This is a genomic window from Streptomyces sp. NPDC004284 (assembly GCF_042874035.1).
Classification (GTDB): Bacteria; Actinomycetota; Actinomycetes; order Streptomycetales; family Streptomycetaceae; genus Streptomyces.
Genome location: NZ_JBIAMJ010000009.1, coordinates 222434 through 266312, shown reverse-complemented (window position 1 = coordinate 266312; position 43879 = coordinate 222434). Strand labels below are relative to the sequence as shown.

Below are 43879 nucleotides of genomic sequence, written 5' to 3'. Positions count from 1 at the left end.
CGGGGCGGGGGGGGGGCCCCCCGCCCCCCGCCCGCCCCCCCCCCCCCCCCCCCCCCCCCCCCCCCCCCCCCCGGGGGGCCCCCCCCCCCCGCGACGCGGAAGAGACCCGGAAGCGGTCCGTCAGAAACCGGACTCGTACCAGTAGTCCGGCTGGACGAGGTGGGCGGTCGCCCGTGCCTTGAGGGGCGCCTTCCAGTCCCCGGTGCCCGCGTAGAGGTACGACGGGGTGCCGCTGCTGGTCAGGGCGAGGAGGTCGGGACGCCCGTCGCCGTTGCCGTCGCCGATCCCGACGAGGTCCTTGTACACGCTCCAGCCGCCGCCGATCTTCGTGCGGGCGGCGAAGGTGCCGTCTCCCTTGCCGAGGTAGAGCCAGAGGACGCCGGCCCTGTCGCGGGCGACGAGGTCACCGGCCGGGCCTCCGGCGATGTTCCCGACAGCGGTCAGCTGGTTGTAGATGCCCCAGCCGACGCCGATCTTCGTGCGGGCGGCGAAGGGCGCGGTGGCGTTGCCGGTGCCCTTGTACAGGTACAGCTCGCCCGTCCTGCCGGTGGCGACCAGGTCCGCCCGGCCGTCGCCGGTCAGGTCGCTGCCGCCCGCGAGCTGGTCGTACGCCTGCCAGCCGGCGCCGATCCTCGTGCGGCCCATGAGCGGCTTGTCCCGGGCACCGGTGCCCTGGTAGAGCCAGAGCACTCCGCTCTTGTCCCGGGCGATCACGTCGGGCGTGCCGTTCGTGCCCGCCACGTTCCCGACGGACTCCAGACGGTCGTAGATCTGCCAGCCCGGACCGATGCGCCCGCCGTCCGGGGCCTTGAGGCCCCCACCTGTCACCGACCCGTCCGTCCCGATGCGCATCAGGTCCCCGCCCGCAGCACGGTAGAGCAGGTCGGGGGTGCCGTTGCCGTCGTAGTCGTGCAGGGCCGGAGGCCGGGTCACGGTGAAGCGGCCGGTCGCCTTGAGCGTCGGGCCGATGCCCTCGTCGGGCATCGCGTAGACCTCCCACGTGTACTCACCGCTGAGGGCGGGGCTGACGGGGTGGTAGGACGAGGACGACAACTCCCAGCCGTTCCAGCGCAGTCCGACCGTCCGTGGGGCCGTGGATCCGTCGCCCTTCACGAGCGACCACTGCTCCGTCTCGCCGGTGCGCACGTGCCGCAGAGTCACCCAGGCGTACACGTCCCCCCGGGACAGGTCCCAGGTCAGGTCGATGCCCTTGGCGAGCCGAGCGCCGGTGATCACCGACGGGACGGTCGTCCCGCGAAGGGTCACGGCGGTCGCCTGACCGGTCGGCGCGACCAGTTCGGCGACGGGCTTGCCGCCCTCGCCGAGCGAGACGCGGTAGAGGCCCTCGCCCCGGTCCAGGGTCCCGCCCCGCACCATGAGGGAGCCGTCGGGGGCGGGGACGGCGGAGGACAGGTGGGCGAGGAGCTCGATCTTCTCGCCGGTGTCGACCGACCGAGCGGTCATGGGCCACGGCGACTGGGGGTCCACCCCGTGGTACGTGCTCCCGCCTTCCTCCACGCGGCGCCGCTCGCCGTGGGTCAGCCAGCCGCCCAGCAGGTGGAAGGTGTCGTCGTACGCTCCCGTCACCTCGAACCGCTTGCTCTCGGACGCACCACGCCTGGCGACTCGGATCCATTCCTTCGCGCCCTCGTACTCCTTCCAGGCCACATGGGTGCCGGAGACGGCACCGTCCCAGGAGACCGGGTCCCCCATGTGCGTGGAGACCGCAGAGGCCGTGGCCAGGTCCACGACCACCCTGGAAGAGGCCTCGCCCATCCCGGACCCGCAGTCGAACAGAGCGGTGCCCGGCGCGTACGCGGTCACGAGGAGATCGCAGACGGCGCCCGGCATGCCGGTCACCGGGCGGTCGGTCAGGGAGCCGCCGTCGACGGTGACGAGGTGCGGCTGCCGGGGCCCGTCCTCCTGGCTCACCATGACGACCAGCGTCGAGCCGATCGCGCCCGCGAAGTGGTACCGGGCGCCGAGCCGGTCGAGATCGACCTCCACCGCCGCCCCCGGCGCGGTCATGTCGTGGATCTTCACGATCCGGTTGTCGTCCGGCTCCGCCTTGTCCCCCGTGACCACGACGTCCGAGACCCCGCCCGTCACCAGGGCCGCGCCCGGCAGCACCGTCGACGTGCCGTCCACGTACCGGGTCCAGCGGTACTCGGGGGTGGCCGTACCGGTGACGTTCGTCCGGGACAGGAAGCCCGTCGTGCCCGCGCTCACGATCTCCGCGTTCAGCGGGAAACGGACGGTGGCGGTCTGCGGCGGCTCGTCGGTGGCGCTCGCCGGGGCCGGGGCCGGCGCGGCCGTTGCAGGGAGTGTGGTGAGTGTGCCGCCCGTGGCGGCGAGGACGATGGTGACGGCGGCGGCCGCGAGACGGCGGCCGCGTGTGCGTGCATGGTTCACGTACGGGTTCCCCTCCCCTAGAGAGAAGGAGGGTAGCCGTCCCTCGGATCGCACCTCGCGGCACCCCCCACCGCCGCCAACAGCGGGAACGCGGCCGACATTTCACGGCTCCGGACGGGCCAGGCGCCCCAGCAGGGCGATCGCGTCCCCGACCGGCACCGACCGGAAGAACTCCGCGTCGACCTGTTCGACGGCGGCGATCGCGCGGGGCGCCAGGGCGGCGCCGGTGTCGGTGACGCGCAGGCGCTTGGCGCGGGTGTCGGCCGGGTCGGTCTCGCGGGCGACGAGGCCCTTGGTCTCCAGGGTGCGCAGGACCTGGGAGGTCATCTTGACGTCGGTTCCGGCCTGGCGGGCGAGGGTCAGCTGGTTGGGCTGCTCGCCCTGGCCGTTGAGCCACCAGGCGCAGGCGAGCAGGACGAACTGCACGTGGGTGAGGCCGAGGGGGGCCAGGGCGGCGGCGATGTCGCGCTGCCAGCGCAGCGTGGCGTGCCACAGCAGGAATCCGGGGCTCTCCCCGGGGTCGAGGGGCATCAGCGCCGGGCCAGTTCTACGAGGGAGGCCATGGTGTCGGGCCAGTCGGCGGTGATGCCGGGGCCGATCTGCGGGCCGGCCTCGCCGGCGCCCGCGCCGGTGATCTCCATGCGGTACACCACCCGCGCCCGGTCCTGGCCGAGCCGGTCGATCCGGTGGACGGTCCGCAGCAGCAGATCACCGAAGCGGGCCTCGTCGACGAACAGTTCGCCCTCGACGGCCTCGGCGACGACCAGCTCGACCGGGTCGTCCCCGGGCGGCGTCATCGTGATCCGCGCACCCTTCTCGAACGGGCCGCTGATCTCGATCTTCTCGATCTCGGCGTTCCAGGTGCCCCAGTTCGGGACGTCGGCCCAGAGCCGCCAGATCGCCTCGGGGGCGGCGGTGGTCTCGACGCCGTGCTCGTACTCCCACATGGCGGGCCTCCTCGACCAGATGATGTGCCCATAGATTATCTCCGCGCAGACTAAATGTCGAGCATCCCGCGCGAGCCCCTCCGGTCACACCTCCCGTCGCCCCCGCATCAGCACCAGCAGCAGCGGCGCCACCGCGAGCAGTTCGCCCACCGCCCCCGTCCACAGCGCCGCCCGCACGCCCGCGTACTGCCCCACGAGCCCGCCCGCCAGGGCGCCGAACGGCATGGAGCCCCAGGCCAGGAAGCGGAAGGTCGCGTTCACGCGGCCGAGGAGCGGGGCGGGGGTGAGGCGCTGACGGAGGGAGACCGCGGTGATCCTGAAGGTCATGAAGGCGGTCCAGCCGAGGCCCTGGAGCAGGCACGCCACCGCGTACCGGCCGTCCGCCTGGAAGAACGGCAGCGCGAGCAGCCACAGCGTCCCGCCGACCACGACGGAGGCGGCCATCGCGCGGCCTTCGCCGAGGCGGGCCGCGACGCGGGTCACGAGGAGGCTGCCGAGGAAGCCGCCGAGCGCCTCCGCCGTGAACACGAGCCCGCACAGGAACGGCGACATGCCCAGGTCCCCCGCGAGCAGCACCAGGAGCATGGAGGCGCCGATCGTGCCGCACGCGTTGGAGATCGTGGCGGTGAGGGTCAGCGCCAGCAGCATCCGGTCGCGCACCACGAACCGCAGGCCCTCCGCGATCTCGTCCCGCAGCCGGGCCCCGGGCACCCGCTCCGGCCGGGGGTCCGGGCGACGGATCCGGGAGAGGAGCAGCGCGGAGACGAGGAAGCTGACGGCGTCGGCGGCGAGCGCCACCGGGGCCGTCACCACCGCGACGAGCGCGCCGCCCGCGCCGGGACCGCCGGCCGCCGTGACCGCACGGGACGCCTCCAGGGCCACGTTCGCCCCCACCAGCTGCTCCTCGTCGACGAGTTGGGGCAGATGGCTCTGGTACGCGATGTCGAAGAAGGCCGTGCAGACCGACAACCCGAAGGCCACCGCGTACAGCTGAGGAAGCGTCAGCACTCCGAGCCAGGCGGCGAGCGGGAGGCTCGCGAGCAGCGCGGCCCGGACGAGATCGCCCACGATCATCACGCGGCGGCGGCGCATCCGGTCCACCCACGCCCCGGCGGGCAGCCCCAGGAGGAGGAAGCCCAGGAATTCGCAGGTCACCAGGAGTCCCGCCTCGAAGGGCGACGCGCCCAGCGGGCCGATCGCCACGAGGGGGAGCGCGAGGGCGGTGACGGCGGTACCGGCCTGGCTGACGGTGTCGCCGATCCACAGCCTGCGGAAGTCCGGCAGCCGGTGGAGTCGGGGTCGTTCGAGGGTCGTGGTGGTCATGTCGGCGAACACCATCACCCCCGGCCGGGGCCGACCATTGTTTTAGTCTGGGCGAAAAGCTCGCGGTCGGGGGTGCCGGTGGGAGAGATACGGTTCGGGGTCGACGACCTGGCGCAGCTCCGGTTCGCCGTGTCACCCCTGTGGGAGTCCGTCGCGGCGCTGCGGGCCTCCGTCGACCCGGGGGGCCACGCCCTCCATCTCCCCTGGATCAAAACGGCGTTGGCCGTCGGCCGGGAGCGCACCGACCTGCTCCCGCACCTGCGCGCGCTCGAAGCCCTCGCGCCCCCGCCGCGCTGCCCGCTCGCCGAGATCGAGGAGGAGCTCGCCCTGTTCGCGGGCCCGCCGGACCGCGCGGAGGCCCTGCTCGCCTGGTGGGCGGCCGGGGTGCGGCCGTACTGGCCCCGGATCAGGGCCGTGCTGGAGGCCGACCTCGCCCACCGCACCCGGCAGCTCGCCGAGGACGGCATCCAGGAGGTCTTCGCCCACCTCCACCCGAGCCTGCGGTGGGCGGACGACCGGCTCACCTCGGCCGGCCTCCCGCCCGGGGGCCTCGACCTGGACGGCGGCGGCATCACCCTCGCCCCGAGCGCCTTCACGACCCGGTGCGTCCTGCTCCCGGGACGGAAGGGCGTACCGCCGTGCCTCGTCTATCCCGTACGGGCCGTCGCCACCCTGTGGGAGCGGCGCGCCGAGCCGGGCGACGGGCTCGCGCGGCTCCTCGGGCGCAGCCGGGCGGGACTCCTGGGCCGTACGAGCACCCCGGCCACCACCACGGGCCTCGCCCACCAGACCGGCCTGAGCGTCGGCGCCGTCTCCCAGCACCTCGCGGTGCTGCGGGACACCGGCCTGGTGACCTCGCACCGGTACCGGCGCGAGGTCTACTACCGGGCGAGCGAACTCGGCCGGGCACTGCTCGGCGACCCGGCGGGCGCGGAGTAGCCACCCGGCCGGCCGGACGAGTCGAGTCCCGGCCGGGGCCCGTCCCGACCCCGACCCGCCGGGCAGGCCCTAGGCGCCCGCGACCAGCATTCCGCCCATGGCCAGCATGGTCGCCGCGACCAGACCGTCCAGGACGCGCCAGGCCTTCGGGCGGGAGAGGATGCCGCTCAGCAGGCGGGCGCCGAAGCCCAGGGCGAAGAACCAGCTCAGGCTGGCGAGGGCGGCGCCCGCGCCGAAGGCCCAGCGCAGGTCGCCGCGGTCGGAGGCGAGGGAGCCGAGAAGGAGCACGGTGTCCAGGTACACGTGCGGGTTCAGCCAGGTCATGGCCAGGCAGGTCAGGACCGCCCGGCGGGCCGAGCCGGCGTCCGGTCCGCCCGCGGTGAGGGCGGCGGCCGGATCGGGGCGCAGGACGCGCCGGGCCGCGAGGAAGCCGTAGACCAGCAGGAACGCCCCGCCCACCAGACCCACCGCGGTCAGCGCCGCCGGCCACTGCGTGACCACCGCGCCCACCCCCGCCACGCCGAGCGCGATCAGGACCGCGTCCGACACGGCGCAGATCGCGACCACCGCGAGGACGGCGTGACGGCGGGCGCCCTGACGCAGGACGAAGGCGTTCTGGGCGCCGATGGCCACGATGAGGGAGAGGCCGGTTCCGAATCCGGCGAGTGCGGCGGCGAGGAAGGTGCTGTTCACGGCTTCGACCGTAAGGACCGATTCCGGATGAGTACAGCTAAGGATTCTTCAGTACCGTTAGCCTCACTTATGGACGAGCTTCCCCTGGACCAGGTCCGGACGCTGCTGGCGGTGGTCGACGAAGGCACCTTCGACGCCGCGGCCGCCGCCCTGCACGTGACCCCCTCCGCCGTCAGCCAGCGCGTCAAGGCCCTGGAGCAGCGCACCGGACGGGTCCTGCTGCTGCGCACCAAACCGGTGCGCCCCACCGAGTCCGGCGAGGTGGTGGTGCGGTTCGCCCGCCAGCTGGCACGGCTCGAACGGGACGCCCGCGCCGAACTGGGCCTGGCGGCCGGGCAGGGCCCGGTCAGGGTGCCGATCGCCGTCAACGCCGACTCCCTGGCCACCTGGTTCCTGCCCGCGCTCACCCGGGTGCCGCAGGACCCGCCGATCTGCTTCGAGCTCTACCGGGAGGACGAGTCCCACACCACCGCCCTGCTGCGCGAGGGCCAGGTGATGGCGGCGGTCACCTCCTCGCCCGACCCGGTGGCCGGCTGCACGGTGCGGCGGCTCGGGCTGGCCCGCTACCGGGCCGTGGCCGCACCCGAGTTCGCCGCCGCCCATCTCACGGGCTCCCTGGCGGAGGACCTGTGCGAGGCCCCGACCGTGGTCTTCGACCGGCGCGACGGCCTCCAGGACGCCTTCGTGCGGTCCCTCACCCGGGGCCGCTCGGACGCCGGGCCCGTCCGTCACCTGGTGCCCACGTCCGACGGGTTCCGGGACGCCGTGGCCTTCGGCCTCGGCTGGGGCCTGGTGCCCGAACCGCAGGCGGAGCCGCTCCTGCGCTCCGGCCGGCTGGTGGAACTGGCGCCGACGCGCCCCATGGACGTCCCGCTGTACTGGCAGCAGTGGAAGCTGGACTCGCCCGCCCTGTCCACCGTCGCCGAGGTGGTGGCGACGGCCGCCGCCGAGGAACTGCTGACGCCCGGGAACGGCTGACGCGCGGGAAGGGCCGACGCGCGGGAACGGCTGACGCCACGGGATCACACGCGGGCCGGAGGCCTGCCCCGCCCCGTACCACCGGCAGGACGGGCCTCCTACGCCGCCCCGCGCGGGACCGACAGGCAGAACGGGTGCCCCGCCGGGTCCAGGACCACCCGCCACCGGTCCGGGCGGGGCTGGTCGGCGGGGACGGTCGCACCCCACTCCACGAGGCGGGCCGCCGCCTCGTCCAGGTCGTCGACGTCGAAGTCGAGGTGCAGCTGCTGCGGGACGTCCTGGCCGGGCCAGGACGGGGGGCGGTAGCCGTCGACGCGCTGGAAGCCCAGGAACAGGCCGCCGTCCGGGCCGCGCAGGCCCGCGAACTCGTCGTCGGACCGGTCGGTGAGGGGGATCCCGGTGGCCCGGTGGTAGAAGTCGGCCAGGGCCATGGGGTCGGCGCAGTCGAGCGTGACCGCCGTCAGTTTCATGAGCACGGGTCGGGAGCCTACTCGGCGGACTCGGGGCTCCCGGGGCCCTCCCCGTCCTCCAAGTCGCCCTGCTTCTCGGCCTTTTCGGGTGCCGGTGCCGTCGGGCGGCCCGTCAGCGCCGCGAGGGAGTTGCGGATGTGCTCCATGTGGGAGTGGATCTCGTCCCGCGCCTCCTCGTGCTCCCGCAGCACCCGCTCCGTCTCGCGCTCGACCCGCTCCGCCTTCATCCTGGCCTCGGCGAGCAGCTCCTCCGCGCGGGCCTCGGCGTCCTCCTGGCCGTGCCGGGCCTGCTCCTCCGTCGCGGCCAGGGCCCGCTGGGTCTCCGCGAGGCCCGCCTCCGCCGCCACGACCAGTTCGGCGTGGTGGGCGTCCAGGGCCGCCGCCTCCGCCTCGGCCGCGCGCTCCGCCTCGTCCCGTGCGGTCCGCTGCTCCTCCCGCTGCTCCGCGAGCAGCGCCTCCGCCCGGTGCTCGGTCTCCTCGAAGACCTCCCGCGCGGCCTCCCGCGCCCCCTCGGCGTCCCGGCGGGCGATCACCCCCATCTCCTCGGACCGCGCGCGGGCCTCCTCCAGGGCCGCCCGGGCCGCCGCGTCCGCCGCCGTCCTGACGCCCTCCGCGTACGCGCCCGCGGCCTCCGCCGCCTCCCGGGCCGCCTCCTCGGCGGCCTCCGCGAGGGACTGCGCCTCCGCCTCGGCGGCCCGTACGAGCCGCTCGTCCTCCTGCTCGGCCAGCGCCAGGATCTTCTGCGCGGCCTCGCCGAGGGACTCGTACCGCTGCGGCGCGAGCTGCTTGACGGCCAGGCGGAGCCCCGCGGCCTCCGCCTCCATCTCCTTCGCGAGGACCGTGAGCCGCGCCGCCCGCTCCCAGGCCGCGTCCCGCTCCTCGGAGAGCGCGGCGAGATAGCGGTCGACCTGCTCGGGGCGGTAACCGCGCCCCCGCCCGACGACGAAACCCATCCCTGACGCCCCTTCCCGTTGGCCTCGAACAACCAGGATGCGCCATCAGAACGGACAAAAGACGCCCAACGTGCACACACGTCGAGCGCCTTTCATCACATTCGATCCAGGGGCGTCTACAGCAGACCGTCCCACATCTGCTCGAGCAGCACCGACCACCAGTTCTCCGGCGACGACAGCGCCGCCGGGTCCAGCATCGCCAGCTGCGCCTGGAAATCGACCGTCCAACGACCCGCCTGCTCCGGGTTCAGCCCGAACCGCAGCCGCCACATCCGACCGAGCAGCGCCATCGACCGCGTGAACTCCGGCAGCCCCGTGGACACGAACTGCGGCGGCACCGACTGCCCGCCCGGACCGGCCTCCACCGGCACCGCCACGATGTGCGCGGTCCCGTACTGGACACAGATCGCCCGCCCGAAGTCCGAACCGAGCACCAGGTACGAGCTCGCGTCCGGCGCCGCCTGCACCTGCCTCTGCGCCGCCAGCTCCGCGAGCGTCGGCACCACCGGCATCGCCGGCTGCGCCCAGAAGAACGGACCGAAGTCCGCCGGAAGCCCCGCCCACACCAGCGTGCGCGCGACCAGCTCCGGCACACCCTGACGGGACACCGCCCGCTGGTCGAAGCGGAGGACCCCCGGACCGAACGCGCCCGCCAGCTCCTGCGCGATCCCCTCCGGGGGGACCGGCGGCGCCGGCTGCACCTGCGGCAGCGGAGCCCGCACCGGAGCCGGCCGCGCCGGACCGTCCGCGACCTGGTGCAACTCGCCCTGATGCGTCAGGAGTTGCCGCATGCCCTGCTGCCGGCCCGCGTGATCACGGCCGTACGGGGCGATGCTCGTGATCCGCGCCTGCGGCCACGTCTCCCGGATCATCCGCGCGCAGTAACCGCCCGGCAGCTCACAGGACTCCAGCTCCGTGTGGAGTTCCAGCACCTGCTGCGGCGGCACGTTCATCGCGCGCAGCTCGTGCAGGATCTGCCACTCCGGGTGCGGGGTGCCCGGCGCCGAACGCCGGATGATCTGCGCCTCGGAACCGTCCGGCGCCCGGTACCGCAGCACCGCCTGGTAGCCGGGACCGACCGTCGGCTGACCCGTCGGCTGCGGATAGCCGTACGCCGGAGGCACCGGGCCAGGAGGCACGGGCGCGGACGGCGGCCTGTGCCCACCGACCGGCGGCGCCGGGGCGGGCGGGGGCGGCGGAGTCCCCGGACCACCCGGACCACCCGGACCGGGGTGCGCCAGCATCGTCGCGGCGTGCGCGATGCCGCCCGGGGGCGTACCGCCACCCGGCATGCCCGGCGGCGGCGGGGGCGGCGGAGGCGCGCCCGGACCGCCCTGGTTCGGGTGCGCCAGCATCGTCGCCGCGTGGTGCACCGGCTGCGGCGGCGTCGCGGGACCCGGCGGGGCCGGCGGAGGCGGTGGACCGGGCGGACCCGGCTGCGCGGGCGCGGGCGGCTGCGGCCCCTCCGGACCGAGCTGCGACACCAGCTGCGTCGGGATGTACGCGTTGGAGCCCTGCGAACCACCCGGCACGCCCGGCACGCCCGGCACTCCCGGCGGCGGAGGCGGCGTCGGGCCGCGCCCCGCCTTCGGCGGCGGACCGGCCTTGCTGGTCGCGGCGTCCGCGATGTCCCGGGCACCCGACGCCGAGGGCGCGGGCGGCGGAGGCGGCACACCCGGACCGGCCTGCGCGACAGCCGGCGAAGGCTGCGGCACGGGCGGGGCCGGAGGGGCCGGAGGCGTCGGCGGGGCCTGCGGGGTCTGCGGTGCGGGACCCGGGGGCGCGGCCGGAGCGGGACCCGGGGCCGGGGCCGCCGGGTCGAGGCGGGGGGAGATCGCGGTCGGGGGCAGCGCGCTGCCCCCCTTCATCAGGGCGGTCGGCGCGTCCGCGCCCACCGACGGCGGCGGGGCGTCCTCGTCGTCCGTCCCCGACAGCGGCGGCGCGAAGACGGTCGCGGGCAGCGGCACCGCCCCGCCGGCACCCCCGGAACTCGCGTTCGCGTCCACCCACGGACTGTCGGGCGCGGGCGCGGGCGTCGGAGCGGGCGGAGCCGGAGGCGTCGGCGGGGCCGACGGCGCGGGCGTCGCCGGTACGCCGTCCATCGCCGTCGGCACGTACGCGTCGTCCTCGGAAGCCGGAGCCACGGCGGGCACGGCAGGCGCGGCGGGCACGGCAGGTGCGGCCGGAACCGGAGCCGTAGCGGCCTCGGAAGACGAGGACTCCGAAGACGCCGAAGACGCCACCGAGGCAGAGGACGCCACCGAAGCCGAAGGCCCCGGCTCCCCCGCCTCCACGCCCTCCGACACGTCGTCCGCCGGCGCCGACGCGCTCGCGCTCTCCTGCGAGGCGTGCGACTCCTCCCGCGGCAGCCCGATCTTGTCCGCCGCGTCCTGCAGCCACTCCGGCGGACTCAGCAGGAACGACGTCTGGTTCAGATCGATCCGCGCCGCCGGCACCGCCGCCTGCGCCGGAACCTCGTCCGTCGCCCCGTACTCCTCCTCGTACCGCCGGATCACCTCACCCACCGGCAGCCCCGGCCACAGCGTCGCCTCACCGGAGTCCCGCGCGATCACCAGCCGCTGGCGCCCGCCGTCCGACGTCGGACCGCCCTCGCGGTCCTCCGCCCACAGCACGAACCCCAGCTCGAACTCCCGCACCCGCACCTCACGGTGCTGATACGACGGCAGGTCGCCGTTGATCCATTCCTCGGCGCGCTCCTGCGCCTGCGCGAACGTCACCACAGCCAGCTCACTCCCCCACCGGGACCACGGGCACGGCACGCGCGAAGCCGCCGTCCACCATCAGGTTCGCCACCGTCTCCAGCTCCGGCGGATTGCCCGCCAGACGCCCGAGGAACGCGTCGAAGTCCGCGCCGCAGGGCAGCAGCAGCCGCTCCACCCGCTCGTTCACCGTCCACCCGGCCGCCACCTCGCCGGAGTCCCGCGCGTCGTCGTACGGGCAGAACCACACCGAACCGACCGCCGCACCCCGCACCTTCAGCGCGACCAGACCGCCCTGCACGAAGGCGACACCCAGATAGTCCTTGGTCAGATGGTCACGGAGGCACTTGTTGACGTAGACGAGGTCGTTGACACCCGCCTCCTCCCGCACCGTGAAGAACGGCTGGTCGACCAGGAGCCCCAGCTCCGCGTCGAGCGCCGCCCCCACCGGGGCACACCCGCCCGCCGCCTTCAGGAACGTGCGGTACGCCCCCGGCAGCCGGTAGCCGAGATCCTCCTCGACCCCCTGGAGCTGCTGCTCCGACACCGACACCAGCCCCTTCGGCAGCCCGAAGTGCACCGGCCGGGTCTCCTGCAGCGGACGCGTCCCCCGCTTCGCCTGGTCCACCGCCGCCGTCGCCACCCCGCCGTGATGACGCAACAGCGCCTTCACCTCGACCGGGACCAGCTCCATCCGCCGCGAACGCGCCACGTGATGCCACGTCCAGCCGTGCGGGGTCGCCACCGCCGGAATCGTGTCCCACAGCTCATGACCGGTCGCCGCCAGCGCCGCGTTCGCCGACACGTAGTCCGTCAGACGCAGCTCGTCGACACCGAAGCCCTCCGGCGGATCGGCGATCTCCGCCGCCGCGCGCGCGTACGGCGAGAAATCCGGGTAGCCGTGCTCGTCCACCCGCACCCCTCTGGGGTGACGGGAGGCGCGGACCGGATCCGGGAAGTGCACGACCTGCCCGGCGTAGGCCGCGTTCGGTGGCGCGGTGTCCTGCCCGAGCCGACCTGTCGTCATGGCGGTTGCCCCCTGCATGGCGTCGCTGACTGCTGCTCCAGACTGATTCGCACAGCCTGGTTCCGCACAGCCTATGCGCTGCCACAAGAGGCCGAACCGGCCCCGAAGCGCCGACCACCGGACGACCACCGACGGTGACCAACTGTCACGAAGCCATGACAGGCGCACCATGATTCCGACACACCGAAGACGCGTTTAGCCGCCCCAGCTTCCCCATATGGCTCCCTATTTGGCAGGCTGTCCACGCAACTCGGGGGATTGCAGGAGGGGAAGACCAGCACCATGCACGTAGCCACAACGCCCACACAGGGTGACCCACGCCTCAACTGGAGCAGCAGCGCCGAGGCCACCCGCGCGCCCCTGCTCCGTCACCGCCGCGACGGAATCCTTCCCACCGTCGGAGCCGCCCTCTCCGTCCGCGGCGAGACACTCACGTGCACCGCGGGCCGCGGCGACCGGCCCCCCGTCCTGCACGCCCTCGTCCAGGACTTCCTGGACACCCTCACCAGCAGCCAGCGGGAACGCTTCACCGGCCGCTGCCCCGAGGCGATCCTGCTCTCCCGGCACCTCACCGCCGCCGAGAACAGCCGCTCCAAGCGCGCCCAGCGCAAGCCGCTCACCCACAGCGAGGCCCGCCGCTCCCTCAAGCAGGCCAAACTCACCGCCCGGCGCATCCGGGAGGACGGCGACCCGCTCCACGGCAGCTACGCCGCACCCTGCCGCTCCTGTACGGCCATGCTCGCCCACTTCGGCGTCCGCGCCGTCGACCCCACCACGCCTGTCGAGAACGGCTGACCCCACACCCATGCCCGACCACAGCACCACCCGCTTCCCGGTCAACGTCGACGCCGCCCTCCGCGAGGCCGGCTGGCAGCCCGGCCGCTGGGACATCAAGCTCGCCGAAGAATGGGCCGACACCCTGCGCGCCCACATCTCCCCCGCCGGACACCGCCACAGCGTCTTCCCCGCCGCCGTCGAGGCCTGGGCCGAATTCGGCGGCCTCCGCATCACCGCACCCGGCCACGGCCGGCAGATAGCACCCGCCGCCGTCCGCTTCGACCCCCTCGCCGGACTCCACCTCTCCCGCACCCTCGCCGACCTCGGCCGCGCCCTCGACACCGAGATCGCACCGCTCGGCGAGGAGGGCGAACACCAGGCCGTCCTCGCCATGGACATCGAAGGCCGGGTCTACAGCCTCGACCACGCGGGCGACTGGTACCTCGGCAAGGACATCGACGCGGCCCTCTCGACCCTGATCACAGGCGCCCAGCCGACCCGCCTCACCGCGGGCCAGGAGGTCCAGGAGGTCCAGGAAACCTCCGCCGACATCAGGAAGCCTCCGCCGGGAGCACCGCCGACACCTTGAACCCACCCAGGTCGGTCGGCCCCGACACGAACACGCCCCCGAGCCGCACGACCCGCTCCTTCATCCCGACGAGCCCGTTCCCCCCGCTCGGCAGCCCCACATCGGCCACCGCCGCGTCCGACGGCCCGTTCTCCACCTGCATCGCGACCTCGGCCCCCCGGTGCGCCAACCGCACCACGACCTTCGCCCCCGCCGCATGCTTGTGGACGTTCGTCAGCGCCTCCTGCACCACCCGATACGCCGTCCGCTCCACCTCCGAGGCATACGGACGCGCCTCACCCATCACCACCAGCTCCACAGCCGCCCCCGCCAGCCGCGACTGCTCGCACAACGCCTCCAGGGCGTCCAGACACGGCCCGTCCTCCGCAGCCGCCTCCGCAGCCGCGGCAGCGGCCCGCCCCACGGCAGCCAGAGGAACCGCGGCAGGAGCGACCGGCCCCCCGTCCTCCCGCAGCACCCCCAACATCTCCCGCAACTCGGTCAGCGCCTGCCGCCCCATGTCACCGACCAGCGCCGCGTTCCGCACCGCCTTCTGCGGATCCTTCAACGCCACCGCCTGCAACGCCGCCGCATGCACCACCATCAGCGACACCCGGTGCGCCACCACGTCGTGCATCTCCCGCGCGATCCGCGTCCGCTCCTCCCGCCGCGCCCACTGCGCCCGCTGCTCGGCCCGGTCCGCCAGCAGCGACAACTCCTGCTCCAACGAGTCCGCCCGCTCCCGCAGGCTCTCCATCAGCCGGCGCCGCGCCCCTATGTACAGCCCGAGAAGCACCGGCGGCGCGTTCAGCCCGAGCGTCATGAACAGCGCCACGCTCGGCACGTACCAGCCACTCGGGTCGATGTCCGGCGGCCCCTGGTCCACCTGCGCGACGTCCTGCCGCATCCGCACCATGGTCACCACGAACACCGCGAGCGTCGACATCCCCGCGAGCGCGGCGGTGATGCGCCGGGGCACCTCGGAGGCGGCCAGCGAATACAGCCCGACGATCCCCATGAGGAAGCCCATCTCGGCGGGCGCGACCGCGATCGACACGAGCACGACGACGATGGGCCAGCGGCGCCGGAACAGCAGCACGGACCCCACGACCAGCCCGAACACCACCCCCACGGGCACCGGCAGCGAGGCCTTGTCGGCGAAGCCGATGCCCTCGATGCCGCACTCCAGCGCGGACACGACCGCGAGCCCGACATCGAGAACAGCACTCCGCCGTTTCCCCCACCACCACCAACTCCCGACGCCCTCGGCGTCCCGGTCTGCCCCCGTTGTGGTCATACCCACCACCCTACGGGTGGACCCCCACGTCAACGCGGCGCACACGAGTCCCTCGAACTATTGAATCGCCCGCATTTTCGATCCGGACGTCCGCATTCCGGACGATGGTGTTCGTATGACAGCCGCCACCCGCAAGTACGCGGACTTCGAGAACCTGCGCGAGCAGGCGGTCGCACTCCGCCGCGAGGGCCTCAGCCGCCGCCAGATCCGAGACCGCCTCCACGTCGACAACAACGACATCCTCAACCGCCTGCTCGAAGGCGAGCCTCCCCCGGAGTGGACGAAGCGCCCGAACGCGAAGGACGACCTCCGCGACAGGGCGAGGGAGCTCCGCACGCAGGGCTGGACCTACGACCAGATCCAGGTGGAGCTGGGCTGCTCGAAGAGCTCGATCTCGCTGTGGGTACGGGACCTGCCGAAGCCGGAGCGGAAGCGGACCCCGGAGGAGGCATCGCAGATCGCACGGCGAGGCTGGGAGCCCACTCTGCGCCGACGCGAGGAGGAGCGCCAGGTAGTCAAACGAACGGCGGCCGCAGAGATCGGGGCGATGTCGGAGCGCGAACTCTTCCTACTGGGAGTGGGCCTCTACTGGGCGGAGGGCACGAAAGACAAGCCGCACGCCCGCCGTGAACGCGTGGTCTTCGTGAACAGCGACCCGGGGATGATCCAGATCTTCAGCGCGTGGCTCGACCTCCTCGGCGTCGAACCCGAGCGGCGGAAGTACTGCGTGATGATCCACGAGACCGCGGACACCGACGGCGCCGAGCGATTCTGGGGCGACCTCGTCGGCGTCGACCCCTCGACCTTCAACAAGGCGACCATCAAGCGCCACAACCCGCGAACCAACCGCAAGAACGTGAACGCCGAGTACCACGGCTGCCTCGTGATCCGAATCCTCGGGAGCGTCGATCTGTACCGTCGCATCGAGGGCGCCTGGTACGGCATAGTAGGGGCGGCTACCGCAGCCGATCACGAGAATCGGGCATAGCGGTAATCCCGGGTCGTCTAAGGGCAAGACGGGAGATTTTGGTTCTCCATATGGGGGTTCGAGTCCTCCCCCGGGAGCTCGCAAGTTCGGGTCCTACCCTCACGGGTCAGGACCCGCACTCATGTCCGCACACTTGCCCCCCGGTATCCTTCGTGCGTCCACCACCCAAAGCCGAAGGGCATTCCCGTGAGCGCCAACCGCCCGGCAGCCGTCGTCGTCCTCGCAGCGGGTGAGGGCACCCGCATGAAGTCGAAGACTCCCAAGGTCCTGCACGAGATCGCCGGGCGTTCGCTCGTCGGGCACGTCGTGTCCGCAGCCCGGGAGCTGGAGCCCGAGCACCTCGTCGTGGTCGTCGGGCACGCCCGGGAGCTCGTGAAGGAGCACCTCGACGCGTACTACTCCGGGACCCGGACCGCCGTCCAGGAGCAGCAGAACGGCACCGGGCACGCGGTGCGGATGGCGCTGGAGGAGCTCGTCGAGGCGCCCGAGGGGACCGTGGTGGTCGTGTGTGGTGACACGCCGCTGCTGTCCGGGGAGACGCTCCGCGCGCTGGCCGGTGCGCATGCCGCCGACGGCAACGCCGTGACCGTGCTGACCGCCGAGGTTCCGGACTCCACCGGGTACGGGCGGATCGTGCGCGACGCGGACGGCGCCGTGACCGAGATCGTCGAGCACAAGGACGCCTCCGCCGAGCAGCTCGCGATCCGGGAGATCAACTCCGGCGTGTTCGCGTTCGACGGGAAGCTGCTGGCCGAGGCGCTGGGCCAGGTGCGGACGGACAACAGCCAGGGCGAGGAGTACCTCACCGACGTGCTGTCGATCCTGCGTGAGGCCGGTCACCGCGTCGGCGCGTCCGTCGCCGGCGACCACCGCGAGATCCTCGGGATCAACAACCGGGTGCAGCTGGCCGAGGCGCGTGCGCTGCTGAACCAGCGCCTCCTCGAGCGGGCCATGATGGCCGGCGTCACCGTCCAGGACCCCGCCTCGGTCTTCGTGGACGTGACCGTGACGTTCGAGGCGGACGCCGTGATCCTGCCGGGTACGCAGCTGCTGGGGACCACGCACATCGCCGAGGACGCCGTCGTCGGTCCGAACACGCGCCTGACGGACGTCACGGTGGGCAAGGGTGCCCGGGTGGACAACACCGTGGCCTTCTCCGCCGTCGTCGGCGAGGGCGCGTCCGTGGGTCCGTTCGCGTACCTGCGTCCGGGGACGAACCTCGGGAAGAAGTCGAAGGCCGGTACGTACGTCGAGATGAAGAACGCGACGATCGGCGAGGGCACGAAGGTCCCCCATCTGTCGTACGTGGGTGACGCGACGATCGGCGAGTACACGAACATCGGCGCGGCGAGCGTCTTCGTGAACTACGACGGCGAGGCGAAGCACCACACCACGATCGGCTCTCACTGCCGTACGGGTTCGGACAACATGTTTGTGGCTCCCATCACCATCGGGGACGGGGCCTACACCGCCGCGGGGTCCGTGATCACGAAGGACGTGCCGGCCGGTTCGCTCGCCGTCGCCCGGGGCCAGCAGCGGAATATCGAGGGTTGGGTGGCCCGGAAGCGGCCCGGCAGTGCTGCCGCGCAGGCCGCTCAGGTGGCGTCCGAGGAGTCCGCCGGCGAAAGCTGACCGGAAACGGGTACGTCGAACTCGGCGTACCGTGATACGTGCACACAAATTCGGCTGGTTCGCACACGCGCCCGGAAGCGCGGGGATCGCGGCCAGAGAACACGTCTGAGGAGACAGTGCTGTGACCGGGATCAAGACGACCGGCGAGAAGAAGCTGATGCTCTTCTCCGGCCGCGCCCACCCCGAGCTGGCCGAGGAGGTCGCGCACCAGCTGGGTGTCGGTCTCGTTCCGACCAAGGCGTTCGACTTCGCCAACGGTGAGATCTACGTCCGCTTCCAGGAGTCGGCGCGCGGCGCGGACTGCTTCCTGATCCAGAGCCACACGGCTCCGATCAACAAGTGGATCATGGAGCAGCTGATCATGATCGATGCTCTGAAGCGGGCCTCGGCCCGGAGCATCACCGTGATCATCCCGTCGTACGGCTACGCCCGTCAGGACAAGAAGCACCGCGGCCGTGAGCCGATCTCGGCGCGTCTGGTGGCGGACCTGCTGAAGACGTCGGGTGCGGACCGCATCCTGACCGTGGACCTGCACACGGACCAGATCCAGGGCTTCTTCGACGGTCCGGTGGACCACCTGTCGGCGCTGCCGGTCCTGGCGGACTACGTGGGCGGCAAGGTCGACCGCGAGAAGCTGACGATCGTCTCCCCGGACGCGGGCCGCGTGCGGGTCGCCGACCGCTGGTGCGACCGTCTGGACGCGCCGCTGGCGATCGTGCACAAGCGTCGTGACAAGGACGTCGCCAACCAGGTCACCGTGCACGAGGTCGTCGGTGACGTGAAGGGCCGCGTCTGTGTCCTCGTCGACGACATGGTCGACACGGGCGGCACGATCTGCGCCGCCGCGGACGCGCTGTTCGCGCACGGTGCGGAGGACGTCATCGTGACGGCCACGCACGGCATCCTGTCGGGTCCGGCCGCGGACCGGCTGAAGAACTCCAAGGTCAGCGAGTTCGTGTTCACGGACACGCTGCCGGTTCCGGGTGCGCTCGACCTGGACAAGATCACGGTGCTGTCGATCGCGCCGACGATCGCCCGTGCGGTGCGCGAGGTGTTCGAGGACGGTTCGGTGACGAGCCTCTTCGAGGAGCACTGAGCCGCTGTAGGCGAGAGCAGTAGCTGAGGAGGGCCCTTCCCCCGTGCGGGGGGAGGGCCCTTCGTCATGCGCGCAGTGCGTCCACCGCGATCCTCGCCGCCCTGCCGATCGCCGCGTCGGCGGCCGGGAGGGTGACGTCGGTGGAGGCCGCGCGGGTGAAGACGGCGACGGCGTATCGGCCGCCGTCGGGGTATTCGACGACGGCGGCCTCGTGGCGGAGGGTGGGCAGGGAGCCGGTCTTGCCGCTGACGCGGACGTCGTCGAAGGGGAAGCCGGCGGCGAGGCGGTGGGTCCAGGCCTGGAGGCCGAGGAGGGCGCGGAGTTCTTCGCCGTACTCCCCGGGGCAGAGTTCGTCGCGCCAGACGGCGGCGAGGAGGGCGGTGATCTCGCGGGGGGTGGAGCGGTTGGTGCGGGTGGGGTCGAGGGCGCGGAGGCGGGCGACGACGGCGGGGTCGGTGTAGCCGGCGGGGTCGTCGGCGGCGTCCTCGCGCATCGTGGCGTACAGCTCGCCCATGGTCTGGACGGCGAGGGTCTGCCGCAGGCCCAGGTCGGCCATGGTGGCGTTGACGGCGTCGAGGCCGAGGGCGTCCCAGAGGAGGTCGGCGGCGGTGTTGTCGCTGACGGCGACGGCGAGGCTCGCGAGGTCGCGGAGGGAGAGCCGGGCGGCGTCGCGCATGACGGAGAGGCCGGTGGAACCGGGGGCGCGGCCTTCGACGGGGATGTCGACGGGGCGGGTGGGGTCGACGTGGCCGAGGTGGGCCTGCCGGTAGAGGGTGGCGACGAGGCAGAGCTTGTGGACGCTGGCGGTCGGTACGAGGGTGTCGGAGCCGACGCCGAGGGCGGTGCCGGTGTCGATGTCGGTGGCGTGGAGCCGGCCGGTGACGCCCGCGTCGGTGAAGGCCGCGGTGATGCGGCGGGCGGCGGGGTGGGGGGTCACAGGGGGAACTCCGATGCGGGGCGGGGGAAGACCATCCTCGTGGATGGGGCGGGCCGCATGTCGGCGTGCTCGCGGAGGATCTCGTGGGCGGTGTCGGTGAAGAGGCGGACGGCGGGTCCGTCCTTGCCCTCGGGCCAGGCGGTGGAGGTGCGCCAGGTGACGGGGGCGCCGCGGAGGGGGCGCCAGACGGTGCCGTCTCCGTCGGGGGTGCGGGGGACGAGGGCGACGGCGCGGCCGGAGAGGACGAGGGCGCGGGTGAAGTCGGGTCCGGCGGCTTCGTGGACGGTGGCGGGGGTGCAGCCGTGGCGGGCGCAGGCGGTGAGGGTCTCGTCGTGGAGGGCGGGGGCTTCGGCGCGGGGGAAGAGGACGAGGTCGCGGCCGGTGAGGGCGGCGGCGGGGAGTTCGGGGGGTGCGGCGGAGGAACCGTCGGCGGGGGGTGTGGCGAGGGGGTCGTCGGCGGGGAGGAGGGCGCCGAGGGGCTGGTGGAGGGTGGGGCCGAAGGCGAGGCCGGGGGCGGGGCAGGGGTGGCGGACGATGCCGACGTCGAGGGTGCCGGCGGTGAGTTCGGCGGTCTGTTCGGCGGTGGGGAGTTCGCGGAGTTCGAGGTCGGCGCCGGGCGAGCGGGTGCGGAAGGCGGTGAGGAGGTGGCCGACGGCGGTGGCGCCGAGTCCGGGGGGTACGGCGGCGCGGAGGGTGCCGAGGGCGCCGCTGTGGACGCGGGCGACGGTGGCGGTGAGCCGGTCGGCGGCGGCGAGGAGGTGGTCGGTCTCGGCGAGGACGAGGCGGCCGGCGGGGGTGAGGGCGGCGCCGCGGGGGCCGCGGTCGAGGAGGCGGACGCCGAGTTCGCGTTCGAGGCGCTGGATGCGCTGGGAGAGGGAGGGCTGGGCCATGCGCAGTCGGGCGGCGGCGCGGCCGAAGTGCTGTTCCTCGGCGACGGTCCTGAAGTACCGCAGGTGCAGGAGCAGGTCCATGATCAGCAAGGATAGGCGGATGGCTATGGCTCGTATCCCGATATGAGTCTTGGACTGGTCGTACGCGTGTCTGTTTCGCTGCCTGGTATGACGACTCATCGGGGACACGGGCGGGGAAACGTACGGGGCCGCAGCCGTCGGCGCAGGTGGCCGGCGGTGGTGGTGACGGGTGCGCTGGTGGCGGGGGCCGCCGGGTGGGCGGTGGTGTACGGGCCGTTGAAGCCGGGTGCGGAGGCGCCGACGGTGGCGGATCCGGAGGCCGTACGGACGGCGAAGGCGTTCCTGGGGAGCTGGGCGGCGGGGGATCTGGCGGCGGCGGGGCGGCTGACGGACGCGCCGGCGAAGGCGGAGGAGACGCTGCGGAACTTCACGGCGGGTCTGGAGATCGCGAAGCCGGTGCTGACGCCGGGGGCGGCGCGGCCGGAGGGTGAGGCGGGGGCGCGTCTGGCGTTCGCGGCGAAGATGCCGGTGGCCTCGCTGGGGACGTGGTCGTACGGCTCGGAGCTGGCGGTGGCGCGTACGGACGCGGGGTGGCGGGTGCGGTGGGAGCTGCCGCTGATCCATCCGCAGCTGAACGAGAAGCAGCGGTTCAAGCTGGTGGAGGAGGAGTCCTCGGAGCTGGCGGCGGTGGACCGGGACGGGAAGGCGATCTCGGCGGCGGAGCATCCCTCGCTGGTGTCGGTGCTGGGTCTCGGCGGGGGCAGGCCGCGGGGCGAGGTGCAGGTGGTGGACCGGATCACCGGGGAGACGAAGGGGACGGCGGTGCGGTTCGGGCCGGATCCGGGGAAGGACGGGGGTCCGCTGCGGACGACGATCGACGCGCGGACGCAGGCCGCGGCGGAGAAGGCGCTGGCCCGGCACGCGGCGGGGCGGAACGCGGGTCTGGTGGCGGTGCGGATCGACAGCGGCGAGGTGGTCGCGGTGGTCAACGGTCCGGCGGGCGGCTTCAACCGGGCGTTCCAGGGGACGTACGCGCCGGGGTCGACGTGGAAGGTGGTGACGAGCGCGGCGCTGCTCGCGAAGGGGGTGGTGACGCCCCGGACGCGGGTGGACTGTCCGAAGTACCTGACGGTCGGGAAGCAGTTCCACAACGTGGAGACCTCGGAGATCCCGGACGCCACGTTCCGGCAGGACTTCATCCATTCGTGCAACACGGCGTTCGTGGCGCTGCGGGGGCGTCTCGCGAACGACGAGATGACGGTGTTCGCGAAGGAGTACTTCGGGCTCGGGCCGGAGTGGAAGACCGGGGTGAGCTCGGTGGACGCGGAGGTGCCGGTGCCGGCGGACGAGCCGGAGAAGGCGGCTTCGCTGTTCGGGCAGGGGCGGCTGCGGACGAATCCGCTGGCGATGGCGTCGGTGACGGCGACGGCGGTGTCGGGGACGTTCCACCAGCCGCTGCTGGTGAAGGGGACGGAGCAGCCGGCGGTGGCGACGAAGCCCCTGCCGCGCGAGGTGGTGGCGTCGCTGCGGTCGCTGATGCGGGACACGGTGACGGACGGCTCGGCGAAGGTCCTCGCGGGTGTCCCGGGCGAGGTCGGGGCGAAGACCGGGACGGCCGAGGTCACGGAGGACGGGAACAACAACGGCTGGCTGGTCGCGTACGACGGGAAGATCGCGGTGGCCTGCGTGGTGGAGGAGGCCGAGAGCGGCTCGGGCTCGGCCGGCCCGGTCCTGAGGGACCTGCTGAACGAGCTGGCGGGCTGACGCGGGGCCGCGGCCGGGGGGGCCGGGGCGGCCGCCGGGCGGGCTGACCTGCGGCCCCGGCGCCGGGTGCGGGCGGGGCGGCCCGCGGGGCCGCGGTCGGGCCGCTGATCCATTTGGGCGGGCCCGGGGCGGCGGGTAGACTGCCGTAGTTGCTCGGCGAGGGAGGCCGTGCCCGTAGAGGGTCACGGCGGTCCGTTATCGACGCGCTCTTCGTAGCAGGCCATCGCCAGTCGTGGCCGGGTGACCACCTTTTTCGTCACCTTCTACGAGGAGTGCAACATGTCCGAGGTCAAGCTCGCCGCCAACGTCCGCTCGGAGTTCGGCAAGGGTGCCGCCCGTGCCATCCGCCGTGACGCCAAGGTTCCCGGTGTCCTCTACGGCCACGGCTCGGAGCCGGTCCACGTCACCCTCCCGGCCCACGAGCTCGGCATGGCGCTCCGTACGCCGAACGTCCTGCTCTCCCTGGACATCGACGGCACCAACGAGCTGGCGATCCCGAAGGCCGTCCAGCGCGACGCCATCAAGGGCTTCCTGATCCACGTCGACCTGCTCCTCGTCAAGAAGGGCGAGAAGGTCACGGTCGAGGTTCCGGTCCAGGCCGAGGGTGAGCTCGCCGCCGGCGGCAACCTGCTGGAGCACGTCCTCTCCACCGTCTCCGTCGAGGCCGAGGCCACCCACCTCCCCGAGGCCCTCACGGTCTCCGTCGAGGGCCTGGAGGCCGGTGCCTCCGTCCTCGCCGGCGCCATCGCCCTCCCGGCCGGCGTGACCCTGGCCACCGACGCCGACGCCGTCGTCCTCCAGGTCCTGGCCGCCCAGGCCGAGGAGCCGGCCGCCGAGGCCGAGGCCGAGGGTGCCGAGGCCTGAGCCGTAGGCTCTGCCTGACGTGACGGGGTGATGGGCCGTACGGGCCCGTCACCCCGTTTCTCTTGTACGGAATCTTGTACGGATACGCGGATACGAGGAGTGCTGCGCACATGACGGACGACGCGAACGCCCCCTGGCTGATCGTCGGTCTCGGCAACCCGGGGCCCGAGTACGCGGCCAACCGCCACAACATCGGCTTCATGGTCGTGGACCTGCTCGCGGACCGGATCCGCGGCTCGTTCAAGCGGGCGCAGAAGGCGCAGGCGCAGGTCGTCGAGGGCCGGATGGGGCCTCCGGGACCCGAGAACCGCCGGGTGATCCTCGCGAAGCCGATGTCGTACATGAACCTCTCGGGCGGTCCGGTGACGGCGCTGCGCGACTTCTACAAGGTGCCGACGGCGCACGTCGTGGCGGTCCACGACGAGCTGGACATCGACTACGGGGTGCTGCGGCTGAAGCTGGGCGGCGGCGACAACGGGCACAACGGCCTGAAGTCGATGACGAAGGCGATGGGCGCGGAGTACCACCGGGTGCGGTGCGGGATCGGGCGTCCGCCGGGCCGGATGCAGGTCGCGGACTTCGTCCTGAAGGACTTCTCGTCGACGGAGCGCAAGGACCTGGACTGGTTCGTGGACCGGGCGGCGGACTCGGTGGAGTGCCTGCTCGCGGAGGGCCTGGAGCGGGCCCAGTCGGCGTACAACTCGTAGGGCCTGGCGCCCGGAACGTACGACTGTACGATCGCGGGTCATGACGCACGTCCGTACCGCAGCCATGGCCCTGGTCGCCCTGTTCCTCCTCGTCGCGGGTGCCTGGGCCTCGTGGAACTCCGCCCAGCACGTCCTGCTCTCCAAGGGCCGCGAGCACGGGACGCTGACGGTGACCGACTGCACCGACGAGACGTGCAGCGGCCGTTACGTCCCGGAGGACCCGTCGTCGACGCGGCGGACGCTGACGGTCGCGCGGTCGGTCGCGGCGGAGAAGGGCATGACGATCCCGGTGGTGGTGAAGCCGGGTACGGACGAGGGCGTGCGGGCGGGCTGGGGCGGCGGTCTGCACGCCTGGCTCCCGCTGGGCGGGGCGCTGATCCTGGCGGCGCCGCTGGTCGGGGGCGGGATGCGGCTGCCGCGGACGGCGTGGTCGCTGGCGGGGGTCGGCGGGGCGGTGCTGGTGGCCGCGTTCTTCGCCCTCTGATGCCCCGTTTAAACCTGATTCCTGGGTCAATCGTTATGGGCCGCTGGCTTAAAGGCGACTTAAGGCGACGGATAGGCTGCCCCAGCCACCTCCCACGGCATCCTCATCCCACAGATGGACGACTATGCGACGCTCCCTCATACCCGCAGCCGCTCTTGTCGCGGCCATGGCGGGCTCCGTGATCCTGGCCCCGACCGCCTTCGCCTCCCAGGGCCCCAAGGGCGACAACGGCACGGTCAAGATCCACGACTCGAAGACCGGCGAGGAGATCAAGGCCAACGAGCCGAAGGTCTGCGAGTTCTACCTCGACGCGTTCAACTTTGACGCCTCGCAGAAGGCGATCTGGCACATCGAGGCCTGGGCGAACAACGACCAGGACAAGGGCACCGAGGTCAAGAACGGCGCCATCACCCTGGACGCCGACGGCCACGGCCGCACCGAGGACATGACCCTCGCCGACGGCCAGTACAAGCTGTTCTGGAACTTCGACGGCGAGCACGGCAAGGCCAAGCACAAGGTCTTCAAGGTCGCCTGCGAGAAGGAGACCACCGGCGGCGCCACCGGCGACAACACCACGGGTGGCACCACCACCGGTGAGACGACGACCGGCGAGACGACCGGCGAGACCACCACGGGTGAGACCACCACCGGCGAGACCACCACCGGTGAGACCACGACCGGTGAGACGACCTCCACCGGCGAGACCACCACCGGTGAGACGACCTCCACCGGTGAGACCACGACCGGTGAGACGACCTCCACCGGCGAGACCACCGCCACGGGCGAGACCACCTCCACGGGTGAGCAGACCACGGGTGACACCACCACCGCGGGCGGCGCCACCGGCTCCACCGGCGCCGACACCAACGGCGGTTCGACCGCCGGCGGTACGGACACCAAGGGTGAGGGCAACCTCGCCGAGACGGGCTCCAGCGCCCCGGTCGGCATCATCGCCGCCGTCGCTCTGGCCCTCGCGGCCGCCGGCGCGGTCCTGGTGACCCGCCGTCGCAAGGCCCAGCAGGGCTGAAACGGCTCATGACGAAGCCCCCGCCGGTTCTGACCGGCGGGGGCTTCGTCATGCGTACGGGAAGGGCGTCAGCCGGTGTTGCGGAGGCCCGCCGCCACGCCGTTCACCGTGAGGAGCAGGGCCCGTGCGAGCAGCGGGTCCGGGTCCTCGCCGCGCTCGGCGTCCGCGCGCTGGCGGGCGAGGAGCGCGACCTGGAGGTAGGAGATCGGGTCCAGGTAGGCGTCGCGGATGGCGAAGGTCTGCTGGAGGACCGGGTTGGAGTCGAGGAGCTTCTCGCCGCCGGTGACCTTGAGGACCTCGGCGACGGTCAGCTCGTGCTCGGCCTCGATGGTGTCGAAGACGTGCTTGAGGTCGTCGGGGACCAGGGTGTCCACGTAGTGGCGGGCGATCCGCAGGTCGGTCTTCGCGAGCGTCATCTCGACGTTGGCGAGGAAGTTGCGGAAGAAGTGCCACTTCTCGTACATCTCGCCGAGGACCGCGTCGAGTCCGGCCTCGCGCAGGGCCTTGAGGCCGGAGCCGACGCCGTACCAGCCGGGGACGATCTGGCGGGACTGGGTCCAGCCGAACACCCAGGGGATGGCACGGAGTCCGTCGAGGGAGACGCCGGAGCCGGGGCGGCGGGAGGGCCGTGAGCCCAGGTGCAGGTCGGCGAGCTGGTCGACGGGGGTGGAGGCGAGGAAGTACGCCGGCAGGCCGGGGTCCTCGACGAGCCCGCGGTACGCGGTGTGGGCGGCGTCCGAGACGGTGTCCATGGCCGCGTCCCAGCGGGCGAGGGCCTCGTCGGACTGGCGCGGCGCGGTGTGCAGGGCGGAGGCCTGCAGGGTGGCGGCGACGGTCAGTTCGAGGTTCTCGCGGGCGAGCGAGGGGATCAGGTACTTGTCGGAGATGACCTCGCCCTGCTCGGTCACCTTGATCTCGCCCTCCAGGGTGCCCCAGGGCTGGGCGAGGATCGCGTCGTGCGAGGGGCCGCCGCCGCGGCCGACGGTGCCGCCGCGGCCGTGGAAGAGCCGCAGGCGGACGCCGTAGCGGTGGGCGACGTCGCGGAGGCGGCGCTGGGCGCGGTGGATCTCCCACTGGCTGGTGGTGATGCCGCCGAACTTGGAGGAGTCCGAGTAGCCGAGCATGACCTCCTGGACGTCGCCGCGGAGCGAGACGAGGCGCCGGTAGGAGGGGTCGGCGAGCATGTCGTCGAGGATGACGTCGGCGGCCTTGAGCTCGTCGGTGGTCTCCAGGAGCGGCACGATGCCGATCTTGGCCCAGCCGCCGTGCAGGTCGATCAGGCCGGCCTCGCGGGCGAGGACGGCGGCGGCGAAGACGTCGTCGGCGCCCTGGCACATCGAGATGATGTACGACTCGATGACCTCCGGGCCGAAGCGCTCGAAGGCCTCCTTGATGGTGTGGAAGACGCCGAGGGTCTTCTCGCCGGCGGCGTCGAGGGGGGCCGGGGTCGGGGCGAGCGGGCGGCGGGAGCGGAGCTCCTTGGCGAGCAGCTTCTGCCGGTAGTCGCGGGGCATGTCCGCGTACCGCCAGGACTCCTCGCCGAGGCGGTCGAAGAGCTGGCCGAGGGCGTGGTGGTGGGCCTCGGCGTGCTCGCGGACGTCCATGGTGGCGAGCTGGAGGCCGAAGGCGGAGAGGGTGCGGATGACCCGGTCCATGCGGCCGTCGGCGAAGAGGGCGCCGCGGTGCTCGCGCAGGGAGGTCTGGACGAGGGTGAGGTCGCGGATGAGGTCGGCGGTGCCGAGGTAGTCGCGGCCGTCCTGGTGGGGGGTGCCGTGGGCGAGGCGCTCGCGGGTGTTGAGGAGCTTCTGCCGGACGCAGGTGACCTTGAGGCGGTAGGGCTCCTCGGCGTTGAGGCGCTTGTAGCGGGGGCTGATCTCCGGGAGGAGTTCCAGGTCGCGCTGGAGGGAGTCCAGGAGGTCCTGGGTGGCTCCGGTGTAGCGGATGGAGTTGGAGAGCAGTCCGCGGAGGAAGTCGACGAGTTCGAGGGCGTCGGTGATGCCGTGCTCGTGCTGGAGGATCAGGACGTCCCAGGTCACCTGCGGGGTGACGTTGGGGTTGCCGTCGCGGTCGCCGCCGATCCAGGTGCCGAAGGTGAGCGGGCGGGTGCCGGAGGGCAGGTCGAAGCCGACGCGCTCCAGTTCGGCGGCGAGGTCCTCCAGGACGTCGCCGACGGCGTTGGCGTGCAGCTCGTCGAGGTAGTAGATGGCGTTGCGGGCCTCGTCGGCGGGCTCGGGGCGGACCACCCGGAGCTCGTCGGTCTGCCAGATGAGGTCGATGTTCTCGGCGAGCCGCAGGTCGGTGCGGCGCCGCTCGGACTGGCCGACCGGGGTCTCCAGGAGGGCGGCGATGCGGCGGAGCTTGTTGAGGACGGAGCGGCGGGCGGCTTCGGTGGGGTGCGCGGTGAAGACGGGCCGTACGTTGAGGTTCTTGACGGTCTCGCGGACGTGCTCGGGGTCGCCGTCCTTGAGCATGTCGGCGGTGCGGGCGAGGAGGCCGCCCTCGGCGGCGCGCTTCTCGCGCATCTCGCGGCCGCGGTGGACCTGTTCGGTGACGTTCGCGAGGTGGAAGTAGGTGGAGAAGGCGCGGACGAGCTTGGCGGCGGTCTCGAGTTCGACGCCGCGGAGCAGCTCGGCGGCGGCCTCGCCGTCCTCGCGGGTGAGGCGGCGGACCTTCTCGACGAGGTCGAGGAGTTCGTGGCCTTCCTGGCGCACGAGGGTCTCGCCGAGAAGATCGCCCAGTCGGCGGATGTCGGCGCGCAGCTCGGTGCTGGCGGTGGGGGTCTGGTCGGCACTGCTCACAGGTGCGGCTCCTTGCAGTGTTTGAGCACGTCTGGAGGGGTTTCCGGAGGCTTGCGGACCGCGCTGTCCGACGCGTCCAGGATAGGTGTCCACATGGTGGGCGGCGGGCAGGTCCCCTCTTTGCGCCCTCTTGCCGCGCGCCACGGCGCTGCCATACTTACGACGCCGTAGGTTACGGAGGCGTAGCCACGACTTCGTCCTTCGACGCGTTCCCCTTCTTCACCCACTCCTCACCAGGGACACCCATGACCATGAGCCCCGAGATGACGACGGCGTCCGAGGCGCCGGACGACACCGCGGCCCTGCCCTCCGCCACGCTGGGCGGGGACAGCAAGCGTTCGATCGAGCAGATCACCCTGCTGCTGTTCATCACGGTGCCGTTCCTGGCGCTGCTCGCGGCGGTGCCGCTGGCCTGGGGCTGGGGGGTGAGCTGGCTGGATCTGGGGCTGATGGTGGTCATGTACTACATCGGCTGCCACGGGATCACGATCGGTTTCCACCGGTACTTCACGCACGGTTCCTTCAAGGCGAAGCGGCCGCTGCGGATCGCGCTCGCGATCATGGGTTCGCTGGCCGTGGAGGGTCCGCTGGTGCGCTGGGTGGCGGACCACCGCAAGCACCACAAGTTCTCGGACGCGGAGGGCGACCCGCACTCGCCGTGGCGGTTCGGCGAGACGGTTCCGGCGCTGATGAAGGGCCTGTGGTGGGCGCACATCGGCTGGATGTTCGACGAGGAGCAGACGCCGCAGCACAAGTACGCGCCCGATCTGATCAAGGATCCGGCGATCCGGGCGATCTCGCGCCAGTTCGTGCTGTGGACGATCGTGTCGCTCGCGATCCCGCCGGTGGTGGGCGGTCTGGTGACGATGTCGTGGTGGGGCGCGTTCACCGCGTTCTTCTGGGGCTCGCTGGTACGGGTGGCGCTGCTGCACCACGTGACGTGGTCGATCAACTCGATCTGCCACGCGGTGGGCAAGCGTCCGTTCAAGTCGCGTGACCGCTCGGGCAACGTGTGGTGGCTGGCGGTGCTGTCCTGCGGCGAGTCCTGGCACAACCTGCACCACGCGGACCCGACGTCGGCCCGGCACGGGGTGCTGCGCGGCCAGCTCGACTCCAGCGCGCGGCTGATCCGCTGGTTCGAGCAGCTGGGCTGGGCGAGCGATGTGCGCTGGCCGGCGAAGGCCCGCATCGAAGCCCGCCGCCAGACCGCGCCCGCCGACGCGGCATGATGGAAGACGTGGCGATCGAGGGCAGGACCGGCGGTACCGGCAGCAGCAGCGGCGGAGAGCAGAAGCAGCCGGCCCGGCGTGGGCGCCGGGTGCGGATGACGGGCGCGCAGCGCCGGGAGCAGCTGCTCGACATCGGTCGCACGCTCTTCGCGGAGAAGGGCTTCGAGGGCACGTCGGTGGAGGAGATCGCGGCGAAGGCCGGGGTCTCCAAGCCGGTGGTGTACGAGCACTTCGGGGGCAAGGAGGGGCTGTACGCGGTCGTGGTCGACCGGGAGATGCGGCAGCTCCTCGACGGGGTGACGGGGGCGCTGACGGCGGGGCATCCGCGGGAGCTCCTGGAGCAGGCGGCGTTCGCGCTGCTCGACTACATCGAGAACTACACGGACGGTTTCCGGATCCTCGTACGGGATTCGCCGGTGGCGCAGTCGACGGGCACGTTCGCGTCGCTGATCAGCGACATCGCCACGCAGGTGGAGGACATCCTCGGCCTGGAGTTCAAGGCCCGCGGCTTCGACCCGAAGCTGGCGCCGCTGTACGCGCAGGCCCTCGTGGGCAGTGTGGCGCTGACGGGCCAGTGGTGGCTGGACGTCCGCAAGCCGAAGAAGGCGGAGGTCGCGGCGCATCTGGTGAACCTGGCGTGGCACGGGCTCGACGGTCTGGAGCAGAAGCCGCGGCTGATAGGGCACCGCAAGAACTGAGCGCCGTACGAGCCGAGCACCGTGAAAGCTGACGGACCGGGGAAACCGGCTGGACTCCCCACTTCCGCTCGGGAGTACACTCCTCCCCACATCCGGGGGGGTGTTCGCCCTCCGTACGCGCCCGAGGCCTTACGCGCCCGTGGCCGTGCGGAGGCGCCGCGGACCCCTCTTTCCGGTCCTTGGTTCTCACGTTCCCCAGGGGGGGATCTTTTGCGTTCCGCATTCTCCGGGCGTGCTCGTCGTGTCACCACCTGCACCGCGCTCGCCCTCTCCGCCGGCATGCTGCTGGCGTCTCCCGCCGTGGCCGAGCCGGCGCCCCGGCCGCCGCGGCCGGTCGTGGAGCAGCCGCTGATCGCCGACACGACGACGCCGAAGCTGGACATGTCGCAGCCGGCCGTCGAGACGGGCGCTGTCCGTGCCGCCGAGGCGTCGGCCGTCGTGCCGGCCCGTTTCGACGTGGACGGCGACGGCAGGACCGATCTGATCCACCGCAAGCAGGACGGCCGGACGTACGTCGCGCGGACCGCCACGGCGGATGCCGTCAAGTTCACGGCGGACGACTCGCTCCTCACCCACAACCTCGACCTCGTTCCGCTCGGGGACCAGGACGGCACGGGCAAGCCCGAGGTGCTCTCGGTCTCCCGGAACGGCGTGCTCCGGCTGTACGCGGAGGCCACCTCGACCTCCGGCACGCTCACCTGGTCGGGCACGGGCTGGACCATCTACAACAAGCTGTTCTCGCCCGGTGACGTCGACGGTGACGGCAGGGCCGACCTGCTGGCCCGGCAGTACGACGGCGAGCTGTACTTCTACCGGGCGACCGGCGTGCCGACGGCGCCCTTCGCGGGCCGCGTGAAGGTCGGCTCCGGCTGGGGCGTCTACGACCAGCTCGTGGGCATAGGTGACAACAGCGGCGACGGCCTCGGCGACGTCGTGGCCCGCACCACGGACGGCCGGCTGTACTTCTACGGCAGCACCGGCGACCCGGCGGCGCCGTTCAAGACGCGCCAGGTGATCGGCACCGGCTGGAGCACGTACAACCAGATCGTCGCCCCCGACGACCGCAACGGTGACGGCAAGGCCGATCTGCTCGCCCGTGACCAGTCCGGTGCGCTCTGGGGCTACAGCGGTCTCGGCAACGGCGCGTACTCGGCGCGGGTGAAGCTCTCCGGCAGCTGGCTCAGCGTGGACCAGTTCGGCGGGGCGGGCAACATCCCGACCGCCAGCAGGAGCGGGTTCCTCGGCCGCGACAAGGCCGGCACGCTCTTCTGGTACGGCGACCAGAACAACGGCACGCTCACCGCACGCGCGCAGTGGGGCCCCGCCGGCGCCTGGGCCGGCGCGCACCTCTCGTACGTCTCCGCCCTGGACGAGGGCGCGTTCGCCGACCTCCTGGAGGTCTACCAGGGTCACCTCTACAACACCAGCATCGAGTACGACTTCGGCGGCGGCTGGCAGATCTACAACCTGCTCGTCGGCCCGGGCGACCTGTCCGGCGACGGCACATCCGACCTGCTGGCCCGGGACGCCTCCGGTGTCCTGTGGCTGTACAAGGGCAACGGCGCGGGCACGGGCCTCGCCTCCCGGATCAAGGTCGGCTCCGGCTGGGGCGCGTACAACCGGATCCTCGGCGCGGGTGACTTCTCGGGCGACGGGCGTACGGACCTGCTGGCCCGGGACGGCTCCGGCAACCTGTACCTGTACAAGGGCACCGGCTCCGCGACCGCTCCGTTCACCGGGCGCGTGCGGATCGGCACGGGCTGGGGCACGTACACCATGCTGGCGGCGCCGGGCGACCTGAACGGCGACGGCAAGGCCGACCTGCTGGGCGTGACCTCGGCGGGCGACCTGTACCGGTACCTGGGCACGGGCACGGGCACCAGCGCCGCCCTCTCCTCCCGGGTGTGGACCGGCCGCGGCTTCCAGACCTACACCAACCTGTACTGACGTGGCCGCGGGTGCCCGCACCGGAACCCCGGTGCGGGCGCCCGCACGCGTGAGCGGACTCCCGTCCGGCACCCGACGAGGGGTGCTCCCGGCCTGTGAACGAGGTCGTCTCCGCGCGGCCGCCACCGCCGCCGCGCCGGCACCGCCCTCGCCACCCGCATCAAGATCGGCGGCGGCTGGGGCGCGTACGACAAGCTCCTCGGCGCCGGCGACTACACCGGGGACGGCCGCACCGACCTGGTGGCCCGCACCACGACCGGCAACCTGTACGTGTACCCGGGCACCGGCAACGCCACCACGCCGTTCAAGGCCCGCGTGAACATCGGCTCCGGCTGGAACGCGTACAGCAAGCTGGTCGCCCCCGGCGACCTCAACGCCGACGGCAAGGCCGACCTCCTCGGCATCACCTCCGGCGGCGACCTCTACCGCTACCTGAACACCGCCCCGGGCAAGTTCGCCCCGCGGGCCAGGCTCGGCGGCGGCTGGGGGATCTACAACTCCGTCCAGTGACGGACCGAGGGTCTTCCGCGGGCGCCCCGCCCCGGTTCTCCGGCGCGGGGCGCCCCCGCGTCCACCCCCTTCAGGGCTTCTTGCGGGCGACCGCGAAGATGCGGCGGAACGGGAAGACCGTGCCGTGCGGGCCGGGCGGGTAGGCCTCGCGGAGGAGGGCGCGGTACTGGGCGAGGAAGTGGTCGACCGCCTTCCGGTCGTCGCCGAGGGTGGTGAGGACGGGGCGCAGGGCGGTGCCCTTGACCCAGTCGAGGACGGGGTCCTCGCCCTGGAGGACGTGGCGGTACGTGGTCTCCCAGACGTCGGTCTCGCAGCCGAGGTCGGCGAGGCGGGCGAGGTACTCGTCGGGGTCGAGGACGGGGACGCGGCGGCGGGCCCGGCCGCCGAGGCGGGACCGCCACTCGGGGGTCTCGCAGAGCTCGCCGAGCAGGACGTGGCTGGGCGCGGTGAAGTTGCCGGGGACCTGGAAGGCGAGGGTGCCGCCGGGGCGGAGTCCGTCGATCCAGGCGGCGAAGGACCGGGGGTGGTCGGGGACCCACTGGAGGGCCGCGTTGGAGACGATCAGGTCGTAGGGCTCGTCGGGGGTCCAGTGGGCGGCGTCGGCCTGCCGGAAGTCGAGCCGGCCGCCGCCCCGGGTGGTGCCCGCCCAGTCCTTCTCGGCGCGCTCCAGCATCTCGGGCGAGAGGTCGAAGCCGGTGATGTGCGCGTCGGTCCACCGGTCGGCGAGGAGGACCGTCACGTTGCCGGGGCCGCAGCCGAGGTCGGCGATGCGGGCGGGCCGGTCCTGGGCCGGCAGCCGGGGTATCCGGGCGAGCAGGTCGAGGAACGGGCGGGTGCGGTGTCCGGAGTGGTGGAGGTACTGCCGGGGGTCCCAGGTCGGTGCGACGGGTTGCGCGGGGTGCATGGGCGAAGCCTCCTTGCCGGCACGGGGTGCCGAAGCGGAAGGGAGTTCCGGGCGGGTCCTTTCTCCATGGTCCGGCGGAATGTATCTTGACTCCAAGATACTCGATATCGAGAAACTCGAATACAAGAGACTTTATGTCAACAGACCCTCTACACTGATCGCCATGGAGGACGAGGTCGACCGACTGGTCGCAGCATGGCGCCGCGAGCGCCCGGACCTCGACGTGGAACCGCTCGAGGTGCTCAGCCGTGTCTCACGGCTCGCCCGCCACCTCGACCGCGCCCGTCGGCTCGCCTTCTCCGAGCACCAGCTGGAGCCCTGGGAGTTCGACGTCCTGACCTCCCTGCGCCGGGCCGGAGCCCCGTACCAGCTCTCCCCCGGCCAGCTCCTCACCCAGACCCTGGTCACCTCGGGCACCATGACCAACCGCATCGACCGGCTCACCAAGAAGGGCCTCGTCGAGCGGCTCCCCGACCCCAGCGACCGGCGCGGGGTCCTCGTCCGGCTCACCCCCGAGGGCCGCGACCGCGCCGACGAGGCGCTCGCCGGGCTCCTCGCCCAGGAGCGCGCCATCCTGGCCCAGCTCTCCAGCACCCAGCGCGGCGAGCTGGCCGGACTGCTACGCCGGCTGACCGCCCCGTTCGACAACGTCCCCGGCTAGCACCGGCTCGGCGGGCCCCACGCCCGCCCGGCGGGCCAGCGCCACCGCCGCCAGCGTCGAGTGCACGCCCAGCTTCCCCAGCACGTTCTGCATGTGCGTACGGACGGTGTGCGGCGACAGGAAGAGGCGCTCGGCGACCGCCTTGCGGCCCAGGCCCGCGACCATGCAGCGCAGCACCTCCCGCTCGCGCGGGGTCAGCGACTCCACGAGCCGCTCGCTGTCCGTCCGGTGCTTGCGGGCCGCCGTCAGCTCCCGCAGGACGCCCGTGAGCAGCGCGGGCGGCAGATGCGTCTCGTCCCGCAGCACGCCCCGCACGACGGCGAGGAGCCGCTGCAGCGAGCAGTCCTTCGCGACCCAGCCGGAGGCCCCGGCCTGGAGCGCGAGCGCGGCCCGGCGCGGGTCGTCCTTCTCCGCGAGGACGACCGTGCGGAGCGCGGGCTGCGCCCTTCGTACGCCCATGACCAGCGAGATCCCGTCCACGGCGCCCTCGGCGTCCTCGGGCACCGCGCGCGCCGCGGCCGGGCCGACGGGACCCGCGCCCAGCTCGGCGTCGACGAGCAGCACGTCGAACCTGCGGCCCTCCGCCGCGCCGCGCTCCAGACAGCGCAGGGCCGCCGGGCCGCTGCCGGCGGCGGCGACGTCGACATCGGGCTCCGCCGCCAGGGCGGCGGCCAGCGATTCGGCGAAGATGCGGTGGTCGTCCACCACCAGGACGCGGATGCGTGCCACGGACACTCCCAAGTGTCGAGGAACGGACCGACGCGGGTACGGCGCCGGAGGCGGGTCCGCCGAACGCACGGCCGCCGCCGTGCGTTGACTGTTACCCCGCTTCTGGCGCCGTACCCGACGGGTCTCGCCCCCTGAACAGCACCGGCCCCCACCGGCGCTGCCCAACAGAGTAGGGGCGGGGCGCCGTGGTGGGGGCCGATTCCCGGAAACCGTCCGAAGCCGTGCGGACGCGAGCGGTGGGGTCAGAGGCGCCGCGCGCCCGCCGACGGCACGGCCGGGAAGACGCCCGGGGCCGCGTACCCGGCCTCGGCGAAGGCCTTCCCGACGGCGGCCGTGACCGCCTCCGCCCGCTCGGTGTCGACGAGGACGAGCGCCGAGCCGCCGAAGCCGCCGCCGGTCATCCGGGCGCCGAGCGCCCCGGCCGCGTTCGCCGCCTCGACGACGAGGTCCAGCTCCGGGCAGGAGACCCGCAGATCGTCCCGGAGGGAGGCGTGGCCCTCGGTGAGGACCGGGCCGACGGCCCGGGTGTCGCCGGCGTCGAGCAGCGCGATGGTCCGCTCGACCCGGGCATTGTCCGAGACGACGTGCCGCACGTACCGCAGAACCGTCTCGTCGCTCAGACGTGCGAGCGCTTCGGGGAGATGCGCGGCGCTCACCTCGCGCAGGGTGGTGACACCGAGCGCCCGCGCACCCGCTTCACAACCGGCGCGCCGCTCGGCGTACGCGCCGTCGCCGAGCGCGTGCTTCACGCGGGTGTCGACGACGAGCAGCTGGAGCCCTTCGCGCGCCAGGTCGAAGGGGACCTGGCGGTACGAGAGGTCCCGGGTGTCCAGATGGAGGGCGTGGCCCTCCTCGGCGCAGGCGGAGGCCATCTGGTCCATGACCCCGCAGGGCACGCCGACGAAGGCGTTCTCGGCGCGCTGGGCGAGCCGGGCGAGCTCGGGCCGGGAGAGCCCGAGCCCGAACAGGTCGTTCAGGGCGAGCGCGGTGACGACCTCCAGGGCCGCCGAGGAGGAGAGCCCGGCGCCGGTCGGCACGGTCGAGGCGAGGTGGACGTCGGCCCCGGTGACGGGGTGCCCGGCCTCCCGCAGCGCCCAGACGACACCGGCCGGGTAGGCGGCCCAGCCGCCGCCGGAGAGCGGCTCCAGGGCGTCCACGTCCAACTGGACGATCCCGCCGTCGACATCGGCGGAGTGCAGGCGCAGGACGCCGTCCTCGCGGCGGGCGACGGCGGCGGTGGTGGTGTGCGGCAGCGCGAGCGGCAGCACGAAGCCGTCGTTGAAGTCGGTGTACTCCCCGATGAGGTTGACCCGCCCGGGGGCGGCCCAGACGCCGTCGGGCGCGGCGCCGTACAGCGCCTCGAAGTCGGCGGCGAGGCTCATGCGCCCTCCTCCTCATGGTGGAGACGCGCGAACGCCCAGGCGTCGGCGACGACATCGGCCAGGTCCGGGCGGGACGGCGTCCAGCCGAGCCGCTCGCGGGCGGCCTCGGCGGAGGCGACCAGGACGGCCGGGTCGCCGGGGCGGCGCGGGGCGGTGATCTCGGGGATCGGGTGGCCGGTGACCTTGCGGACGGTCTCGACGACCTCGCGGACGGAGAAGCCGTTGCCGTTGCCGAGGTTGCAGATCAGGTGCTCGCCCGCCGTCATCGCGTCGAGGGCCAGGAGGTGGGCCTCGGCGAGGTCGGCGACGTGGATGTAGTCGCGGACGCAGGTGCCGTCCGGGGTCGGGTAGTCCTCGCCGTACACGGAGATCGCCTCGCGCCGGCCCAGGGCGACCTGGAGGACGAGCGGGATCAGGTGGGACTCGGGCTCGTGCCGCTCGCCCTGTGCGCCGTACGCCCCCGCCACGTTGAAGTAGCGCAGCGAGACGGCGGCCAGGCCGTGGGCGGCGCACTCGCCGCCGATCATGTGGTCGACGGCCAGCTTGCTCGCCCCGTACGGGCTGGTGGGCGCGGTCGGCGCGGTCTCGGTGATCGGCACGGTCTCCGGCTCGCCGTAGGTCGCGGCGGTGGAGGAGAAGACGAGCCTGCGGACCCCGGCGGAGCGCATCGCGGCGAGCAGGGCCATGGTGCCGCCGACGTTGTTCTCCCAGTACTTCTCGGGCTTGGCGACCGATTCGCCGACCTGGGAGAAGGCGGCGAAGTGCAGGACTCCGTCGTAGGAGGAGTCGAGCCACTCGGCCGCGTCCTGGATGCGGCCCTCGATGAACTCGGCCCCCTCGGGGACGGCTTCGGCGAAGCCGGTGGAGAGGTCGTCGAGGACGGTGACCCGGTGGCCCCGCTCCAGGAGGTGGGCGGCGACCACGCCGCCCACGTAACCCGCCCCGCCCGTCACCAGATACTTCATGCGCTTGCCACCTCTCGAATGCGCCGGGCCGCGTCCTCCGGCCGTACGTCGTTCATGAACGCGCCCATGCCGGACTCGGTGCCCGCGAGGAACTTCAGCTTGCCCGAGGCCCGCCGGACGGTGAAGAGCTCCAGGTGCAGTCCGAAGTCCTCGCGCCGCTCGTCCGTGAACGGCGCCTGGTGCCAGGCGGCGATGTAGGGCGTCGGCGGCTCGCCCGGGCCGAAGATCCGGTCGAAGCGCCTCAAGAGTTCCAGATAGACCTGTGCGAACTCCGTGCGGGCCCCCTCGTCGAGGGCGAGCAGGTCGGGCACCCGCCGCTTGGGGTGGAGGTGGACCTCGTACGGCCAGTGGGCGGCGTACGGCACGAAGGCGATCCAGTGCTCGGTCTCCAGGACCACCCGCTCGCCGTCGGCCTTCTCGCGGGCGACGAGGTCGTCGAAGAGGTTCCCTCCGGTCGCCGCCCGGTGCTCGTCGGCGCGGCGGCGCATGGCGGCCGTGCGGGGCGTGACGTACGGGAAGGCGTAGATCTGGCCGTGTGCGTGGGGCAGGGTGACGCCGATCTCCGCGCCCCGGTTCTCGAAGCAGTAGACCTGCTCGACGCCGGGCAGGGCGGAGAGCTCCGCGGTCCGGTCGGTCCAGGCGTCGAGGACGAGCCGGGCCCGCTCCTCGGTGAGGTCGGCGAAGGAGTCCGTGTGGTCGTCGGTGAAGCAGACGACCTCGCAGCGGCCGACGCCGCCGGAGAGGGAGGGGAAGCGGTTCTCGAAGACCGCCACCTCGTAGCTCTCCTCGGGGATCTCGCTCTCCCGGCCGTCGCGGGCCGGGCAGAGCGGGCAGGCGTCGGCCGGCGGGAGGTAGGTGCGGGTCTGCCGGTGCGAGGCGACGGCGACGTTGTCGCCGGTCAGCTCGTCGTACCGGATCTCGGAGCGGGAGACGACGCGGGCGAGGGGGCGCGGGTCGACGGCGGTGCGGACGACGTCGTCGCGCGTGTCGTAGTAGATCAGCTCGCGCCCGTCGGCGAGCGTGGTCACGGTCTTCTTCACGGGGGTGTGCCCTCCAGGGCGGACCAAACAGAACCACGCACAAAGAACCACAATCAAACATCGGAGTCAATGGCGAAGCCCGGCACCGCCCCGACGGGCCCGGAACTCAGTACGGCCCGCGCCGCCCGGACCCGGAACTCAGTACGGCCTGCGCTGCCCCGGCACCGCCCGGTCGAGCAGCCCCGTACGGGCCGCGAGCGCCGCCGCCTCGAGGCGCGAACCGACCCCCAGCTTCATCAGCACCCGCTGCACGTGCGTCCGCGCCGTGCTCGGCGCGATCCCCATCCCCGCCGCGATCAGCCGGGTGTCCTCGCCCTCCGCGACCCGGACGAGCACCTCCACCTCCCGGTGGGTCAGCAGCCGGAGCAGCCGCTGCGCCTCGTCGTCCGGCTGCGCCGAGGGGTGCAGCAGCTCCGCGAAGGCCCCCTGGAGCAACTGCGGCGCCACCGCCGACTCCCCCGCCCGCGCCTTCACCAGCGCGCGCTCCACGCCCTCGATGCGCTCGTCGTGGCGGACGTACCCCGAGGCCCCGGCCGCGAACGCCGCCGCGATCCCGCGCGGCGACGGCACCGGGCCGAGCACCACCACGGCCACCTGCGGCCGCTCCCGCTTGATCCGCACGACCGGATCGAAGGCCCCCGGCGCGTCCGGCGCCGCCGTGCCCAGGAGGCAGACCTCCGGCGCCCGGCTCACCACCAGCTCCGCGGCCCCCGCCACCGGCGCGGCCGCCGCGAGCACCCGGTGCCCGCGCAGCTTCAGCGCCGAGGCGAGCGCCTCCGCGAGCAGGCGGTGGTCGTCCACCACCACGAGGCGTACGCCCATCCCGGCCATCCCCCCTCCTCCTGGCCCGCCGGCTGTCCCGGCGGCCCGACCCGGAAAGCTACACGCTGCCCCGCCCCGCACCACCCCAACCGCGCGCCCGGCACGTCCGGACGGCGAATCCCCCCTGAGGGGGACGGAACTGGCGAGCCGTCAGAATCCGACGGCCGTCCGGTCTGACATGATCGACACACCGCAGAAGAGGGGAAGCTCCATGACCGTCCGCCGTCGCTCCGTCGCCCTGGCCGCCGCCGCGGCAGCCCTGCTGGTCCCGGCCGCGGCCGGCACCTCGCACGCCGCCCCCGTCCCCAAGAGCGAGGTGTACCTGACGACGCCCTTCTCCAAGGTCGTCGCCGGATGGCAGTGGCGGAGCGACCGCCTGGACCCGGTCATGCTCTCCGTCCAGGACACCAACGCCGACGGCTACGCGGTCAGCGTCCGCCTCGTCACGGAGTCCGCGGGCGAGGGCCGCCACTACTGGACCACCCACATGGTCACGAGCGGCGCCGGCACGGGCCTGAACCGCACGACCTACGCGATCACGAACGGCACCCCGCTGCGCGCCTGGGTCGAGACCTGCAAGTGGAAGGGCGGCGCCGGCTCCGACTGCCGCATCTCCAGGATCACGTACAACCCGATCGACGACTCCTCCATGTCGGGCCGCTGAACGCACCCCGGCACACACGCGCGTGGGCCCCTCCGGATGATCCGGAGGGGCCCACGCGCGCGCGTCGTACCGGCCGTCAGTGCCCCGCGGAGAAGGCGACGATCAGGTACTCCTTGATGTCGGCGGCCGAGGGGGTGTCCCGCGGCTTGCTGACCATGGTCCCCGAGATGAAGAACCGGCCGTTCCCGTAGAGCATCTCGGAGCCGTTGAGGCTGAAGCTGGTCTCGGCGTTGTGGATCGACTTGTCCGCCGGGTTCTCCAGGAGCAGCGTCTCCTTCATCGTGCCGCCGTCGACCGAGACGATCCGGCCGCCCTTGTCGTAGGGGGGCGACTTGTAGACGATGAGGTTGCCGCCGTCCATCCGCAGCGGGACGAAGGTGTACTTGTCGCCCGCGTCGGCCTTCTCCGGCACCGTGCGCCCGGTGGCCAGGTCGAAGGCGATGATCTCGTTGGTCTCGGACCCGAAGTCGCCGGTGCTGCCCTCGTGCTCCTCGGTCGGCACGTACAGCCGGCCGTTGCCGACGAGCGCCTGCGAGCAGGCCTCGACCCTGGTCGAGCGGCAGCGGGCCGCGTACTGCTCCGCGTCCGCCGTGATCTTCGCCTTCAGCTTCCCGGTCTTCTCGTCGATCGAGAAGAAGTCCGAGATGCCGCTGCCGTCACCGGCGGTGTCGCCGACGTCGGCCGCGACGACCAGCGGCTTGGTGGAGACGACCGCCGCGTACTTCACGCCGGGCGGCATCTTGTACTGCGAGATCGGGGCGCCCGTGGTCGGGTTCAGGTTCTGGATCAGGACGTTCGGGTTGTCGTACGAGCCGCACTTGCGGACCGCGACGAGGCCCTCCCCGCCGCCGTAGCCCAGGTCGTAGCAGTTCTGGTCGTTGGCCTGCGGCTTCCAGCGCGGGTTGCCGTTGGCCAGGTCGAACGCGGCGCCGCCGTCGGTGCCGCCGGCCGCGACGGTCGTCCCGCTGAGCGTGACCTCGCTGAACCGGGCCTTCGCGTCGCCGGCCGTGCCGCCGGTGACCGAGGTCGACCACATCAGCTTGCCCGTGTTCAGGTCGACGACGCCGACCTCGGTGCAGTTCTGGTAGAAGCGCGGAGCGGTCCGCTTGGCGGCCTCGAAGAGGATCGCCGTCTTGTTGTCCGCGGTGACGTGGCGCGAGGCGCCGCAGACCTGGCCGGTCAGCGGCAGCGTCCACTGGACAGTGCCCTTGTCCAGGTCGTACGCGACGAGCGAGTTCACGCCCGGCTTCACGAACGACTTGTCGGTGAGCCAGGAACCGGAGACGTCGGTGAGGTCCTGGACCTTCGGCTCCGCGACCGTGTAGGCCATCTTCGCCTGGGTACTCGCCGGGACCTTCTCCTTGCCGCCCCCGCCGATCCCGCCGGCACCGGTGCTCCCGCCGCCGGTGCCCTGCGAGGAACCGCCCGAGCCCTTGGCCTCGTTGCCCCCGTCACCGCCGCCGGAGTTGGCGTACCAGATGCCGACGCCGACGATCAGGACGACGGCGACGACCGCCGCGATGACGATCTGGAGCTGCGCCGACAGCTTCTTGCCGCCGCCGGGTGCCGGGGGCGGGGCGGGCTGGGCGTAGCCGCCGTACTGCGGCTGCTGCGGCTGCGTCGGATAGCCGTACGGGGGCGGGACCGGCTGCTGCGGCTGCTGCGGGTAGCCGCCGTACTGCGGGGGCTGCTGCGGCTGCTGCTGGGGCGCGGTCGGGTAGCCGTACGCCGGGGGCTGCTGCGGCTGGCCGAAGCCCTGGTCGGGCTGGGCCGGCGGCTGCTGCGGGTAGCCGTAGCCGGGCTCCGGCTGGGGCTGCTGCGGGTAGCCGTAGCCGGGCTCCTGCGGCGTCGGGGCTCCGAAGCCGGCGTCCTGCGGGGGCGTCGGGGCGCCGAAGCCGCCCTGCGGGTCCGGCGGCTGGTTCGGCGGGGGCGGGGGTGGCTGCGTCATCGGTCCGTGTACCTCACTTGCTGAAGGCCATCATCGTCTTGACCTGCATCTCGTCCTTGTCGTTGGACGCCGACACACGCCCGCTCGCCACGACGAAGGTGCCGCTGCCGTAGGCGTAGCCCGCGTCGTAGAAGCTGCTCTCGATCTCGGTGGTCGAGGCCGGGTGCTGGAGCAGGATCTTCGGCGCACCGCCGGTCGGGGCGAGGGTGGCGACGAAGCCGCCCTTGTCGTACAGCGGGGCCGCGTACAGCAGGACGTCGGAGCCCTCCATGCGCAGCGGGGTCACCGTGCGGCCCTCGGGCGCCTTGGAACGCCACTTGGCCTTGCCGGTGTTCAGGTCGAAGGCGACGACCTCGTTCGTCTTGCCGTAGCCGCCCTCGGTGGCCATGTAGAAGGTGTTCGCGTCGGCCGCGACACCGGTGCAGCCCTGGAGGTTGCGGCCGAAGATGACCAGACCGCCGCCGCAGGAGGGCGCGAACGTGTCCTTGCCGCCCTGGATCTGCGAGCGGGGCCTGCCGTTCGCGTCGAGCGAGAAGATGGACCACTTCTTCTGCTCGCGCTGGGTCGCCGAGACGACCAGCGGGTCGACCGAGTAGACCTTGTCGACCTCCCAGTTCGCCTCCAGCTTGAAGGTGAACTTCGGCTTGCCGGTGTTGGGGTCGACCTGGCCGACCGCCTGGATCTTCTTGGTCGTGCTGCCCGACGGGCAGTCCATGGCGGCGATCAGCTTGCTGCCGCCCGCGTAGGCGAAGGGCTTGCAGCCGGTGTCGGCGCCCTTGAAGAGCTGGTGGCCGTCGGCGAGCGAGAAGCCGTACGCGCTGCTGGAGCCGGCGGCCGTGACCGTGTTGCCGCTGATGGCCAGGGTGTTGTCGGAGAAGGCGAAGAAGCCCGTCGCCTTCGGGACGGTCTTCTTCCAGCCCGCCTTGCCGGACTTGAGGTCGATCTTCTGGAGCTGGGTGCACTTGGCGCCGTCCTTGGCGCTCTCGGCGTAGCCGAAGACCATGGTGCCGTCGGCGGCCGGCTGCGCGGGGGCGGCGCACAGCTGGAACGGCAGGTCGATGTGCCACTTGGACTTGCCGTCGGTCAGGCCGTAGCCGTCGACGCCCTTGTACATCGCCTTGACGACGGTGTCGCCGACGATCCACGGGCCGAAGACGTCGGAGCCGTTCCGGGGCAGGTCGACGTTGTTCTTGAGGAGCCACTCGACCTTCGCCTCGCCGGCCTGGCGGCCCGCGTTGAGGTCCTCCTCGCCGTTGTCGCCGTCGCCCGAGCCGTCGCCCTCGTCCACCGACGCGGTGGGCTTCGGGGCGCCGGAGGCGGTGGCCGTGGCGGTGGGCTTGGCGACCGGGTCCTTCTCGTCGTCCCCGCCGACGACGGCCCAGGTCGTGACGGCGGCGACCAGGACCGCGCCGGCGGCCACGGCGGCGACCACACCGGTGCGGCCCTTGAACGGACCGCCGCCGCCGGCGGGGGCCGGGGGCTGCTGGGCGGGGTAGCCGCCGTAGGGGTTCTGCTGCTGACCGTACGGGCCGGGCTGGCCCTGCTGCGGGTATCCGTAGGGCTGCTGCGGCGCCTGGCCGTACGGGCCGGGCTGGCCGGGCTGGCCGTAGGGGCCGGGCTGACCGTACGGACCGGGCTGGCCGGGCTGGCCGGGCTGGCCGGGCTGACCGGGCTGACCGGGCTGACCGGGCTGACCGGGCTGACCGTACGGAGGCTGACCCGGCTGCCCCGGCTGCTGCGGGTATCCGTAACCGGGCTGCGGCACCTGCCCGTACGGTCCCGGCGCGGCGGGCGGCGGGGACTGCGGAGCGGGCGGCGTCTGCGGTGCCTGCGGCGGGACCGGCGGCACGGACGGCGTGCCCGGAGCCTGCCCGGCGCCCTGGTTCGGATCCTGGGGGGCTCCGAAGCCCCCCGGCGGCTGGTTGCTCGGCGGCTGGGTCATGAGCGGTTTCCCCCTTGACGTGAACGGGTTTTCTTTCTACCACTCACGCCATGGCGCAAAAGCGACCGGTCCGCCCCTTGTACCCAAGGGAGGACCGGCCTGTGATGCCCTCGTTATGCGTCCGGA

Annotated in this window: 38 protein-coding genes, 1 tRNA gene and 1 pseudogene; 19 read left to right on the top strand and 21 right to left on the bottom strand. The window is 72.8% G+C overall.

From position 1 onward, the window contains the following. Window positions 1–120: 120 nt before the first annotated feature. The 4 genes from ACFYUS_RS24550 to ACFYUS_RS24535 form a co-directional block, all read right to left on the bottom strand. Window positions 121–2412, bottom strand: a complete 2292-nt coding sequence (locus ACFYUS_RS24550; protein WP_388855839.1) for an FG-GAP repeat domain-containing protein — start codon at window positions 2410–2412, stop codon at window positions 121–123. A 102-nt stretch (window positions 2413–2514) separates the two neighbouring features. After that, on the bottom strand, window positions 2515–2943 hold the full coding sequence (locus ACFYUS_RS24545) for a MarR family winged helix-turn-helix transcriptional regulator (RefSeq protein ID WP_388855836.1): 429 nt from the start codon (window positions 2941–2943) through the stop codon (window positions 2515–2517). Further along, window positions 2943–3359 carry a polyketide cyclase gene (locus ACFYUS_RS24540; RefSeq protein ID WP_388855833.1) on the bottom strand — a complete coding sequence of 139 codons (417 nt, stop codon included), beginning with the start codon at window positions 3357–3359 and terminating at the stop codon, window positions 2943–2945. The genes ACFYUS_RS24545 and ACFYUS_RS24540 overlap by 1 nt, the downstream gene beginning before the upstream one ends. A gap of 84 nt (window positions 3360–3443) precedes the next feature. Continuing rightward, entirely contained in the window at window positions 3444–4682 is a 1239-nt protein-coding gene (locus ACFYUS_RS24535; RefSeq protein ID WP_388855830.1) for an MFS transporter, read from the bottom strand. A 78-nt stretch (window positions 4683–4760) separates the two neighbouring features. Here ACFYUS_RS24535 and ACFYUS_RS24530 point away from each other — a divergent pair, with 78 nt between their 5' ends. After that, window positions 4761–5621 carry a DUF5937 family protein gene (locus ACFYUS_RS24530; protein ID WP_388855827.1) on the top strand — a complete coding sequence of 287 codons (861 nt, stop codon included), beginning with the start codon at window positions 4761–4763 and terminating at the stop codon, window positions 5619–5621. Between the two features lie 69 nt (window positions 5622–5690). Here the strand turns inward: ACFYUS_RS24530 and ACFYUS_RS24525 are convergent, their stop codons facing one another. Further along, the gene (locus ACFYUS_RS24525) at window positions 5691–6314 is read right to left on the bottom strand and encodes a LysE/ArgO family amino acid transporter (protein WP_388855824.1); all 624 of its coding nucleotides are present in this window, start codon (window positions 6312–6314) and stop codon (window positions 5691–5693) included. Window positions 6315–6383: 69 nt separating this feature from the next. Here ACFYUS_RS24525 and ACFYUS_RS24520 point away from each other — a divergent pair, with 69 nt between their 5' ends. Further along, a complete protein-coding gene (locus ACFYUS_RS24520) occupies window positions 6384–7292 on the top strand; it encodes a LysR family transcriptional regulator ArgP (protein WP_388855821.1) in 909 nt (302 codons plus the stop codon). A gap of 98 nt (window positions 7293–7390) precedes the next feature. On the opposite strand, the gene ACFYUS_RS24515 is transcribed toward ACFYUS_RS24520, so the two are convergent. The 4 genes from ACFYUS_RS24515 to ACFYUS_RS24500 all read right to left on the bottom strand — a co-directional run bounded on the left by ACFYUS_RS24515 (window position 7391) and on the right by ACFYUS_RS24500 (window position 12462). Then, a complete protein-coding gene (locus ACFYUS_RS24515) occupies window positions 7391–7762 on the bottom strand; it encodes a VOC family protein (protein ID WP_388855900.1) in 372 nt (123 codons plus the stop codon). Between the two features lie 17 nt (window positions 7763–7779). Then, a complete protein-coding gene (locus ACFYUS_RS24510; RefSeq protein ID WP_388855818.1) occupies window positions 7780–8715 on the bottom strand; it encodes a cellulose-binding protein in 936 nt (311 codons plus the stop codon). Between the two features lie 116 nt (window positions 8716–8831). Then, entirely contained in the window at window positions 8832–11456 is a 2625-nt protein-coding gene (locus tag ACFYUS_RS24505; protein ID WP_388855815.1) for an SUKH-4 family immunity protein, read from the bottom strand. Between the two features lie 7 nt (window positions 11457–11463). After that, window positions 11464–12462, bottom strand: coding sequence for an SMI1/KNR4 family protein (locus ACFYUS_RS24500; RefSeq protein WP_388855812.1), 999 nt, complete (start codon window positions 12460–12462; stop codon window positions 11464–11466). Window positions 12463–12744: 282 nt separating this feature from the next. Here ACFYUS_RS24500 and ACFYUS_RS24495 point away from each other — a divergent pair, with 282 nt between their 5' ends. Further along, window positions 12745–13257, top strand: coding sequence for a YwqJ-related putative deaminase (locus ACFYUS_RS24495; RefSeq protein WP_388855809.1), 513 nt, complete (start codon window positions 12745–12747; stop codon window positions 13255–13257). Window positions 13258–13267: 10 nt separating this feature from the next. Next, window positions 13268–13828, top strand: coding sequence for an SUKH-3 domain-containing protein (locus tag ACFYUS_RS24490; RefSeq protein ID WP_388855806.1), 561 nt, complete (start codon window positions 13268–13270; stop codon window positions 13826–13828). Here ACFYUS_RS24490 and ACFYUS_RS24485 read toward each other — a convergent pair. Further along, on the bottom strand, window positions 13791–15104 hold the full coding sequence (locus tag ACFYUS_RS24485) for a sensor histidine kinase (protein ID WP_388855803.1): 1314 nt from the start codon (window positions 15102–15104) through the stop codon (window positions 13791–13793). The two genes, ACFYUS_RS24490 and ACFYUS_RS24485, sit on opposite strands and share 38 nt — an antisense overlap. 115 nt (window positions 15105–15219) lie before the next feature. Here ACFYUS_RS24485 and ACFYUS_RS24480 point away from each other — a divergent pair, with 115 nt between their 5' ends. The 4 genes from ACFYUS_RS24480 (at window position 15220) to ACFYUS_RS24465 (ending at window position 18820) form a co-directional block, all read left to right on the top strand. Beyond that, a complete protein-coding gene (locus tag ACFYUS_RS24480; RefSeq protein WP_388855800.1) occupies window positions 15220–16092 on the top strand; it encodes a hypothetical protein in 873 nt (290 codons plus the stop codon). 6 nt (window positions 16093–16098) lie between these two features. After that, window positions 16099–16169, top strand: a tRNA-Gln gene (locus ACFYUS_RS24475). A 109-nt stretch (window positions 16170–16278) separates the two neighbouring features. Further along, window positions 16279–17724, top strand: coding sequence for a bifunctional UDP-N-acetylglucosamine diphosphorylase/glucosamine-1-phosphate N-acetyltransferase GlmU (glmU, locus tag ACFYUS_RS24470; RefSeq protein WP_388855797.1), 1446 nt, complete (start codon window positions 16279–16281; stop codon window positions 17722–17724). 121 nt (window positions 17725–17845) lie between these two features. Continuing rightward, window positions 17846–18820: a ribose-phosphate diphosphokinase gene (locus ACFYUS_RS24465; protein ID WP_388855794.1), complete on the top strand. Its 975-nt coding sequence runs from the start codon at window positions 17846–17848 to the stop codon at window positions 18818–18820. Window positions 18821–18884: 64 nt separating this feature from the next. Here the strand turns inward: ACFYUS_RS24465 and ACFYUS_RS24460 are convergent, their stop codons facing one another. Together ACFYUS_RS24460 and ACFYUS_RS24455 are read right to left on the bottom strand one after the other, a co-directional pair. Then, window positions 18885–19757: a serine hydrolase gene (locus ACFYUS_RS24460; RefSeq protein WP_388855791.1), complete on the bottom strand. Its 873-nt coding sequence runs from the start codon at window positions 19755–19757 to the stop codon at window positions 18885–18887. After that, complete coding sequence (locus ACFYUS_RS24455) at window positions 19754–20728, bottom strand: LysR family transcriptional regulator (RefSeq protein WP_388855789.1); 975 nt, start codon at window positions 20726–20728, stop codon at window positions 19754–19756. The genes ACFYUS_RS24460 and ACFYUS_RS24455 overlap by 4 nt, the downstream gene beginning before the upstream one ends. Before the next feature lie 87 nt (window positions 20729–20815). On the opposite strand from ACFYUS_RS24455, the gene ACFYUS_RS24450 reads away from it, so the two are divergent. The 5 genes from ACFYUS_RS24450 to ACFYUS_RS24430 all read left to right on the top strand — a co-directional run bounded on the left by ACFYUS_RS24450 (window position 20816) and on the right by ACFYUS_RS24430 (window position 25514). After that, window positions 20816–22432: a penicillin-binding transpeptidase domain-containing protein gene (locus ACFYUS_RS24450; RefSeq protein WP_388855786.1), complete on the top strand. Its 1617-nt coding sequence runs from the start codon at window positions 20816–20818 to the stop codon at window positions 22430–22432. A gap of 279 nt (window positions 22433–22711) precedes the next feature. Continuing rightward, the gene (locus ACFYUS_RS24445; RefSeq protein WP_388855897.1) at window positions 22712–23296 is read left to right on the top strand and encodes a 50S ribosomal protein L25/general stress protein Ctc; all 585 of its coding nucleotides are present in this window, start codon (window positions 22712–22714) and stop codon (window positions 23294–23296) included. 110 nt (window positions 23297–23406) lie between these two features. After that, complete coding sequence (pth, locus tag ACFYUS_RS24440) at window positions 23407–24003, top strand: aminoacyl-tRNA hydrolase (protein WP_388855783.1); 597 nt, start codon at window positions 23407–23409, stop codon at window positions 24001–24003. A 40-nt stretch (window positions 24004–24043) separates the two neighbouring features. Beyond that, a complete protein-coding gene (locus tag ACFYUS_RS24435; RefSeq protein ID WP_388855780.1) occupies window positions 24044–24487 on the top strand; it encodes a hypothetical protein in 444 nt (147 codons plus the stop codon). 166 nt (window positions 24488–24653) lie between these two features. Then, complete coding sequence (locus ACFYUS_RS24430; RefSeq protein ID WP_388855777.1) at window positions 24654–25514, top strand: LPXTG cell wall anchor domain-containing protein; 861 nt, start codon at window positions 24654–24656, stop codon at window positions 25512–25514. 68 nt (window positions 25515–25582) lie between these two features. On the opposite strand, the gene ppc is transcribed toward ACFYUS_RS24430, so the two are convergent. Continuing rightward, window positions 25583–28312, bottom strand: coding sequence for a phosphoenolpyruvate carboxylase (gene ppc, locus ACFYUS_RS24425; RefSeq protein ID WP_388855774.1), 2730 nt, complete (start codon window positions 28310–28312; stop codon window positions 25583–25585). 245 nt (window positions 28313–28557) lie between these two features. Between ppc and ACFYUS_RS24420 the strand changes: the two genes are divergently transcribed. From ACFYUS_RS24420 to ACFYUS_RS24405, 4 genes and pseudogenes are all read left to right on the top strand, one after another. After that, entirely contained in the window at window positions 28558–29541 is a 984-nt protein-coding gene (locus tag ACFYUS_RS24420; RefSeq protein ID WP_388855771.1) for an acyl-CoA desaturase, read from the top strand. Further along, window positions 29541–30239 carry a TetR/AcrR family transcriptional regulator gene (locus ACFYUS_RS24415; RefSeq protein ID WP_388855894.1) on the top strand — a complete coding sequence of 233 codons (699 nt, stop codon included), beginning with the start codon at window positions 29541–29543 and terminating at the stop codon, window positions 30237–30239. Before ACFYUS_RS24420 ends, ACFYUS_RS24415 begins: the two co-directional genes overlap by 1 nt. A 210-nt stretch (window positions 30240–30449) precedes the next feature. Continuing rightward, on the top strand, window positions 30450–32186 hold the full coding sequence (locus ACFYUS_RS24410) for an FG-GAP repeat domain-containing protein (protein WP_388855768.1): 1737 nt from the start codon (window positions 30450–30452) through the stop codon (window positions 32184–32186). A 240-nt stretch (window positions 32187–32426) separates the two neighbouring features. Further along, a pseudogene (locus ACFYUS_RS24405) lies at window positions 32427–32525 on the top strand (hypothetical protein); the annotation flags it as partial. A gap of 241 nt (window positions 32526–32766) precedes the next feature. On the opposite strand, the gene ACFYUS_RS24400 reads toward ACFYUS_RS24405, so the two are convergent. Next, the gene (locus ACFYUS_RS24400) at window positions 32767–33600 is read right to left on the bottom strand and encodes a trans-aconitate 2-methyltransferase (protein ID WP_388855765.1); all 834 of its coding nucleotides are present in this window, start codon (window positions 33598–33600) and stop codon (window positions 32767–32769) included. A gap of 163 nt (window positions 33601–33763) precedes the next feature. On the opposite strand from ACFYUS_RS24400, the gene ACFYUS_RS24395 reads away from it, so the two are divergent. Next, a complete protein-coding gene (locus ACFYUS_RS24395; RefSeq protein ID WP_388855762.1) occupies window positions 33764–34261 on the top strand; it encodes a MarR family winged helix-turn-helix transcriptional regulator in 498 nt (165 codons plus the stop codon). On the opposite strand, the gene ACFYUS_RS24390 is transcribed toward ACFYUS_RS24395, so the two are convergent. The 5 genes from ACFYUS_RS24390 to ACFYUS_RS24370 all read right to left on the bottom strand — a co-directional run bounded on the left by ACFYUS_RS24390 (window position 34220) and on the right by ACFYUS_RS24370 (window position 39199). Then, window positions 34220–34990 (bottom strand): LuxR C-terminal-related transcriptional regulator, encoded by a 771-nt coding sequence (locus tag ACFYUS_RS24390; RefSeq protein ID WP_388855759.1) that lies wholly within the window; start codon window positions 34988–34990, stop codon window positions 34220–34222. The genes ACFYUS_RS24395 and ACFYUS_RS24390 overlap by 42 nt on opposite strands. Before the next feature lie 242 nt (window positions 34991–35232). After that, window positions 35233–36372 carry a galactokinase gene (gene galK / locus ACFYUS_RS24385; RefSeq protein ID WP_388855755.1) on the bottom strand — a complete coding sequence of 380 codons (1140 nt, stop codon included), beginning with the start codon at window positions 36370–36372 and terminating at the stop codon, window positions 35233–35235. Continuing rightward, window positions 36369–37337, bottom strand: a complete 969-nt coding sequence (gene galE, locus ACFYUS_RS24380) for a UDP-glucose 4-epimerase GalE (RefSeq protein WP_388855752.1) — start codon at window positions 37335–37337, stop codon at window positions 36369–36371. The genes galK and galE overlap by 4 nt, the downstream gene beginning before the upstream one ends. Beyond that, window positions 37334–38377, bottom strand: a complete 1044-nt coding sequence (gene galT / locus ACFYUS_RS24375; protein ID WP_388855749.1) for a galactose-1-phosphate uridylyltransferase — start codon at window positions 38375–38377, stop codon at window positions 37334–37336. Before galT ends, galE begins: the two co-directional genes overlap by 4 nt. Before the next feature lie 138 nt (window positions 38378–38515). After that, complete coding sequence (locus tag ACFYUS_RS24370) at window positions 38516–39199, bottom strand: LuxR C-terminal-related transcriptional regulator (protein ID WP_388855891.1); 684 nt, start codon at window positions 39197–39199, stop codon at window positions 38516–38518. A gap of 211 nt (window positions 39200–39410) precedes the next feature. Between ACFYUS_RS24370 and ACFYUS_RS24365 the strand changes: the two genes are divergently transcribed. Then, window positions 39411–39863, top strand: coding sequence for a hypothetical protein (locus ACFYUS_RS24365; protein WP_388855746.1), 453 nt, complete (start codon window positions 39411–39413; stop codon window positions 39861–39863). Window positions 39864–39939: 76 nt separating this feature from the next. Here the strand turns inward: ACFYUS_RS24365 and ACFYUS_RS24360 are convergent, their stop codons facing one another. Together ACFYUS_RS24360 and ACFYUS_RS24355 are read right to left on the bottom strand one after the other, a co-directional pair. Further along, on the bottom strand, window positions 39940–41811 hold the full coding sequence (locus ACFYUS_RS24360) for a PQQ-binding-like beta-propeller repeat protein (protein ID WP_388855743.1): 1872 nt from the start codon (window positions 41809–41811) through the stop codon (window positions 39940–39942). Window positions 41812–41824: 13 nt separating this feature from the next. Beyond that, window positions 41825–43753 carry a PQQ-binding-like beta-propeller repeat protein gene (locus ACFYUS_RS24355; protein ID WP_388855741.1) on the bottom strand — a complete coding sequence of 643 codons (1929 nt, stop codon included), beginning with the start codon at window positions 43751–43753 and terminating at the stop codon, window positions 41825–41827. Between the last annotated feature and the right edge of the window lie 126 nt (window positions 43754–43879).

Coding starts and splice junctions, on each gene's coding strand:
- ACFYUS_RS24545 (WP_388855836.1), bottom strand. CDS start 2,943: ATGCCCCTCGACCCCGGGGAGAGCCCCGGATTCCTGCTGTGGCACGCC.
- ACFYUS_RS24540 (WP_388855833.1), bottom strand. CDS start 3,359: ATGTGGGAGTACGAGCACGGCGTCGAGACCACCGCCGCCCCCGAGGCG.
- ACFYUS_RS24535 (WP_388855830.1), bottom strand. CDS start 4,682: ATGACCACCACGACCCTCGAACGACCCCGACTCCACCGGCTGCCGGAC.
- ACFYUS_RS24520 (WP_388855821.1), top strand. CDS start 6,384: ATGGACGAGCTTCCCCTGGACCAGGTCCGGACGCTGCTGGCGGTGGTC.
- ACFYUS_RS24515 (WP_388855900.1), bottom strand. CDS start 7,762: ATGAAACTGACGGCGGTCACGCTCGACTGCGCCGACCCCATGGCCCTG.
- ACFYUS_RS24510 (WP_388855818.1), bottom strand. CDS start 8,715: ATGGGTTTCGTCGTCGGGCGGGGGCGCGGTTACCGCCCCGAGCAGGTC.
- ACFYUS_RS24500 (WP_388855812.1), bottom strand. CDS start 12,462: ATGACGACAGGTCGGCTCGGGCAGGACACCGCGCCACCGAACGCGGCC.
- ACFYUS_RS24495 (WP_388855809.1), top strand. CDS start 12,745: ATGCACGTAGCCACAACGCCCACACAGGGTGACCCACGCCTCAACTGG.
- ACFYUS_RS24490 (WP_388855806.1), top strand. CDS start 13,268: ATGCCCGACCACAGCACCACCCGCTTCCCGGTCAACGTCGACGCCGCC.
- ACFYUS_RS24485 (WP_388855803.1), bottom strand. CDS start 15,104: ATGACCACAACGGGGGCAGACCGGGACGCCGAGGGCGTCGGGAGTTGG.
- ACFYUS_RS24480 (WP_388855800.1), top strand. CDS start 15,220: ATGACAGCCGCCACCCGCAAGTACGCGGACTTCGAGAACCTGCGCGAG.
- ACFYUS_RS24455 (WP_388855789.1), bottom strand. CDS start 20,728: ATGGACCTGCTCCTGCACCTGCGGTACTTCAGGACCGTCGCCGAGGAA.
- ACFYUS_RS24450 (WP_388855786.1), top strand. CDS start 20,816: ATGACGACTCATCGGGGACACGGGCGGGGAAACGTACGGGGCCGCAGC.
- ACFYUS_RS24445 (WP_388855897.1), top strand. CDS start 22,712: ATGTCCGAGGTCAAGCTCGCCGCCAACGTCCGCTCGGAGTTCGGCAAG.
- pth (WP_388855783.1), top strand. CDS start 23,407: ATGACGGACGACGCGAACGCCCCCTGGCTGATCGTCGGTCTCGGCAAC.
- ACFYUS_RS24435 (WP_388855780.1), top strand. CDS start 24,044: ATGACGCACGTCCGTACCGCAGCCATGGCCCTGGTCGCCCTGTTCCTC.
- ACFYUS_RS24430 (WP_388855777.1), top strand. CDS start 24,654: ATGGCGGGCTCCGTGATCCTGGCCCCGACCGCCTTCGCCTCCCAGGGC.
- ACFYUS_RS24420 (WP_388855771.1), top strand. CDS start 28,558: ATGACCATGAGCCCCGAGATGACGACGGCGTCCGAGGCGCCGGACGAC.
- ACFYUS_RS24415 (WP_388855894.1), top strand. CDS start 29,541: ATGGAAGACGTGGCGATCGAGGGCAGGACCGGCGGTACCGGCAGCAGC.
- ACFYUS_RS24400 (WP_388855765.1), bottom strand. CDS start 33,600: ATGCACCCCGCGCAACCCGTCGCACCGACCTGGGACCCCCGGCAGTAC.
- ACFYUS_RS24395 (WP_388855762.1), top strand. CDS start 33,764: ATGGAGGACGAGGTCGACCGACTGGTCGCAGCATGGCGCCGCGAGCGC.
- galK (WP_388855755.1), bottom strand. CDS start 36,372: ATGAGCCTCGCCGCCGACTTCGAGGCGCTGTACGGCGCCGCGCCCGAC.
- galE (WP_388855752.1), bottom strand. CDS start 37,337: ATGAAGTATCTGGTGACGGGCGGGGCGGGTTACGTGGGCGGCGTGGTC.
- ACFYUS_RS24370 (WP_388855891.1), bottom strand. CDS start 39,199: ATGGGCGTACGCCTCGTGGTGGTGGACGACCACCGCCTGCTCGCGGAG.
- ACFYUS_RS24365 (WP_388855746.1), top strand. CDS start 39,411: ATGACCGTCCGCCGTCGCTCCGTCGCCCTGGCCGCCGCCGCGGCAGCC.
- ACFYUS_RS24360 (WP_388855743.1), bottom strand. CDS start 41,811: ATGACGCAGCCACCCCCGCCCCCGCCGAACCAGCCGCCGGACCCGCAG.
- ACFYUS_RS24355 (WP_388855741.1), bottom strand. CDS start 43,753: ATGACCCAGCCGCCGAGCAACCAGCCGCCGGGGGGCTTCGGAGCCCCC.